The following is a 56,203-nucleotide window of genomic DNA, read 5'->3' as shown; positions in this document are numbered from 1 at the left end:
GGTCGAGATCAGGGAGCCATTATCCGAAGTCATCGAGATTCCGAACCTCGGCCTGGTCGAAGTGACCGACCACGCGATCACACAGTATGCAAGTCGTCTCGCCAATGTTGATCAGCCAGACCTCTGGCGATTGTTTCGGCAGGCAGTAGCGAGGCTGCGGAGAGTAGACTTGAGTGAAGAGCAAGTTATGCAGAAAGCGGCGAAGCACGGCGAGGCGGGTGAGCTATGGGTCAATGATGCGTTGCGATGGGGGTTTGTGGTCATCCGCACTGAGTTTTTGCCCAAGATCGTGACGGCGCACGCGATCAAGATGACTCGCGTCTGAAGCTGAAAAATTTCTACGCTACGCAAAAAGTTGTTGGCTGGAGAGAAAGACTGCGGCTCACCGCCGGCTAGGCAGACAATTTGCCAACAACTCGACCGAGAATTGCCATTTTTCCGGGGGTGGAATCTAGGCAGAAGTCTTGATAGTCAAGCATCTCGCTTGAGTACAGCTTGTTATCACACAGCAGGCTGACGCGCTCTGACGCCATGAGTTGCACGCGACGCAAGAAGATGTGCTTGCGCATTTCAAAGGCAATCACAGTGCCGTGGGCCAGTTCTCTTTGTGTCGAGTCGAAGAAGACACAATCCCCTTCCTCCGCATACCCATGCATTTCATCACCAACAACGATGAAAGCCTTGAGGGCAGGGGCGTGGTGCGGGGCGAACGAAGCCAGCGAGAACACAGGAATTTCAGAAAACGCACCTGGATTGTCGACGTAGGGGATGTGCGCTGTGCTGATGGAAATGTCCTTGGTTTCCATCAAGAAGTCCGAGAAGTTTTTTCGGCCAACCAAGAAGTCAATCGTGCATCCAAGGGCATTGGCCACGACTACTAGATTGGGCAGGGACGGCATGCCTGTTCCTTCGAGCCAACGGTATACCGTGCCCTCCTTGAACCCCGTCTTGTCAGCAAAGAAACGAATGCGCCCCTTGTTCTTTGGTGGTGCGCCGATCACGTCTAGTCGCTCGTTGATGCCATGAGCGATCACGTAGGCGAAATTTTCATCATCATTTGACATAGGACAAGTGCTATCATTGCGCCTTGTAGAAAAATTGAAGCCTATTTTTTGCGAGCGACAAAAAAATGATGACTTTGACTCAATCTCGTATCTCTGATGTGCACCAGCTCAACCGAGAATTCCTCGCTCTTTGCAACGACCCAATTGCTGCCGAAGCGTTGGGTGTAGAACCAGCATTTTGTGAGTCGCTGGCCAAGTCAGATCCAATGGCTTTGGAACGTGCTGCCTGCACGGATGTGTTGTTGTTCAAAATCAACGACGCTGTTGCGGATGTTCCCATGGGATCTCTGCCAGAAAAAGTAAGCAGCTTTTTGCAAAAACTCTCTATCACCGTTCGTGATGTCGCATCACAAGATCCGGTTTTAGCTGTTTCGCATTATGGCATAAAAATAGAAAAATGCAATGATCTGATAAAAATGCCGGTTATGGCAGCGTTGAATTATTTTCAGCATGGGAAACAACGTTTTTCTGCCATCAACACCACAAAATTTTGCATCCTTACGGGTCTTGATGTTCAAGCCGAAAGGACTCAGTTTCTAACACTGGCGGCCAACGATGACCACCATTGAGTCCGCAGCCAGCAAGCTGGAGGCGGTTTATTCCGAAGTTTTACGAGAAATACGCCTTGAAGCGGCGTTAATTGAGTTTTGTGCCAGAGGGGCAAGAAACCCGACGCTGGTAAGTTTGTTCAAAAAACACTCGCAAAGTCGCGTGAGAGAGTTTAACAGAGTATTTCACGGGGAGGATTACCAGTCCAAAAAACCGTGGAGCCTGGATTATTTCGTTGGGTCAGCAGATCGGCGGGCTCAGTCGGCCACTTGTGTTGTGATGTATCGCCGGTTGGTGGACGCCGGGATTGACAAGATTGAAGCCTACCTGCAATTGCACAGGTCGCATACACAGCAGTATGGGCCGCTGGCCTACAACATCGATGACATGATTCGCATCATTCGCGCCTCGGAAGACCGAGGGGAATTGCGGGTTGAGCAATGCGAATGCGGGCATAGGACATTGATTAAGAGCGATAGCATCATGTCCAAGGGGCTTTGTCCGATGTGCACACCTCATCGAGGCTCCAAAGCCGCGGTTCGAAAGGCTGGGGGCCTGACAATCGCCAGTGAAGAGGTGATTGGCGTCTACATTGAGAAATATGTATCGGACAAAACCCGCGTTCTCCGGATGTCCATGCAAGGCGCAAGGGTGAAAGAAATTGCAGTACGGATTCCAGGGTCTGAAAAATTCGCGGCCGAGCTTTATCGGCGGCTTTACGGAAGATCCTCGCCGCAGGGTGGTGGGGTATGCAACAGCGAGTTTCACGTTGAAACAATTGATCGCCGGCACCAGACATCGGTCATCATCAAAAAATATCTGAGTCTGATTGAATCGGGCGTTCGCGAGATCGAAGCCGTCGAAGCGACCAACGCCTTCTACCTGGCTACGTTCAACGGGCAGTCGGGTAGTGATCTGATGGGTTACTCGCGACTTGCCTTTGCCATCGTGCTCTTCAAGATTGGTGAACTGCAGTTCTGTAAATGCGGAAAATGCGGCATTGAATACATCGTTCTAAAGGATGAAATTCCGGGTGACCAGCAATGCCCGGTGTGTCGAATGCTTGCTGGAAAGACTGTTCGCCCCGAGAAAGACATTGCCATCGAATACGATGTCACAGAGTCTGGAACGATCTTTCCGCCGCTGCCAGGAGACCCCCGCCGCAGAAGAGAGGAAAGGCGGCAAAAACAGGTGTTTTAGTAACGGGATTAGAAAGAGCAGTTCCGCGATGATGCGAGAATGCTCAAGTCTCTTCTCTCGCTATTCAGCAATTCGCGGCCTCCAGGACAGGCTGTAGCGCCAAAAGCCGCAGTAGTAGCGGCCGCGCCAGCCCCCAAGGTAAGTATTGGGTTGCCCGTATATCCGCCCGTCGATGGCGGTGTGGAAGTTGCCCCGGTCGATGGTGTCCTGTCCACGCAAACTGAATTGATCCGGAGGCTCCGCTTGTTGGCGGGTGTTGAGGCCTCAGAGTTTGACAGACTCTATATCGGCGTACTTAAAACGCTGGCTTCCTATGTTGACATGCTGCCTGCTTCGTCTGCGGGAACGCACAAGGGGGCAGGCGGATTGTTTCGTCTCTGTCTGGAAATTGCCTTCTATTCCCGTCAGGCCGCCGAGGGGCTGATTTTCGCCGGCCGAGCAGGGGTGGAGATGCGCCGGGAGCTAGAGCCACGGTGGCGATATGCAGCGTTCCTCGCTGGGTTGTGTTGCGAATTGCATCGACCACTCGGTCGAATGGTTGTGGTTACGGCCAGCGGTAATGAGTGGCCAATGCACTCGGTTGGGATTGCAGAATGGATCGAGTCGCAGCACGAAACCCGCTACTTTATTCGTTGGTCTGATGAAGGCCACCCGTTCAGCATGGGGATGTCATCAATCCTCGCTAACAAAATCATCCCCGCCCATGCCATGCAATATTTGCAGGCAGGGGATGCAAAGATTATCCCGGCGATGCTCGAAGCCATTATCGATGATGGTGCGGCTAAGAATAACCCGTTGGCTGACCTGATCGCCCGAATCCGCAAGAAGGTCATTGATCGTGACCTCCTCCTGTCTCCGCACAACTACGGAAAGTTTACGGTGGGGATGCACCTGGAGCCACATCTGGTGGATGCCATGCGTGCGCTGGTGGGTAAGGGCGTCTGGAAGATTAACGAGAAAAAGGCGCGGATCTGGTACGGCAAGGACGGGATGTTCATCGTCTGGCGCACGGCTGCCAAAGAGATGCGAGACGAGTTGTCGAGCGCAAACGTGACGGGCGTCCCCCAAGATGCCGCCACAATTGCAGAAGTTTTGCATAAGGCGGGAATGCTGTTGGCGGACGTAGGCAGCGATATTTATTGGCCGATCAAACCACCTGGCGCGGAAGCTGAATTGATCGCAGTGCGGATCGCTGATCCAGAGTCCATTTTGATCGCCCTTGAAACGCCGCCTGCGCCAATGGATGCCAACCTACTTGTCAGCGGACAAAATCAAACGGTGTCACAGGCTGCTCCGGTCGGCGCGACGGGTGGGGTAGCAGAGGTTGCGGTAGCCACGGTCAATTCGGAGCCTTCTGCCCAGTCTAACGCCGGTGACGCTCCTGTCGAGACGCTGCCGGAACAGCCGCGGAAGGAAGCCGAAGTACCGGTCACCGCACCCGCACCTACCCCGGCGAAGGTGGCGGAAAAACCGGCGGCGGAGCGGGCGCCGGCGAAGCCGCGCCAACCAAAAATCCTGAATCCGGGAGAGAAGCTTCGCGACGGCGAATTGCCAACCGTTGCAGAAGTTACGCCAGGGAGTTTGCCGCCAGAGATTGCGGCAAGGCTTTCCAAACCTGTGCGCAGCGCGCTTGAAATCTTGGTTGAGGACCAGCGTTCAGGTGCATTAGCGGAGTGCGCGGCAATGGTTGCTGAAGGGTTTGCTATCAAAGCCCAACAGTTCGCCATGTACGGCATCGAGGCAACCAAATTCATCGTGGAGTTGCACGGGCAGGAATGGCTTTATTCCGTTGCAAGCAATCCCAGAAGAAAACTGCATCGGGTTTCGATCAATGGAGCGGAGGTAGATGCGGTTGTTTTGAAACGCCAGGCGGCGATTGATATTGGATTCAAATTCTGATGAAAGCTTACGAAAACCTCTTCCGGCCGGCATACGAGGTCATTGGTGCAACCGCATGGACGATGGCCGCTGTAGTCATGGTGTTGGTTGCGGCGCTAACGAGTGTGCCGACCGGGGCGATTTATTACATGGGGGCGGTAGCACTCTTGATGGCTGTGTGGCGCTGGTATGAAACGATTGCGCTGTGGTCGTTCAAGGTGTCGCTTGCCGGCAAGGCATTTTTGTTCATGGCGCCGAGCAAGCTCATTCAGTTGATGCGCCTTGAGCCAAAGAAGAAATGGCTGGGTTACGGCTTCAACTGGGGACCGCAACATACCCAACGTGTGATGGAAATCCGCAAGCGCCCGGTCAGCACCGTGTTGCCCCCGGAATGGTTTCTGAAGCTCAAAAAAATCCGGTTGCTCGATGACATTAAAGGGGCGCCGTGGATTCACGGCGTCGAGCCGAACGAGCAAAGCGTCTATGTGCCGCTGGAGGCCCTGGAAGGCCATGTCCTCGTTTTCGGCACGACCGGCAGCGGCAAGACTCGACTGCTTGAAACGGTGGTTATTCAGTCGGTAATGCGCAAAGAGATTCTGATCATCATCGATCCCAAAGGTGACAAGGAGTTATGCGACATTACGCGCCGCGCATGCGAACTAGCCGGGCGACCTGATGCATTTGTGCAGTTTCATCCCGCCTTTCCATCGAAGTCTGTTCGGATTGATCCACTGAGAAACTGGAACCGTTCGACCGAACTTGCCTCGCGTATTGCGGCGCTGATGATCTCGGAAGACGCCTTCCAGGCCTTCGCGTGGCGAGCAATCAACTTGGTTGCTGATGGCCTGATCTACATTGACCGTGCCCCAACGCTGCGAACGCTCAGAAAGTTCATTGAGGGCGGCCCGGACGAACTGATGGAAATGGTTCTGCGGGAGTTCTTCAATCGCAACGTGCCGCGATGGGAAACGCTTGTCAGTGGTTTCGTGGGCAAAGCGCGGGAAGGAAAGCTGCCGTTGAAGCTGGGGCCGAGCGCCACGCCGGAACTGATGGGGTACATCTACTACTACAAGAAAGAAGTACCTGACGACCAGCGCGATGTCGTGGTGGATGGGTTGCTTTCCATGGTGGAGCACTCACGTGATCACTTGTCGAAAATTCTGGCAAGTCTTGTTCCGCTACTCGTTCAATTGACGGCCGGCGAGCTGGGGCCGTTGCTCTCGCCGGACACGGAAGACATTGACGATCCGCGACCGATCTTCGACACGAAGAAACTGGTCAACGGCCATCACGTCTTGTACTTGGGCCTCGATTCGCTATCAGACGGTACGGTTGGCTCTGCTATTGGATCGATCATCCTGTCCGATCTGACGGCCGTGGCAGGGGATATCTACAACAACGGGACGGGTAAGCCTCAGAAGATACAGTTGATCGTGGATGAAGCGGCCGAGGTGGTGAACAAGCCGCTGATCCAAATTCTGAATAAGGCGCGTGGCGCAGGCTTTGTTACGTGGCTTTTGACGCAGACGCTACCGGACTTCATTGCACGAATGGGTAGCGAACCCGAAGCGCGGCAGATGCTGGGTAACTGTAACAACCTGATTGCGCTACGCACCAAGGACCGTCAGACACAGGACTTCATTTGCGAGACGTTCGGGAAAACGTCAATTACCTCCGTTTCGATTTCCAAGGGGTCGGGAACGACATCTGACGAAATGGGGAATGAATTCAGGGGAAATATCAGTGAGTCGCTTCAAGAAACTGAAGTCGATTTGTTTCCGCCTGAATTACTTGGAATGCTGCCCGACCTCCACTACATCGCATCAGTTGCGGGCGGGCGCTTGATCAAAGGCCGTCTGCCAAAAATTACCGAGGATTGACATGACCCCGGATGCAGTTGTTTTGAATCGCATTTACTCCAACGAGCAAAACTGTGACGAATTTGTTTCCCCAGAACAGTCACTAAAAATCTCGCTGACTCGCATTGAGCGCCGTGGGTTTGCCAAGGCTGTTTTCTTGTGTCGGCCAAATATTGAGGTTGCCGCCAGAAATCTGGCCAAGGTCATCAGCCATCTTTTCCCGTCAGTAAACGAAGAGGGGTTTTTGCTCGATGAAGCATTGAAGGCAGCATGCGAGGCCTATGAGGAAGCTGCTGCGTGCGCAGCTAGTGACGCTGAGAGCATGACGGCATTTTTTAAGGCGATGCTTGAGGTTGTGGTTGAGCAGTTGCCGCAGTGGCGAGTCCATGCAGTCATGCCTAATGGATCGACCATCGCCTGCCCTCCGTGTATTTCCATCTTCGACTGGATCAAGAAACGACAGGCGGAAAGGGTTGTTTACACAAAGCATGGTGTCCGCGTAAGTCAGGAGGAGCGCCAGGCATTACGGATCATGCTGACCTCAGCGCTGTTGTCGTTCGCCGATATTGTGCATCTGCAGCAAGGGCAGGGTAAAACAACATGATGATGTGGAAGCATATCGGCCTGTGGATTGTGGCCTTAATTCTGGCGGCATTTGCCCTCCCCGCATTGATGTCCCAGGAGCAAATCATGGGACATGTAATGAAAGAGTTGGGAATGATCGAGCGGGCAATGGGTAAGGCGTCCACTAAGACGATCATGGAAACCGCTGCCAAGATGTATTCCGAAGCCTTCGTCAAAACGGGGGTGATCCAGGCGACGCAGAAGGTCAGGGTGACAGAAGACGAACAGAGGGGCACGGAGCGGCTTTTTGGTGGGCAGTTGGTGGCGCTCTCGGATTTCACGAATGAATACATCCGCGGGGTCGCCGCAATGTTCTACGCAGCGTCACTTCGGCTCGTCATCATGATGACCTGGATGGCCTACATCTTGCCGTTCGGGATAGCCATCTTCGCGGACGGGTTTGCCCAGCGCAAGGTGAAGCTGGCGACGTTTGGGTATTCAAACCCGCAGATATTCAATGCTGCGCGGCACACCCTTGTAGTCATGCTGATGTTCCCAATTTTCTATCTGATTGTGCCGATTGCCCTGACGCCATTGGTGATCCCGTTCTGGGCCATGGTTGCAACATTGCCGACCATGATTATGGTTCGTCACACACAACGGCTCTCGATCTAAATTAGGTCGTCGATTTGCCCGTTTTAGACGGGCGAATAAGAGATGCCTACTCGATAAAGTAAAAGTATGGATCAACAGACTCGCGACAATGCCCTCAACATGCTGATGAACGCACTGCGCCCAGTGCGTCATCTGATGGATGACGGCCAAGTGCAGGAAATTATGGTCAACGGGCCGGATGATGTCTGGGTTGAAATCGCCAGAAAAGGCATCAGCAAGACGGAAATTCAGTTTTCGTCGCTGGAAATCCGGTCGGTCATTCAGTTGCTTGCGAGCCTGGAAAACAAGCAGGCCCGTGAGCGAGGCAAAGACTCGATCATCGACGCCCGTATGGACGGATATCGTTTTGCTGCGGTGATGAAGCCGACTTCCATGAAGGGGCCGTCGCTTTCAATCCGGAAGCACAACCCAGTGCACCTCTCGCTCGATGACTACGTGAACGATGGGGCGGTCCCCCCGGATATGGCGGAAGTGCTGCGCGAGATAATCGAGGCCAGGAAGAACATCATCGTGGCCGGAGGTACGTCAAGTGGGAAGACCACATTTGTAAATTCCCTGATCGGACAGATCGATGCGGGTGACCGCATCGTGACGATCGAGGATACGCAAGAACTGAAGGTGCTGGTTCCTAACTGGATTTCGTTAATTGCAAACGAGCAGGAAGGTGTCACCACGCGGGATCTTGTGCGGCTATCGCTGCGCTTACGACCCGACCGGATCATTGTCGGCGAAGTGCGGGGCGGAGAAGCGTTCGATCTCCTGGATGCCGCCAACACCGGCCATGACGGGTGTCTGGCAACAATGCATGCGTCCAGCGCGATTGGGGCGCTATCCCGCTTCGAGTCGCTCGTTCTCCGAGCAGGCATCAACTGGCCGCACGAAGCAATCAAAGCTCAGATTGCAGAGACATTCGATTACGTCGTGTTCATGGCGCGAATGAAGGGCGGTAGAAAACTTTCCCAGATCCTTTCTTTGAAAGGGTTCGATTTTTCAACTAAGCAGTACATCACCCACGAAATCTACAGGGTTAATGACCAATAGGAGTCTTGTCACATGAACTACGCAACGCAATATATGGGCGGCACCAACTTCGAGCGCGCCCTGGAGAGAACCCTCATGGTGCTGCCGCTGCTGGCTGCGGTATTGCTCCTGTTAGCCTTTTCGATGGAAGCTGCCCACGCCGCCCTCCCGTGGGAAGGCCCGTTGTGCATGGTGGCGACCTCGCTCAAAGGCCCGGTCGCCAAGTCGATTGCGGTGATCGCCATCGTGATCTGCGGCCTGCTGATGGCCGTGGGAGAAATGAGCGGTATGTTCAAAAGCCTGCTGGGTCTGCTGATGGGCGTGAGCATGGCGCTGCTGGCCACCTCCTGGCTTGGCATTATCGATAGCTCGGCAACGGGTATCTGCTAATAAGCGTGGAAGGCGGGCGCGAAAGCGCCCGTCAAACGATCTCATGAGTAATTCGAACTATGTAGCGCGTGCCACGACGGTTCATAAATCGTTATTGGAAATCCCAACCATTGCTGGTGTGGAAAAAAAGATGGCGATTCTGAACGGAACGCTGGGCGCCGCGTTGGTGATGGGAACGGAGCAGCTTGCCTTTGTCGGGCTAACGGTGGCGCTTCATTTCTTCCTGATGTGGATGACCAAGAAAGACCCCTACACGATCAAAGTGTATGCGCGGTACGCGACATTGGCCGACATCTACGACCCATGGCCGCGAAAAAACCAGAAGCGCAATACGAGACCTGAAGGATTCGGAAAGAACCTCTTATGCTGAACATCAAACAGATTGTGAAGAACTACGAGGACTCGGCTCGCTCTTTCGGCGAGCTGGTTCCGTTCATGGCGCAAATTGCGCCTGACCTGATGGTAAACAAAGATGGCTCCATTCTTGCCTGCTACACGATGGAGGGTGTCGATCAGGAAGGTCTTCCGCAGTCTGAAATCGATCATTACGCAAATCTGGTGGAACACGCTTTCCGTGGGTTTGGCGAGCGCTTTACCGTGTGGTTCACCGTCGATCGGCGGCGGATCACTGAATACCCGAACTCCAAGTTTGAAAACGAGGTCTCGAAATACATCGATGACCTCTGGCGCGAACAGTTTGAACAGTCCGGGCAGTACAAGAACAGTTTGTACCTCTCGGTCCTGTACACGCCGCCAAGTGGGGCCGATGGCTTCATGGAGAAGCTGACCCACTATATCAAGAATGAGTCGATGCCTGTGCTCAAGGCTATTTGGAAGGCCTTTATGGTATCGATCAGCAAGAAGCGGACTTTTGATTTTGACGCTAATCAAATGATGGCGTTTGTCAGTGACATGGAAGAAAAGCTCTCCAGCTTTGAGCAAACGCTGATGGACATAGACCTTCGTCGCATGCGGGGTGATGTCCTCCTGGGCTTCCTCCATCGCCGGGCATCGCCAACCTGTACCCAAGAGCGCGTCAAGATGCCGGAAATCCCGATGTACATGGATTCGTATCTGAACACGGATACGCTCGTATCGCGTGGGGATACCTTGAAGTTCGTTGGGTCGTCGGGGACGCGCCATATTGCCGCGATGTCGCTCAAGGACTGGCCTGACTGGACGATGCCTGGGATTCTGGATGATCTGCTGGCTATTCCGAATGAACTGACGATTTCGCAGGTATTCCGTTTCTCCGACAACCAGAAGGCAAAGGCCCATATCGAGAGCGTCGAGCGCCATCAGCGCTCCATGCAAAAAACGTTCTTCCAGTACATAAAGGAATCCTTCACCAAGGAAGAGACGACAAACGTCAATCAAGGTCGTGTCTTGCTCGCCCAAGACGCCAATGATGCGCTGACTGAAATGACCACGGTCAATCGCTCATACGGCTATTACAACCTGTCTGTTGTCGCGTTTGGCAACACGGAAAACGAAGCCGAGGTTGCGCTTCGCAACGTCAATCAAGTGCTTCAGCGCCGGGGATACCTGACGGTGCGGGAAACCATGCACCTCCTGTCGGCGTTTGCAGGAACCATTCCGGGCCAAGCGGAAGCCCTGGTTCGCTGGTCGTTCGTCTCGTCAGGCAATCTTGCCGATCTGGCCCCTGTGCGGACGTTGGGAATCGGGAAGCGCTTTAACGATTACTTCAAAGATCAGCGAGGCGACGGGAAGGATCAACCGGCGCTGACTGTGCTCTCGACCGAGTTTGCGACGCCTTACTATTTCAACTTCCACCAGGCTGACCTTGCGCATACCTTGGTGGTTGGCCCTAGTCGCACCGGGAAATCGTCGTTCATGAATTTCTTGATTTCCCAGTTCCAGAAATACACACCCTGTAACACCTTCATTTTCGATAAGGACTATTCCTGCAAGATTCCCACCCTGATGCAAGGAGGGACGCATGTGGATATGGGGCTTAACTCGAAAGACACGATTGCCCTGAACCCGATGCGCCTGCTTGGGGTGCCGGAGGCTCGGCCATGGATCAATCACTGGCTGGAAATGTTGCTCTCCGCCAAGGGCCGGGAGTTGAAGTCGGCTGATCTGGATTCCCTGAAGAATGCACTTGATCAACTGGCTTCGCAGCCGGAATCCATGTGGCGCCTGCAATCCTTGACCCCCTTCCTATCCAACGAACTGAAGGAAGAATTGCACCCTTGGGTTTCGACAGGGGCATACGCGAAGTTCTTTGATAACGACCAGGATACGTTCCAAGTCGGCGACAAAACTTGCATCGAAATGGGCGGCCTATTTGCCAATGAAACGGTTGCCGCGTTGTTCATTGATTATGCGTTCTATTGCATTCAGGAAAAACTGGATGGCCGCCCGACGCTGATTTATATCGAAGAAGCGTGGTTCATGTTGGCGAACAAGCAGTTCTCGAAGGGGATCGATAACTGGCTTCGGACCTTGGCGAAGAAAAATGCGTTCCTCATCATGGCGACGCAATCGCTAAATGAAGTCGCCAGGAGCCCGATTTTTGCAACGATCATCGACAACATCCCGAACCGGATCTACTTGCCGAATATCAACGCGATGGCGCATGCCGAGATGTACCAGAACACCTTTGGTCTAAACGAAGAGCAGATTTATCGAATCCGAAACGGAATTCCGAAACGGAATTACTACGTCGTGACACCAAAACTGTCGCGGATGGTTGATGCCCAATTGCCCCCAGAAATTATGGCGATTGTGCGCTCGGATTCAAAGGCGCAGAAGGTGTTTTCCAAGCATTACGAGACGCGGGAAACCGTCGAAGGCTGGCGTGACAACTACATGAATGAGGTATTGGGTTATGCGTAAAATTATTCGGCTTGTAGCGGGGTTCTGGATTGCGTGCACGATCTCGTTCAGTGCTCACGCGCAATATGCTGTGCTTGATATCCCCAACCTGATCCAGTCGATCCAGGGGGTTATGTCCGATCTGGTGCAAGAGGGGATGCTTACCGAGCAGACGATGGTCCAGGCGCAGGAGTACGCCCTACAAATTCAGCAGTATTACGCCAAGCTGCAGGAATTGCAGAACTGGCAGCGCAAGCTCGAAAACGACTACAACCAGATCAAGAGCTTCATTGATGATCCGAAATCCTTGTTGGGATTGCTCGACTCAATTCGCAAGGCGAACGCGATGCGAAAGGAGTATGGGGATAAAGTCAAAGTCCTCTACGGCGACCTCGACAACGCAAAGAACGTCGCTACCACGCTTTACAACAAGTACGCGGCTTCCGGTTTGGACTTCAAGAAATGGTCAGAACGGATGGCTGATGTAAACAAGGCTCGGGGGGAAGGGGACGGTTTTATGACTGAGTATCAGGTGAAAGTCCTGGATCAGGTCAAGGATCGCTACGATGAACTCCAAAAGCTTCAGTCCAAAATCTATTCCACGGATGGTACGCACCAATCCATGCAGTTGTTGAACACGCACATGAATGCGCTGCTTGGAACCATGAACCAGATGCTCGAAGCCAATACAGTGGCGGCCCAGCGCAAGCTGCAGGACGAAGTCATTCAACACGGCAAGGAAAAACAATCTGACGAATCAGCGCAAGCGTTCGACACAAAGATCGATGAAATGCGTACGAAAAATCAGAATGCCATCAACTCGATGATCAACTACAGAAAATGAAACTCCTTGCTAAATACGGCCTTGGGGCGTTGCTGCTGACGCTGACAGCATCGGCATTTGCTGCAGGCGCGGATACGGCAGTCAACGAAGTAATCGAATCTGTTTTCAATAAGGCGGGGAGTATCGTCACAGGTTCGCCGTTTGCTGCAATCGGCGCCGGGCTATTCAAAATCATCCTGGGCATCCTTATTTCGTGGAAGGCCATCAAGATTGTTTTGGATATTTCACCGTTCCAGATGGTGATTGCCGAACTGGTTCAGTTGATTTTATTGGCAGGGATCGCCAGTTTTTTTCTACAGCCCAATACTCAAAAAGAACTGGCGGATGGCTTTACTTCGTTAGCGAATACCGCAATGTCGGCGGCGGGCGGATCGATTGATGTGTCCTCACCAGCAAGTGGCATTATCAATACGATGGGCGTTGGAATGCAGGCCATCGATAATCTTTGGGGGGCGTTGACGCCACAGGAAGCCGAAAAGAAAGGGTTTTTCGATGGGGTGACTGCCTGGTTGAAGACAGCCTGGGACGAAGGGCCTGTCGGCAGCATTCTTTACGGGATCGCCGGCGTCATCTACAAAGGCTTGATAACGATGGCGATTATTGCCTGCACAGGTATTTACATTGCCATCATGATTATGACGCAGATCATGATCAATATTGGGCTGATGCTGGCGCCGCTTTTTGTTCCATGGCTTTTGTGGCCGGCAACCGCCTTCCTTTTCGAAGGCTGGTTACGATTCATGATTACTACGGGTATTCAGAAAATTGTCGGCGCAGTCTTGTTCGGGATGACGGCGGGGATGCTGACGCAGGTTGGCACACTGGCAAATACTGCCGCGGCGACGGCGGAATTCAACGCCTTTGCCTACGCGGCCACTGCAATCATCCTGTTGATTATGGTCACGATGATGGTCAGCGTGAATTCCATCGCAGGCGGGCTGGTTACCGGGATGCCGAGCGTTAGGTTTATGCCGCCGGCCGCAATGATGACTGGAGGTATGTCAAAGGGTGCGAACACGACGGCTGGGAAGATGGCAGGGGGCATTGGAGGAGCCGCGCAAGGCGCAGCAGCAGGGTTTGCTGCAGGGAAAGGCCTGGGTGCTGGTGCAAGAGCTTCTCTGGCTGCGACTGGAGCAAAGTCTGGCGCGAAGGAAGGCTGGACTACCGGAGGGCAGGAAGGCGCCGGCATGATGGCTGCCAGAGGCGCGGGAAGAATAGGGGGGGCTGGGGGCTCGTTGGCAGTAGGCGCAGCCAGATCTGGTACGGGGGCCGCTAAGGCGGGAGTGGCCGCCGCTAAAGCACGCTTTGGCAAGCCGTAAAGGAAAAGTTTATGAATTGGGTCGGATTGAGCGTGCTGAAGCAAAAGTTCCGCGGCATGTCGAGTGAGGAAGAGGCGATTCTTTCTGCTGCGTTGCTTGAGCGGAAGAAAGTTGCTCGCGAATACCGAGGTCAGATTGAAGCGCCTGAATGCACGAATCAATCGATTGCGGCGGCGACAAACTGGGCTATTACGGTGATGTGGCAGGATACGCCGGGAATTCTGGTTCTTGGGATAGCCGGCCTTACCTTCGCAGCAGGAGTTCAGTGTTATGACCTTTGGAAATACGTTGAGGTGATAATCAGTCGTTGAAATGACGTTTTAATTCGGTAGACTTGTTCATAAGGAGTAGCAAAATGAACAAGTCACAAGTCACCTCTATTGCCAAATACGCACTGATTGCGGCGACCTTAGCCGTTGCCAGTGCGTATTTTTATCGGCACTTCCTGCCGTCCATTACCACCGAAGAAGCGCAAGCAGCCTGTCGTGAAATTAACGGCTGCAAGAAGGCGCATACCAGCGTGGGCTATGACAAGGCGGGGCATCGCCCGCTAACGGTGCTGCATGTGGTGATCGACCGCAAAACCGGAGGGCAGGCTGCTGCTTCGGCATTTGAGGCAGCAATCGAGGATATGACGACGCCCCGGAAACTCGCCATGAGCATGGTCGGGGTAGCTCGGTCGATGGAGGTGCGCTATGAATAAGGCTGCTTTCGAAATGACGGTACTGTTTTACCGTCTCGTCTTGACCGGACTCATGTTGTTCTCGCTTTTCGCGTTCCCCTTGTCGCTATTCGTGAGCGTGGTTCCGGGGGAGTCTGGTCACGCCTTCTTCTCTACTTTCCTGCTTCCACCGTGGTTGTTGGCGGTTGCTTTCCTCGCGTTCTGTCAGCTTGCTATTCAGCCCTGGATCGTTTTCCCGAAGTTGGCTACCTACAACCTCGTTATTTGCGGGGCTCTGCTGCTCCGGGTTTGGGCAAATCTCGCCGATTACCCGGAAGTAGTGGCGATGACGGTGATTTGCGCCCTGGTCGTGGTGCTTCAAAAATTCGTTGGCGCAACACCCTACACCCCACCCAAGAAACAGGTGATTGCCAACGTGGCCAAGGAGCAAAAAGAGACGCCCCAGGAAGAACGGGTGAGCCAGGTGGTTGAACCAAGCATTTCCTTCTCCGATGTGGCTGGCATGACTGAGCTGAAGGCAACAATGCTGGACGCGGCCCATGAGGTGATCGGGGCGACGAAGCGCGGAGAAAAGAGCCGCAACGGGATTTTGCTGACGGGTAAGCCCGGTAACGGCAAGACGATGATGGCCGAAGCGCTGGCCGGCGAAGTGGGGCTGCCGTTCATGCCGGTTACCTTTGGCGAGGTGGTTTCCAAGTGGATTGGCGACACGCCAGAACGGGTTAAGCGCGCATTTACGGAAGCAAAAGCTGCCGCGCCCTGCGTACTTTTCCTGGATGAAGTCGATTCGTTGTTGAGCGCACGCAAGGAAACGTCGTCCAACGAGGAAAGCGCGAAGATCGTGAATGTGCTGCTCACAGAGCTTGTCAATATTCGCAAGTCGGGCGTGATTGTCGTTGCCGCGACGAATTTTGTGGATCGCCTTGACCCTGCCGCAATTCGTGAAGGTCGTTTCGACTTCAAGATCGAAGTGCCGCCGCCGGACGCAGAAGCTCGTGCCTATCTCATTAAGTCGAAGGGCAAGGGGCGGATCAGTGATGCCACGGTGGCAATCGCGGTGCGTCGGTGGGAAGGCTTTTCTGTGGCCCGGATCAACGCAGTCATGGAAGAAGCGATCCGCATGCCGAAAACCGCGGCGGGTATCTCGTTCGACCTACTGAAGAAAGCGCTGCGAAAGGTGCAGGGGCGTGCCGGCAAAATGCCAGAAAACACGCCGACGCTCGATAAGTTGGCCATGAGCGACGAAATGGAGAGCAAGCTCACTTCCCTTGCCAATCGGATGGATCGGATTGCTGAAATTGAGGCGATGGGCGGTTCGGTGCCGCGAGGCGTGCTGTTCTACGGGCCTCCGGGAACGGGCAAAACCCTGATGGCCCGTGCTTTGGCGAAAACGGCAGATTGGGCTTTCCTGCCGGTGAGCGGGATGGACCTGATGGCCTCGCCTGAGCGCATCGAGCGATTGATGGATGAAGCCAGCGATCTTCGGCCTTGCATTGTCTTCATTGATGAAGCTGACGACGTTTTCAAGGATCGCCGGTATAGCAACAATCCAGCACTGACGAATAAGCTCCTGGCAATGATGGACGGCGCGGGCGGGCATATTCCGGATGTCCTCTTCATCGCGGCAACCAACCATGCCAATTCTATGGACGAGGCCGCGGTGCGCGGTGGGCGTTTCACCGAGAAGATCGAATTCGGCTTGCCTGATGAAGTCGCAATCGAGAAATTCCTGGAATCTTGGTACATGGATACGCCTGCAGAGTTGTCGGATGATCTTGGGTTCCAAACAATTGCTCATATGCTGCTTGGGCAGCCGATTGCGAACGTCAAGGAAATCATGCAGGCAGCCGTAAATCATGCGATCGACAACCTCCAGCCGGGGGACGATTATGCGACGGTGACCATGATGGACATCCAACGGGCAAAGGATACGGTATGCCCGGCGTAATTGTGGGATCGGCAGGCGAAATGAGTCTGCCGATGCTTTCCTGGCAATTTCATAGGTTTTAGTCAGTGGAAGCAGGTTAGCGCATTGGATTTAATGAGCAGACTTTCGACAGGAGTCTGCGCATGTTCAAGAAGAAGGAAAAAACCCCGCCGGGGGTATCTCCGAGTAAATCTGATCCCGTAGGGAATAGTCCGCAAACAGCTTACGAAAAGGCGCAGCGGGTTTATTTCGAGCGGGTAGGTAGTCCGGTGGTCGAGCGTGACCGCTATTTCATCATTGCGGCACTGTTCGCAATGGCCTTCATCGCAGTGGTGTGGGCGCTGATTAGCATGATGCCGTTAAGCCGTGTCGTCCCGATGGTGGTGTCGGTCGATAAGTACACGGGCGAAGCGACGGCCAAGCCGTTGCCGGTTGAGCGCTTCAAGCCTGACGCGCTGAGTAAGCAGTATTTCGTCGTGAGATGGGTTCGCAACCTAATGGAGATCGACCCGTATACCACTGAGCGGAGCCTATCCGAGGCTTACGAGAACACCCGCGACAAGGCAATTGGCCAATTCACTGATTATCTCGAAGCGACCAAGCCGGTCGTTCGGATGAAAACTGAGCGCGGCCTGACCCGAACCGTCGAAATCAAATCCTATTCCCCGTTGAACGAAAACAGTTCGCTCGTTCGACTTGTGACGGTGGAGCGCAGCCCCGGCAAAGACCCTGTTCGTCGTTTCTACGCGATGACGGTGCACTACGTTATTGCTCCGCCAGCAACCGAGCAGGAGGTAATGAAAAACCCGCTTGGTTTGTTTGTTACCCATTTCTCGATCAATGAGGATCTGACGTGATGTCTTTCCACAAAATTATTGCCGCCGTTGCCGCGGTAGCATGCCTTGCCCTGTCTGGTACGAATGTCGCGTACGCCGAAATCAAACCAATTCCGATGCCATCGGATGCAAGGCTCGTCGAGTTTGCCTTTGACCCCAATGACACCTTTGTTGTCTTGGCAAGGCCGCGATCCGTGACGAACATCGCGTTGCGCGAAGGGGAAGAAATCGTGGCGTTGGCGCTTGGCGACACTTTCCAATGGCAGGTCAAGGACGCACCGGGCCATCTGTTTGTGAAACCGTTGCGGCCGAATATCACGACCTCCGCTACGCTTGTGACCAACGAGCGCACCTACCAGTTCACGCTGCAATCGTCCCCGGAAGACGGCGCATGGTATCAGCGGGTGAGCTTCAATTATCCCGACATGATGGTCCGCGAAGTGGCCAGGCGGCAGGCCAAGCAAAACATGGTGGATGCCGAAAATACGCGACTGGAGCGGCAGGTAGTTAGCCGGGGTGTCGCCATCGAAAAGTTGAACTGGGATTATTCGGTCGATGGAAAAGCCTCGTTCAAGCCAACCCAGGTGTTCGATGACGGGCGCTTTACTTGGGTCAAGATGCCCAAGACGCAAGACATGCCGGCGTTTTTCATGGTCAATGCCAACGGTGACCCGGAGTTGATCAACACCCATCTAAAGGGTGACTACGTGGTTGTTCAACGCTTGGTTGATCGTCTTCTGCTCAAGCTTGGCGAGGATGAAGTGACGGTACGGAGGGCCAAAGGGGGGTTCTCCGACCTGATGAATTTCTTTGGCTCGAAGTAAGGAGACGCGATGTCTGCGACGAATCCGGATAGCGCCACGACGACGGTAGAGGCGCCGAGTGCGCCTGAACTCGGGCGCTGGAGCATCAAACGAAATCTGCATCTGTGGGTGATCGGCATTGTCGCCGTACTTCTGGCGATTTTCATGCTCGGCGACGCGATCAAGCAAGAAGCTGATGGCAGTGCCAGCGAGGCAGCCAAGAAGGCCGAAAACGAAAAGGCGGCAGGCGCAGCCCAGATCGACGTGAAGCCGGCTCCTGATGGCGTGGCAAAAATCTTCTCCGACCAAAGAAAAGAGGCTGATGGGCTAAACGCGGATCTCAAGTTGCCGTATGGATTGTCCGGAGAGGGTATGGCGCCTCCTCTTCTTCCTGTGCCGACGCCTATTGCAGGCGGTAGCGAGAAAGTGCCAGAAATTGTCGTTAAGAGAACTGGCGAAGATATCGAGCGTGAAAAACTTGCGGCGCAACGTGAAGACGACATTACTTCGGCCGGCATCCTTTCAATTGACAGGAAAGGGGTGCTCGCAAATTTGATGGGGCAGGGTAAAGGCCAAACAGGCGCTCCTGGGGCTATGTCTGCCAATCAGAGCATGATCGATTTCCGCAACGAATCGGCGGCGCGGCAGGCCGCTACGCAAGCCGCGATTGGCGCCAGAACGGATAACACGTTAGCTATGCTGGGGGGGCTTGGCGCGGGGAATCAACCCAGGCCGAACGCAATCGCAGACAGAGCATGGATGCAGAGCGAGGAAGCTAGAGGTAGCGCTGCGCTGGTCCCGCTCATGCCTCGCCAGTCGCCAGGGAGCTACGCGTTGATGCAAGGGTCTGTGATTCCCGCTGTGCTGATTTCCGAAATCCGATCTGATTTGCCGGGGCAGATCAAAGCGCAAGTGTCCATGGATGTGTTCGACAGCAACGGAGATTCCGCTTTGCTGATCCCGAAGGGGTCCATGTTGGTTGGCGCTTACAACAGCGAAGTTCGCATGGGGCAAGAAAAGGTCATGGCGGCGTTCACTCGTTTGATTTATCCCAGTGGTGCGTCTGTTGACCTGAATGGGATGGGAGGAGCGGAGTCGGGTGGTGAAAGCGGCTTGATGGACAAAGTGGATAACCATTTCTGGAAGATGTTCGCTACCAATTTCCTAGTGGCGGGGCTTGCACAGGTTTTTCAGAACAATCAGACCGGATCGACAGCAACCACCGCCACTGGCGCCCCGGCGGCAGCGGCCAACACGGCAGGGCAGATTCTTGCGGACACGGTTCGGGTGATAAACGAGCGCAACCGAAACATACCGCCGACGATTTACGTCTATCGCGGCCACAAGTTCAACGTGATGGTGAATCGCGACATGCTGTTGCCGCCGTATCAGACAGGGGTGTCGAATGCCTATTGAAAACGGCGGTTTTAGGCAAGGGACGCACAATGCCCTTTCTCGTAGGATGCAAAATATGAAACGAGGATTCAAACATACTGCGCTTTGCGCCATTCTGGCCGGGTTGGCAATAACAAGTCAGGCCAAGGATGCCCCAATGGATTTCCAGTATCGGATCGAGGGTGATTCAACGCTTCGACCGGTTCTGGTCTTCAATGACGGACGGGATACGTTTATCCAGCCGCAGGCAGGCGATGACAGCATCCGCGTGAACGGTGAACGCCCTACGGTTGAAGGCCCGTATTGGGTTATCCGTGGAATTTCGCCGGAAATTAAGATTACGTCGGTTAAGCAGGGAAAAACGGGCAAGGGCAAAAATGCGGTTTCAACGGAAACTGTTCTCCGTTCGGTCACGATTCGTCGTCCCGCAAACGCGGTGGCCAAGGCGGTTAAGGCTGCAAGTGTGACTGTTGCGCCGGCGGTCGTTGCCTCGGCGGTGACGGCAGAAGCGACACCGGTGAAAACGGCGAAAGATTACGTCGATATGCAGCAAATCCGGGCGGCGATCAGGGCGTCGAATGAACCGGGTGTTGTTGCTCCCCCAGCGCACAAATCGGAACCGCAGCCGACATCGCAAGCAGTTGCGCAAAAACCTTTTTTCTCTCCGGTAAAGCCCGTTGCTGAACCTGTCTGCGCTCCGGAAAAAGTTCGGCGCGACCTTGCGTTTGTCGCAACGTTCAAGGCGGGGGCTACTTCCCTGAGTGACTCGACGGTCGAGGACATCAAGAAATTGGTGGGCAGCAGCGAAGGCGTGACAAATGTTCGTGTGGAAGTTGAGCGCAGCGGCGATCGGACAGTCGATACGAAACGCGGCCTGGCGCTTCGCAGTGCGTTGATTGCTGCCGGGGTCGATCAAGAGGCGATTAAGCCGATGGAGACTCGCGAACCGACTGGGATCGGAGCAGAGATTCATCTGACGCGAGAGATCACCATGCCGTGCCACGGTATGTCGGTTGTCTCGGTAAGCAAAGACGCCGGGACGGCAACGATTCTCTGGAAAGGCGAAGCGGCTGACCTTGTTCCGCGGATAGCCAAACAACTGGGGCTTAACTACCGAGTTGAGGGTAGCAAGGAGCCGTTGATGATCACCGTGGCAGTGGCAAAAGGGTCGTTTGACGAAGGGATGAAGGCTGTTGGCAAAGAGCTAGGAAAGCGTGCTGACCTGATCCTGAGAACGGATGAGTTGGTTTTGAAATACAAGGGACATAAAGGGAAAACTCAATGAAAAAGCTGATTGGCATTGCACTTGCGACCCTTGTGATGGTGGGTAACGCGAACGCTGATTATGTAAACGAGACGCCTCGCGGGGAAGTCAAAGTGATCGGCCAACTGGATCGCACAGTAAAAGCCTATGGCCTCGGCAATGGAGCAACGTTGGGCGAAGCTCTGCGCCAGATCATTCCCCATGATTTCTCGACCAACTACAGCGGGCTTCTCAGGAACGAGTTGGACGCCCAGGTCTCGTGGAAGGGTGGGCGCATGTGGGCGGATGTACTGCGCGATACGGTCAAAAATGTGCCCGTGCTGATAGAGATTGACGCGGGAGCGAAAACGGTTCGCGTGTGGTCTTCATCCCAAACCACTGCGATTGCTGGCGCTCAATCGACCTGGGTTATCAAGCGAGGGGATCGTATCTCCGAGGCCCTGCAGATGTGGGCCAAGCTTGCGGGCTGGAATGGTCTCTACTGGGAAGCGCCGGAAATGATGTCGGCTCTCGATGGTGATGCCGCGTTCACCGGCACGTTCGAAGAAGCGCTGGAGAAGGTTCTGGAGGCGGTTGGCGGGGTTCGCGCCGAAATGTACGCCAATAAGGTTGTCAAGATCGTGGAGAAGAAGTGATGCGCCAAGCCATTCGTCAAAGCACTGTTGCTGTTCTTGTTGCTTCCGCGCTGTCGGGGTGTGCGATCAGCACAATCGCACCAATCAAAGAAGAGGTTGCCAAGGAGCATCAAGGCGCCACTGATTCGTTTAAGCGAATGAACGCTGGTGAAAAACTCGTTGCGGCGAAGCCTCTCCCCACGGTAGAGCGCAAAGAATCGGCGTTTTTGCCGGTACGCAAGGTTACCAGCACGGTCCAAATGAACCGCAGCACTGATCCGATGTTGGTTCGGAATATTGCGGTCAATCGGATTTTCGCTTCCGCACAAGACCTTGCGGAGCGCCTGACAGGGTTGAGTGGAATTCCTGTCAGTGTGGATCAGGATGTGATCGCGCCGGTGAATCAAACGGCGGCCGCAGCAGCAGGGGCGCGTCCTATGGGCACTGCTATGCCGCTGCCTACCCCGATTGGTGGGGTTGCGTTGAATCCTTCCATGAATCCGGGTGATTTCCCAATGACCCTTTCTTATTCGGGGACGTTAGCGGGTCTGCTCGATGTGGCGTGTTCGCGGATTGGTATTTCTTGGTCTTATGAAGATGGCCGGATTCGCCTGTTCCGGTACACGTCGCGGACCTTCCGCGTGAACGCCCTGCCGGGGGATACCAGCATGGATGCCTTGGTTGGTAATTCCGGCTCCAGCAGTGGTAGCGGTGGCGGTGGCGGTGGCGCCAGTGGGGGTAGTGGCGGCGGTGGCAATTCCTCTGTCCAAAAGGCGGGGATGACCTTCAGCGGCTTGTCTGTCTGGAAGGGGATGGAAGAAGCAATCAAGGTCATGCTCAGTAAGCAAGGTCATGTTGTCGTTACCCCCGCGCTCGGGACGGTGACTGTTACCGATACGCCAGCTATTGTTTCCCAGGTCGAGAAGTTCGTCGATCAACAAAACGAGGCGCTTGCGCGTCAGGTTGTGGTGAACGTGAAGGTTATTCGTGTTGAACTGAATGACGAAAACAAATACGGGATCAACTGGAACGTTGTCTATTCGGCTCTGAACCAGAATTGGGGAATGACATTCTCCACGGCAATCGCGGCAATCACGGGGGGCGGCAATCTCGGCGCGAACATTCTGGCAAACCCGACCTCCAAGGCGCTGGCGCCATGGGCGGGGTCGGGCGCGTTGATCGAGGCACTTTCGACGCAGGGCCGGGTGTCGAACGTCACTTCGGCTTCAGTGACGACGATCAACAATCAACCAGCTCCTATCCAGGTCGGGCGACAGACTTCCTATGTTGCATCGTCCTCTACCACGATCACGTCAGGGGTCGCAACCACCACGATGACGGCTGGCCAAATCTCCAGCGGTTTCTCGATGACGGTGCTGCCGCACATCATGGAGGGCAATCGGATGTTCCTGCAGTACGCGATGGACCTCTCCTCGTTGCTGTCGCTCAACACCATCACTGCAGGCAATTCGTTCATGCAGACCCCCGACCTGGATACGCGCAATTCGTTGCAGCGTGTCATCGTCAATTCGGGAGACACGATTGTCGTCAGCGGCTTTGAAAGCAGCGACAACAATGGGGAAACCAGCGGCGTGGGGGATGCCAATGTGCCGGTCGCGGGCGGTTCGCTCCATGGGTCGAAGAAAAAGAGCGTGCTCGTCCTCCTGATTCAACCTGTCCTGATGGCCGGTTCCTGATGAAACATATCTTCGAACTTGCGGAAGGTAAAAGGTTCGTTGGAGGTCTGCATTGGCAGGCTCTCGGTGGGCTGCCGACCGAACTGAAGCGCGAAGCGCAGGAACTCGCCAAACAACTTAGTTTCGATCTTATCGTCTGGCGACACTCAAGCGCGGAGCAAGTTGGATTCGCTTCGACCAATGAGGGCTATGAGCCGGGAATGCTTTCGGCGGCGGCTATCGTTTCCAAAACACTGGAAGTTGACGAGGACCAGCGCGACTTCATTTGCGCAACCGAGTTGCCCGATGGTCGATTCCTTTACGTTGCCCAGGCCGATGGGGTCATCATCCCGGAAGGCGACTTCATCGGAAACGAGACCGAAGTCCGCGGCAAGATGCTGGAGGACATGGCGACGGGCCGGCGATGGAATTACATCGTTGCCCCAATCCAGTGGGGCATTTCCGATTCGATCGAGCGGACCTTTGAAGACTTTTTGCCCCGGAAGAACGGGAAGATCGATTTCAAGCACAAGTGGTGGGCGCTTCGTGAGGTCAAGACCAACTATGTGGCGCTGATTAAGAAGAACCTCATCCATGTAGTTGCTGTCTTGGGCGTGATCGGCGGACTGTACGGCTACAAGATGTACAACGAGATGAAAGAAGCCGAACTCCAGGCGATCATCGCGGCCCAGATGGCAGAGCAACAGGCCGCGCAGGCAGTGGTCATTCCGCCGTGGACGCAGAAGCCGAGGGCTGTTGATTCCACTAAGGTATGCATCACGGCCTTTGACAAACTGGAAAACCTTTGGCCGGGGGACTGGGAGCCGCAGAACGTTATTTGCGACCCTGCCAATGCCTTTTCGGTTATCAACTGGAAGCGCGGCAAGCACGGCTGGCGCCGGCATCTGGAGTCAGTGGTTCCGAATGCGGTTGTGGACGCGAAATCCGAAATGGCCAATCTGAATGTCCAGTTCGATCCGCTCCAGGTAACGGAAGCGTCGAAGGAAAGTTTGGTTTCGGAAGGCGATCGCCAGAAGCATATGAACATCGTTGCTCAGGAGGTTGGGCTGACGTTGGAATTTACCCCGCCGCCGCCTGTGGTTCTTCTGCCTGGGCAGCAGCCCGCCGCAACGCCGCCGCCTCAGTGGCGCGAGGTTCGCTGGTCGGTAAAAGGCATGCCGATCTCGCCAAGCAGTGTGATTGAAAAGCTGGATGGTCCTGGGTTGCGCGTGGATGTTGTGCGGACCAACTTTAATAACGGAACGATTACGTGGGATTTGGAGGGTGTTCAATATGTTCTGCCGTAAATACATTGCAGTTATCGTTGCTGCGGTCGGCGTGATGGGTGCATCTGCAACAATTGCGCATGCTTCGCCAGCCGAGGAAATTCGCATGCTCAACGAGCAAATTGCTGTGCTGAATGCGCGCCTCTCGAAGCTGGAAGTGGAAGGCAAGATCGCGCAGAAGGAAGCGGATAACGCGAAACTCACAGGGCAAAATGCCGGCGAGGTCTTTAATACGGCAGCGGATGCGGTAGTTCGCAACATCGAAGGTATCGATGGCCGACTGAAAGCTACGCTCTCGATTCGCGGGGGCGTGACTAAAACCGTGACGGTTGGTGACAGCTTCAGCGGTTGGCGCGTCAAAAAGATTACTGTCAACGACGTGTTGCTGTCGAAGGGGAAGGAGCAGGTCACGCTGGCTTTTGGCAACGAGCCGCCTCCATCGACTCATCCGGCCAACAGTTTGCAAATGCCGGGGGCCTACCCGCAGATGCCTGGGATGGGGCGCTAAAAATGGGACTCTGGGATTCGGTGAGAAGTCGCGGCGGCCATCAAGGGTTGGTTGCCACTGCTCCTGGGACTTCGTATGAAGAAATCGTGGAGACGCTTTCTGAAGAGGCCAAGCGCTATGTCAGCTTCGAGCGGGACGGCACGCTAAAAGTCTCGAAGACTCATCGGTTCCACCCTCTTGTTACGGGGTTCATCGCCAGATTGGAACGCCTTGCTGTCCAGTACCAGACCCAGCATGTCGAACTGATCGAAATTTCGAAGTCGAAGCGTGACGTGGATGCTGTGCTGGCATCCAGGGAACAGTCCGATACGCAGCGGATTGCGAAGACGCTGTTTGACCGCGCCGTTAGCCTGCGCACTTCCGACATTCATATTCGTTGCAGCAAGATGGGGAATACTCAGATTCTATTCCGTGTCGATGGTGACCTCGAAACCGTGGAAGAACACGACTGGATGTACGGTGAGCACCTTTGCACGACCATCTACCAGTCGATGACGGATGTGTCCGATCCTACTTTTGAGCCGTTGTCCAGACAGGATGCGCGAATCTCCAAGCGGTCGAACCTGCCGATGGAACTGGACGGCATCCGCGTGGCGACCTCGCCGCAGGTCGATGGCTACATCATGGTTTTGCGTTTACTCTACAACGACAAGACAACGGATTTCCGTCTGACGCTCCTGGGGTACGAAGAAGATCAATGCCATCAGATGGGTGGAATGAAAGCCATGCCTACCGGGATCAATGTGATTTCTGGGCCAACAGGATCTGGCAAGTCGACCACGTTGCAACGCACGCTTGGTGGAATTATTGCGGAAACTGAGGGCAAAAAGCACATCATTACTGTTGAAGACCCCCCTGAATACCCGATTCCGGGGTCTGTTCAAACGCCGGTAGCTAATGCCGAAACAGCGGAGGAGAGAAGTCGTGCGTTCCAGGCTGCAATTAAGGCAGCCATGCGTCTCGATCCAGACATCATCATGATTGGTGAAACCCGTGATGAGCCATCTGCTAGTTTGGCTGTGCAAGCAGCCATGACGGGGCACCAAGTCTGGACAACGTTGCATGCCAATAACAGCTTCGGGATCATTGATCGCTTGCTCGACCTTGGTGTGCCGATGGAGGTATTGAGCGACCCAAGCATCGTGACGGGGTTGATTTGCCAGCGCCTGATCAAAACGCTGTGCCCGCTATGCAAGGTGCCGTTGTCGGAGGCTTACAAGGTGGCGCCAACGCGGTATTCGACAACGCATTTCGCCAGACTCAAGAATGTGGTGGACCTGAACAAGGTGTTCGTGACAGGGGACGGATGCCCGCATTGCCGCCACTCGGGGACGAAGGGCCGTACGGTTGTCGCCGAGGTGGTCAAGACCAACCAGATTTTTATGGACATGATCAAGGCCGGCGACCGCAAAGGGGCTAAGGCGTATTGGAAAAAGTCCATGGGGGGAATGTCAATGGTTGAGCACACCATCATCAAGGTGCAACTCGGTATTGTTGATCCGTTCAAGGCAGAAGAAACTGTGGGGCCGCTCGATAGCGAATTTGAGTCGGCTCGGCTGTTCTCCGAGGCACATGGTGGGGTGATTCATGCAGCTTAATATCGAAGCCGCATTCGCCAAATGGTGGTTTTTGAACGCTGAGTCGGGGTCGCGTCGCCGGCTCTGGATCAAGCTTGCCAAGTTAATGAGCAACGGGGTGCCCATAGTTCAGGGGCTGGAGTCGATGCTGGCCCGCCGCGCTGCCGCCAAGGGCAAAAGCGACCCTCAGTGCATTGCAATGCGGGAATGGATTTATGGCCTGAAAAACGGTCGCCGTCTGTCGCAGATGTTGGAAGGATGGGTGACGCCGGTCGAGCGGATGCTAATTTCTGCGGGGGAAACCACCGGTACGCTTGAGAAATCACTGATCGCCGGAACTCGGGTGATGGAAGCGCAAAGTGAAATTCGGACTGCGGTATTTGCAGGGTTGGCGTACCCGGTGATCCTGATTTGTGTCGCATTCGCCGTCATGTACATGTTCGGCGTCAGGGTGGTCCCGGAGTTCACCAAGATCGTCCCGCCAGATCGTTTCACCGGCATGGCGAAATTCCTCGTCAACATGTCGGATTTTGCCAAGTCCTACTTGTTGTTTACGGCCGCCGGCGTCGTCGGTGCAGTGGTTGTGTTTTTCATGTCGCTCGGTCGATGGGATGGAAAGGTACGGGTGTTCCTTGACCGTTATGCGCCATATTCCGTCTATCGTGTCGTGGTTGGCTCGACATGGCTGATTGGCTTGTCCTCGATGCTAGAGGCAGGGGTTCGCCTCGAAACGGCGCTACGCGAACTGGCTGGTTTGGCTGACCCTTGGCTCAAGCGCCGCATCAATGCGGCAATTCGAGGCATGAGTTCAGGCCTTAATCTTGGCGACTCGCTCAATCGTTCGGGGTATGAGTTTCCAGACCGTGAAATCATCGATGACTTGGGGGTGTACTCGTCGCTCTCTGGCTTCGATGAGGCGCTGAAAACGGTTGGTCGCGAATGGTTGACGGAGTCGGTGGCTCAGATCAAAACCAAGATGAACATCGTTTTTGGTGCTTGCCTGCTATCTGTTGCATTGCTGGTCGCCTCCATGGTGGGCGGCATGATGACCATGCAGATGCAGATGACGACGGCCATTCAACAACACCGCTGAGTGAGAAAAAGTTGACATTCAAATTAATGCGGCCGGAAGTAAGCGATATCCACCAGATCGAGTTCACTGATATCTATTTGGGGTCGGAAGCTTCTTGGTTAAGTGGCGTACCGATGACAAGTGATCCGATCCCGGTGCCGGAGAGTTGTAGTGAGCAGATGAAGCGCTTGAGAACCCAGTGCGACGAAATCCGAAACGGTCGAGATGTCGAGGATTTCAATGTCCAGTTTGAGGGCGTCTCGTACCGGGCCTCCATCATGCAGGCGCTGCGCGAAAACGTGTACGTGCTTCGTCGGGCGCCGGCAGAGATTCCGCCGCTCGAATCGCTGGGCATTCCTTCGGTCTATATCAGAACCCTGATGCAAAAGGGATTGCGGGGCCTGGTTGTCGTTGCAGGCGCCTTCGGGCAAGGGAAGACGACGACAGCCTCCGCCTTGTTGGCGGCGCGGATTGCGAAGTTCGGTGGCGTAGCCGTTTGCATCGAAGACCCTCCTGAACTGCCTCTTGAGGGGCGAAGAGGGGAGGGGGTGATCTATCAACGCCAGGTGGAGCGCGGCGGGTTCGCGCATGAATGCCGGCAGGTTGCCCGGTGGTCGCCGTCAGCCATCTTTGTTGGCGAGGTGCGCGACAAGGAAACGGCAGCCGAAGCGCTGCGCGCTTCCATCAACGGCCGATTGGTGATTTGCACGATCCACTCCTATGACGCAGCCACCGCAATTGACCGCATTTATTCGCTGGCAGGAGGCAATGATGACGTTGCTTCGCTGATGTCGAATGGGATTGTTGCGGTCCTGCACCAACAACTGATTGGGGAGCCGAAGCGGCCATTGATTGAATTTCTCTCTCTACAGGGGGATGAAGCTGTTGGGGCGAGAAATTTGATCAGAATGAAAAGATTCGAACAATTGGGTAACGAGATACAGATTCAACGAACACGAAGTCTGATGTCGCATAACCGCCAGCAAGAAACTGCATAACACTAAGCGCAAGCAAATTGATCCTAAAGGAAATGAACATGGACCCCCTTGAACGTAACTTTCTAACTGAACTGACGGATCTTGCGAATTCGCCAATGCCGTTTACTGATATCCGCCTTGAGCAGGATCGCAAGGTGAGCGTCCGTATGCCGGATGGCTGGCGGGAACTGGACGAACTCTTTGAGCCGAGCATCGACGACCTGGATTTGGTGCTCAAGAACCTGGATAACAGTTGGGAAGAAACCATCAAAAAAGAGGCCATCAATCGGCCGTTTACCTTGTCCGAATGGCGCTTGCGCATCAATGCCTGCTTGATCGGCGGCGGGGAGAGGGTGGGTATGATCATTCGCCGGAACAAGAAGGCGCCGCCCGAGTTGAACGCGATAGGTATTCCGGGGGTTGTGCGGACCTGGCTGACGGGAGGCCGCGGATTGATCTTGATCACGGGGGCAACGCGTTCGGGGAAAACGACGACCGCTGCCGCCATGCTCGATGCGATCAACCGGACTCGCGCTGCGCATGTGGTGACGATTGAAGACCCGATCGAGTATGTGCACGAACATCAGCAGTCGATCTTCTCTCAGCGCGAAGTGGGGGTGGATACGGCTACCTTTGAAGATGGGCTGCAAGACGCGCTGCGTCAATGTCCGGACATCATCATGGTCGGCGAGATCAGAAACCGGGCAACGGCAGAAACTGCACTGCTCGCCGGTGAATCGGGCCATTTGGTGATTGGCACGCTCCATGCGAACTCGGCAGTCGGTGCTGTGGGCAAAATGCTGTCGTGGTTTAACGACAATGAACGAATCGCCAAGACGCAAACGCTGGCGGGGTCGCTGATTGGGGTCATCCATCAAACGCTGTTGTCCCGCAAGGACAAATCGGGCTATGCATTGGCCTGTGAAGTGCTGAACAATGCGGATGGGGTGTTTTCAGAGTACATCGGCCAACAAGACAAGTTGGCCAGTTATTTCGACCGCGAGGAAAACCGCAATGGGTCGGTCTTGATGGCAAAGAGCCTGGGGGATCTGGTGGCCAACGACATTTGCAGCAAGGTCGATGTTTTCAAGGCGGCTGCTGGAATCCCTGGGGTCGCAGAAAAGCTGAAGGCGAATCCGGTAATGCGTGCCCCCTGATCCTTTGTGGTGGATTCAATACAACCCTCCTCGCGTTGAGCCTGGAGGGTTTTTGTTTAGGGAGATGCCGTTTTTTGTTAGCGGCGATCGTTCTTGAATTTACTGATAATCGAGACATCAAAATGCAGGGGTGGAATTTCGCATGTTTCAAATAGCAATCATGATCCTGATGGTGAGTTTGGGTAGTGGGTACATGCTCATGCAAGTTCAGCAAGAAAGCGAGCTTGTTGCCAAAGCGGACGCGGATATATCGGCAAGCAATTTCCTGCAGTATAGGGAGGCGGTTGTTGCCTACGTTGCCGCCAATCCCTCCGCGACTGGAACGATTGCGGATGCGAGTCTGACCTGGGAGCCGGGGTATGTCCGAGATGCCCGTTGGACTAATGAGATTACGGGCGGCCAGTTGTACACTTATTCCGGTGGCGCTGTAGAACAAAGAGCGGCGCAAAGGGTGTATGAACGCGCCGGCAGGCCAGTGACAATTGGCATTAAATCTGGAACAAATCCGTTGGCTGGCGATGGGTCTTTGATTGCGGCTTCGTTGCCGGGAACCATTCCAGATGGGGCGCTGGTTTATTTTGGGAAGTAGCAAGGCTTTAAGGTTGTTGGTGGCAGTGTCGCTGTTATAATCAAACGACTTCTTTGGCGCATGCCAAGACAGGTAGCTGGTAGCACCTGGGTCATCTGACCGAAGCCAGTCATTCAATTTCAACCCTGTGGGGATATCATCCCCGTAGGGGAATGGTGTCTCCACGCTTTATCAGGAGAAACACCATGTTTTTTGTACCCATCGAAAAGCTGCTGGAAGGCGGCACCGTCAAGATCGAACTTTCCCGTGCAGGGAATGGCGAGATCCGCGTCATCACCTCTCAACAGGGTGAAGGCGCATTGGCGATCCCGCTGCCCCTGACGGCGACGGCCGAGGAACTCGACAAGCAGTACGTCGAACTCGTGACCTCGTTCGAACGCGAGCGCAAGTCGCTTGCGGACCAACTGGCCCAAACGGCGGCTGTGTTGGAGGCGGCAAAGAAGGTCAGCGGTACGGCAGCAACCAAGGCGCTTGTGAAGTCTGCAGGCGCCGAGGAAGTCTGCGGCAATACCTCCAATGACGAAGACGAAGAAGTCCAGACTGCGCCGGCCAACAAGCCGGACGCGGGTACGGCCTTCAGCGGCATCTTCGGTTAAGGGGGTGTGAGATGAAAATCGAACGCCTGGAACGCCAGTTCTCGTACGCCGGCATGATGCTCCCCGATCCTGATCCGAATCTGACCCCGGAACAGGTGCGTGATGTCTATGCCAACGCTTACCCGGAAATCACCACGGCCGATATCACCGGCCCGGAGACGAACGGCGACAAGTTGGTGTACACCTTCAAACGTGCAGCCGGAACCAAGGGTGCTTCCTTTGTGCGTCAAGACCGTGATGGTCTGACGTACATCGAGGTCGCGCCCGCAGGTCAGGCAGGCAGCGTGTTGGACGAATTCATCGTGGCCGCATCCTCCCGCATCAATGCGTGGCTGGATGTTCTGGCCCGCTGGATCGACAAAACCATCTTCTATCACGGCAACTAGGGGCGCTATTGTGGACACCATTCGCAAACGCCTTGAGGCGCTTGCAAGCGGTGAATCGCAGTTCGCAATCAATCCCATACCTTCGCAAGAGGGTATGGGGGTTGCCAATCAAAAGGATTCCTCGCAATGTGCAAACGCCTTACAAACACTCGCCCGTGTGGCGAGAAAAAGCGGCTCGAAGCTGTTTCCGCCTTCGGAAATGCTGCCGCTCATTATCTAAACCTTCCGCAATTTTCTGCTTCGGTGCCGACAGTTGTCGGCTCTGACCCGCGAGGGGCAAAGTGGGCGCAGCTTGCTTTGCTATGGTTGGACGCGGGTTTCCTCGATGACGCTGATCAAGGAAGTCCGGCAGAGTTGGTTCGCCTGGCAGTTAGCCGCTGGGTGGATCAATGGACAGGAGGGCTTCAATATCTTTCGCAGGCGTCGGTTTTCGTCAATATTGATGTCGACGAGATGGACCCCGACTACGACGAACAGATTGAAGACGCCGAGAACAAGTGGCAACTGACGTTTGCCTCGACGAGAGAAGCCAATTTTCAGTTTGTTCTTCAGCGTAAGCTGGAGGCGCTGGAAGCGGCGGTTCCTGGTCTTGGGGAAACGGCATGGGCTGTCTTTGTCGCAGCGTCCAATCAGATGTTGCCAATCGCGACGCCGGCGTGGGTAAGGGAGCAATTCTCTTATCTATACTGGTTCGGAGAGGATAACAACGCGGACTATTTTTCATTCCTTGCTGCGGAGCTAGGGGTTGATGCTTCGGAGCCTGATCTTGAGGATCTGATCCGGGCTGAGTACGAGGAACTGTACGGGGAAGAACTTCCTGTGACGCCGGCCGAGTACGACGACGCCTTTGCTAAGTGGGTTCTCTCGCCGAAGATGAAAGTCTCGCGGGGGAAACTGCAAAAACTAGCGTCTAAACATTCATCCCAGGAAATCCGCACACTGGCGGCCTTGTTGGTTGAGGCGATGCAATCGGATGGCTCGTTGCCGCAACTTGGGCCTCAAAGCCCGATTCGAGCAGACCCGGTGTATGGGTTGATCGAAGTGCGGTGGAGCGAAGACGACATGCTCCCGCGTGCCATCGACGACAGGTTGTACGCCATTAACCAGGGTGACGGAAGTTGCTATACCGATGCGTTGGGTGCCGAAGCGGTGCCTATGGACCGGGATGGCTTTCTTAATTGGAAACGGGCGATGGAGGCCGGATTCTCCAAGCTGAAATGCTTGGAAAAGATCCTGCCGCTGATCGCCGATATAACGGAGGAATAAATGAAAACCTGTATCTCGACCACAAGTCAGACGCAGCAAATCTCGCAGGCATTCCTGCTCTACCGGGACTTCGTGACGATTCACGATGTCGAGGTGGATAACGGGGTGCCGGTGATCAAGCCGGGTGTGTTGGCAACCAAGGAAGCAATTTCTTGTGGCCTGCGCGCCTTGATGCCACCAGAAGAAGCCAAGGTCGAGTTGTTGCCGGCCGAGTTGTTGGCGAAAGGGGTGGACTACATGGCCTGGTGGATCAAGCCGGGTAAGCGCCATGTGCGGTTTGACGCGAAGAAACTGGGTAAAAGGGGGGCGGTCGTTAATCTCCCCGGCCTGGTGATGATCGTTGCGCCGAGCGGGTGGTATGTGTTCGCGGTGGCTGGGCGTTCTCGCCCAACGGCTACGACGAAGATTTATCGCTCGCCGTTCTTCAACGTCTGGGACCAAGGAAAGATTTGTGTTGGGAGCGTTACGGTTCCTGATGCAGAGAAGTTCTTTGATACGGCCGCTTGGGAAGCTGCTTTCTTTGACAGCTACTTTGCCCACCCGAATGTCGACAAGCTCGTCAAAGACGAAGACGCCTACGACTTCTGGGCTGACATGCTCGATGGGAAGTATCCCAAGTTTCCCACCAAGAAACTCTACGCGACCAAGCACTCGCTGGATGATGTGTTCAAGCATGTCGTTCTCTCTCAAGGAGGACAATATGACTGATCCCCGTGACCTTGCGCTGCAAGCGGCTGTACCGACGGTGATGGTGCCGAAGTTTGGCTCCTTAGAACTGCTGGCGCGGCCAGGGCAACGCTACTTAGTGGCTGCTGATGGCCTCTGGCTTGAGGCTCGGCGACCGGGTGTCTATGCGCGAATGCGACTAGCTGCGCAAAACGCGGTGGCGATTCCTTATGGGGAAGTGACGGAAGCATTCGAATTGGCCTGCGGGGCGATTCCGGATGAGTTCGTCGCGGACTTTGTTGAACATGCCAGAAAGCACTTGCCCAACGAGGTAGCCAGGGCGCTGGTGTGGAATGAGCATGAGGAAACGTTAAGGAGCGTTGATCTGGTTGCGTACTCACAGAGCACGGCGCACATCCATTACCAGTATCCATCGCTGAATGCGGGGGAGCATGTGGTAGCGGATATCCACTCGCACGGTCATTTCGATGCGTTCTTTTCTGCAACGGATGATGCCGACGACAAAGGGGTGCAAATCTCCATCGTTGTTGGCAACCTGGGCCGGCGCGTCCCGTCCATCTGTGCGCGTGCTGTTGCTTGCGGCGCCTTTCAAATGCTGAATACCGATGATCTTTCAATACGACTCGGCCTTCAGTAATCAATCAATCTCTCCCTGACGGGCTTCTCCCGGCAGGGGGGGCAAGGGGGAGTTTTTCGGAGATCTAAATGGAAAAATTCAACTTGCCTTCGCAGTTCCTTAATCGGGCTGTAAAGATTGCGGTCATTGGGGCTGGAGGTACGGGTTCCCAGTTGATCACGGGCCTGGCTCAGTTGCATCATGCAATGATCGCGTTGGGGCATCCCGGCGGGCTGAGTGTCCGAGTCATCGACGACGACATCGTGAGTCATGCCAACGTGGGCCGGCAGATGTTCTACCCGCCTGATGTGGGCAAGCCGAAAGCCGAAATATTGGTGAACCGGGTCAACATGGCCATGGGGACGCAATGGAAGGCGGAAGTTCAACGGCTGACCGCAGATGAATGCCTTTACGGGGTAGATCTGGTGGTTGGCTGCGTGGATAGTCGGTCTGCCCGAAAAGCCATTAAGGAATGTGCCGAGCAATCGAATATTCCGCTGTGGCTGGACATGGGTAATCGGCAGCACGATGGGCAAGTCATTCTTGGTGAGGTGAATCGGCGCGGGGGGAACAAGCGTCTCCCGAATATCGCCGACCTCTTTCCTGAAACCTGTGATCCTTCGCAGGAATCCGGGGGTGATGGCCCAAGCTGCTCGTTGGCCGAAGCATTGGAAAAGCAATCGCTCTTCGTCAATCGCGGCGTGGTGCTTTATGCGCTCAATATGCTTTTCGAGTTGTTCCGGTACGGGTCGCTCTCGTATCACGGGGTCTTCGTTAATTTGAAGACTGCCAGAACGACGCCGTTGGCGATTGATCCAGTGGCTTGGGAAAGCCGCTTCGGGTTTGTCTACGGGGAAGATTCGGCTCCGTCCGAAAACCAGATTGCGAATGCCGCATGATGGCAGGGGAAACCCTGAAACAAGCCCTTCGGGGCTTTCTCAAACGCCCGTGCTTTGGGGTTTTTGAGAAAGCATCGCTGGTGTAGCAAAGCATTCTTGGCCTCGGCCAGAAAGGTAGCTGGCGTTACCTGGGATCACCAAAGCCAGCCTATTTCAACCCTATCGGGGCGCAATCTCCGATAAGGGGGTTCGTGCCCAATTTTTTGGAGAAAGGCATGAACCAAGACCTCTTCGGCTTAACCGTCGAAGTAACAGAAAGGTCGTTTTCTTCCATCTATTGCTCTGGGGGGTCCGCATTTTGGGACGCTCAAGGCATTCTGGAGGCAGGGCGGCAGGTCGGGGCGGTTGCGCTCGATCTTCCCTCTCGGACGATTGGCCTGCTCAAGGCAGGCGCCCAGCAGGGTGTGAAATCGTTCGTCGATAGCGGCGCCTTTACGGCGTTCAAGCAGGGCGGGGTTCTGGACTTCGATGCGGTATTCGATGTCTATGATCATCTTCTCGAAGGACTGGAACGGCAGCAATGCTGGAACTTTTCCATCGTGATGCCGGATGTCATTGGGGATCAGGCGGGTTCGTTCGCGCTGTGGGAGCGGTATCGGCAAAAAATCGCCGGTTATGTTTCTTCGGGGGCGGATGTGATCATCCCGATTCACAACGGCGCAAAATCCGTTCAAGAAGTCGGCAAGCAACTGGTGGATATGTTCGGCCCCGAAATCCGTTTCGGAATTCCGAGCAATGCGGCTGCGTTGAGCGATGCGGAAATCGCAAAGCTCGACCATAACCGTTTCCACATCCTCGGAAAGGCTGCGCTCGATGCCAAGTTGCGTCGTCGTACCTACTCGATCCTGGAGAGCAATCCTTGGGCGGATGTCAGTTGCGATGCCAATTTGATTCGCTCGCGCCTGCATGAGGTCTCCTCGCATCACCGCGAGTTGATTGAAGCCGTTGAAGATCCGTTCTGTGCCGAGTTCGATGACACAGAGTTGATCTACGAGGTGATTCATACGCCGGGCTGGATGAAGCGATCCGAGATTGCTTCGATTTGCACGATGTATGGGGTGCTGGATGCGGTGTCCGTGCGACGCTGGTGCAACACCCACGCAAAGACAGGGCTGGCAAAGCTTGTTGAAGAGAATGACCCGGAAGGCACGATTCTGTATTGCCTGTTACCGCATGCATTTTCTGAGGCGGCCCGAAAGGCAATGTCTGCGCGTTTGCGTAGCAAAGCAGTAGCAGCCGCACTTGCGGCTTAATTTACCAACGCCCGGTCGGGGATCATATCCCCGTGGTGGGGCGATCTCGACTGGGCTTTTCTAGGAGCAATATCAATGACGCAAGAAAAGCTTTTCGAGCTGGTCGACGACCTCAACAACTCTGCCAGCGGTGAAGGCTGCTCCGATGACCTGATGGTTGTTGGTGCGACGGAACTCTGGAACCTGACGCAGCATGTCCGTCTTCTCAAGAAGGCGGCCGAGGCGAACCAGGGCAACGAGATCAAGGGGGCGTAATGGACAACGACGTTCGCAAAATGCTCAACAAGATGGCAACCCGCTGTCGAATTGGGTGGGTTGATTACTCGTCGGATAGCTACGACTACCGGGTGGCAGAAGCAAGGCTGTACCGCATCCGCTGCCGGCTTCGTGGTGAGCGGATCACGCTGGCCCAAGCCATCCACGGCTAAGTCATTTTCTCCCTGTAGGAGACACTCCTACAGGGGAGATGGCCCCATTTATTTGGAGTCGTTATGGATCTGTTTGAAATTGAATTGGCCTTGCCCTCGCTTGATGTTCTGGTGGGACAGGCCAAGTCGGCAATCGCCGACCTGATGAAGAAAGAACATCCGGTTGTCGTGGCTTGGAGTTCGGGCAAGGACAGCAGTGTTACGCTGGCCTTGGTGCTTGAAGTGGCGCGGGAGTTTCGTGCAATGGGACGCAGTGCAAAGGTGGTCGTTACGACTTCCGATACGCTCGTTGAATCGCCGGAAATCGCTCGCCACATCAAGGTGGAGATGAGGAAAATTCAACGCTATGCGAAGAAGCATCAGCTTGACGTTGAGTGCCATATCGCCAAACCGAACCTCATGGCCACCTGGCAGATGAAAGTCTTGTCTGGCCGGGGGTTGCCATCGTATGCGGGGAACAACTCAGATTGCAGCATGGATTTGAAGATAACCCCGCAGCGGGCGTTGCGAAAGCGGCTGTTCGCTCGATTCAAAGAGCAGGGCTTGCCAGACCCGGTAACCTGTTTGGGGACGCGCTTTTTAGTGCCATCTACGGTATTTATAAACTAACGTCCTTTTGTAACACAATCTGAAAGTGTTACACTGGATCGGGGCTATTGCCTTGTTCTATATCCAAATCCAGTAGTGCTGTTCAGGAGTGCTTTTCATGGGGCCGTGGAATACCGACCAGATCAACCAAGCCAGGCGCGTGCGTTTCTCGAAGGTGCTGGACTTCATTGGCGCGTACCACAAGGTTGATCGTGAATATGAACCCCTCGATCCTGGCCGGAAAAGCATTCGAGTCCAAGTCGGCTACCAGGGCCTCGATTTTCGCTTCATATTGACCGGTGAGAAGTTTGTCAACGAGCTGCTGCCGGATGGCACCCCAAACCGTGGCGGCGGAGGTGCTGTTGATTTCGTTCGCCACATCACTGGCCTCGGGTTTGTGCAGGCTGTGAAAGTTTGCCTCGATGCCTCTGAGGATGGCACGGGAGGGGCAGTCTGATGGATTCCGTTCCACAGGTTCTCCCTTCGTCTTTGGTTCAGGTTGTCCGTGTCTCGATCAATCTCGGCGACTTGCCCTATTTCGATGGACAGTCCGAGATCGCCATGAAAAACGAAGTGGCCGAGATTCGTGACATCCATTTTCACCGCGATCATGTGGTGGAAGGCTTTCCCCTCTTGTTTTGCCCAGCCAGAATTATCGATGGCCTTGAGATGAACTTGTTCATGGAGCATCGCTATCGTGGCAAGTTTTTGCCCCCGAAGAAGGGCGGCAAGCGCAACGTTCGAGGCGGCGTCACTGTTGATACGCTCGGTGGTATTGCAAACTCATTGCGTGGCTTCCTCGCTTGGCTGGCCGAGACCAATACGGACTGGCGTGAAGTCTATGCCGTCGCCGATAGCGAAAAGGCAAAGGAATGGCTTCCCCCTTACCGGTATCGAAAGGTGTTGATCGAGCGGGTGAAGCGGGAGGACATCTCGCGGGACACGGCCAATTTGTACCTCAGCCATATCCGGCAGTTTTACGAGTGGGCATTGAAGACACGCCGGATTGAGCGCATCCCATTCACCTACTCTCGTATTGCGATCAAGAAGCCCCGGAAGGATGGGGATTTCGATCTTCTGTTCAGCACGTTCCAGGATGAAAAGGCGCTAATGATCCAGACCAGCGACCTGACGATTCCGAAGAAGTACAAGTCGAAAAACGACGCCCTCGGGGAAGCCCTGACGCCATACACCGCTGCGGAACTTCGGGTGTTCTTCGATAGCAAATACATGCAGCTTGAGAACAGGAAGCTCTGGGGTGAGCTTGGCTTGGCCTGTGGGCTACGCGCTATGGAGGTAGCTGGTTTCCCTGAAGATATCGTGGTCGATCCCGTCTTGACTGACAAGACAGTATTCGAGGCGACCATCCTTGGGAAATTCAACAAGGAACGAAAAATCCTGATCCCTCGTTTTTTGATGAAATCCCTCTGGGAGTTCAAAAATTCACCGGAACGACTGAGGCGGGCTGCCAAGTGGGATTTGCTCAAGGGGTCAGGAAAGCGCCGCCCACTATTCCTCAACCGTTCGGGCGGTGGTATCAAGAGCAAATCAATTACCAATGCGGCATCCAAGGTTGTCGAAGAACAACTCATGGTTGGCCAGTCGTTTGAGCGAGGCTTTCACGATCTTCGGGCGACATTTGCCACGAGCCTTGCCCGCTTCATGCTGGAGAAGCATTTGCCGCTCGGATTCATTCAGTACAAGCTCATGGCGTTGATGGGGCACGAGAACTTCTCATCCACCCTGAAATACATCAACTTTGCCCGCTCAGTCACTTTTGAAAGCCAGATGGAGGACTGGGTGAATCGCATTTTCAGCGACCTGAATCCAACACTGTCTGCCGAAGCCAAGACGCATGCGCAGGGAGTGTCAGCATGAAGGTTGAAAATCTGGACACCAGCCATCGTGGCAAGCATGGCGGCACGATCAACCTTCAACGCGTCGTTGATATTTCCCCTCGTTTTGCAAGCGATGTGGCACGAGCCATTGAAACATACCGGGCTGATCCGGATCGGTGGCAAGTGAAGCCCGCCACGGTAAGAACCTTCCTGTCACGATTCTTGCCAGCGTTGCCGGAGGTGGCAGCGGCATTGGAGCCGGAACACCTTTCAGCATTGGCTCGGGACGGGTTGGCGGCGCTGAGTATAGAAGCGGTGTGGGCAGACCTTGAAGGCAAGTCACTGACCCTGCCTGGCCCGAAACCCCAGCGGGGGAATTCAACTGCCCGCACCTTCAATTTCTTGTATTCCATTCACAAGAATGAACCTGGGTTGCTCCCGCCAAGCATTCTGAGATTGCGCTTTGGCACCTCCGACGTGGGTGACCTATATCGGGTTTCGCCTTCCTTCCTGCTGTATTTCAAGCAGTTGATTCTGTCCTTGGACGCCAAGGAAGAATTGCCGTCGACCGCGATGGCGGTGAAGCATCATTCCTACGCAATTCTCGCACTCTTGGTCAGAAATGTAGCCGCTGTGGCTGCGCTAAAGGCTCATGGGTTGGATGCCTTCGAAAAGGAATCAGCCTTGCTCGACAAGGTTATGGAGGAAGTCAGAACTTGGCAGTCGCCTACCGCCTTGGAGGCTGTGCTGGAACAGCATGACCCCGTGCGGTGGGGTCGAAAATTGGTTTTGGTGCATGGGCATACTGCTGATCTGACGGAGACCTACAATCTCTCACCAACGCTGTTCGGCGACCTGAAACGATTCGGTAATTTGCTCTCAGCAACCCCCTTGAAGGGGCGCAAGCCTCAATCCTTCAAGGATAAGCTGACAGCGGTTCAGCGGGCCATCCACGATTGCTACCCATATCTTTCTGATCAGGATGCGGTTGCTCTAAAGAAACAAGGTGTTTGTGTCTTCATCGCCAACGACCTGCGATTGCTTCGATGGCTGAGTGGAGAAACCCGCGTCGAGGCGCGAACCTTCACCTCTATCAAGGATTTGATTGAGCAACTGTTCCTAGAAGTTCCAAGATGGACGGAAATTTCCCTTCCCTATCGATTGACGTTCGATAACGAGTTTTCTGCTCGCCCTACCTACTGCGATTACGGCCCAATTCGTGAGATTTCGGTCAAACTCTACGACGACATGGCCGCTTTCCTGTATGAACAAAAGCAATCAATTGACCAGAAGTCGTACAACAGCACAACCGTCTATCATCAGTTCACGCAATTCAAGGCGGTGATGATGCTTGCCAAGGAATCACTCTCTGCCGAGCATCTTGTGCTGCTGGCAACTCACGGGATGAAGGCTTTTGATCTGCCCGGCCATAAGTTGCAAAAGGCATTGTGGCTATTCCTGCAAAACACCGCAAAGACAGGTGTGCTGACGACATCCACGGCCTATACCTACAAATCCAGCGTCACATGGTTCCTGGATAAGTTTGGTTTCCATGTCGTTGAAGCTTTCCCGATCACGCAGACCAAGACGGCAAAGCATCTCAAAAGGTTGAACACCGACGACTACTACAGTGCCGAGCAATGCCGGGAGATTGCCTATCACATCGAGTGCGGCCTGCTGGATGCTGAGACTCCGGATGATTTCAAAGCTGTTTTGCTGCTGGGGCGAATCCTTCTGAAAACCGGTTGGAACCTTGCTCCTACGCTTGGTATTGAGTGTGACGACATCGTGCGAGCGCCTTCGGCTCTCAACCCCAACGGTACGGTGACCGTAGTGTTGCAAAAAGCACGCGCAGGATATCGGACTGATGGGTACACGTTTTCCGATCCAGAAACGAATGCCGCTGCCATGAAGAGCGCTGTCGCCGATCTAATGATGGTTCGAGACACCCTGACAACCTCGTTACGGGAGTCTCTGCCCTTGGACAATCCGTTCCGGACTTACGTTTTCCTTGTGGACAGGGAAGGTCTTGGCGTTGAAAGGCTTGGAGCCAATGCCGCCAAGACGCTGACCTATTACCTTGAGCGCCGGGGAAGCTCGCTTACCTTTGACACCAAGAAGATTCGTAAAGGCGGCGTGAATCATCTGTATCGGGAAGTCCAGAAGGATTTGCAAGCCTACGAGGCGGCTGCTAAACACAATTTTGAGACCTTCGAATCCCACTACTACAGGATCGATGAGAATCAGTCGCGCTACACGCTTGGCAAGGCGGTGGACGTAATGGGCAAATATTTCACCGGCAAGGAGATTGCCAAGGAAATTGTCATCATTACAGAACCATCCCTGGACATGCAGCACACCCCGGTTGGGGAATGCGCCTCCAGTGGCAATGAAGCAGAGATTGATCGCTACAACAAGGATCACAAGAAATTGCACGCCGAAAAAGGAGTCGCGTCACGGGTCTGCGCGGATTTCCTGAGTTGCGTCTGGTGCAAATACTTCCGGCTTGTCGCTGATCCTGAGCATGCCTGGAAGCTACTCAGTTACAGGGAATACCTGTTGAGCAGCATGGAGTCCTCCACCCTGGAGGGTGATGAAACCGACGACCAGCAGTTCCATATCGAAATTCTTCGAAACCGTGTTTCGGAAATGCTTGAGCGCCTGAGCAAGATTTCACCGGGAGTGACCGAGCAAGGTGAGGAGCTGCTTAGGAATCGCGGAATGCACCCGGACTGGTCGTTTGCTCTTGCAGATGCACCGATGCAATAGGCAGCAATAGTATGCTATTGGCACCTTGCAAAATAAACGCAATGCGTTTATACTTAACCCATATTGCAAGGAGTTCCAATGCTCAACGTCAAAGACTATCCGGGTTGTATTTCGGTCGAAACCATGCGTGCCCATTTCGAGGGCATGATCAAGGGAACGCCTGCCTTTGCTGCCAACACCCCGCTGGGTGCGATTACGATCAATGACAGCTTCAGTCATTACGCAGACCCTGATACCGATACGATGTGGCTCGGGTTTGCAATGGGCATGCGCTGCGCAGAGCGTGTCGAAAAGGCAAAGGCGGCTCAGTCGTGATTCAGATGGTTCGCTACTACCGCATTTCTGCTGGGCGCAATGCCGGGATCGTGGTGGCCTTTGGTGATTGGCCGGAGCGAATCCTGAAACATCGTGGATGGACGCCGGAGCGTTGCGTCTGCTATCGGGTCGCCACCGAGAAAGAGCACGAATGGCTGGCATCTTGCCTGCGCTTCCAGGCGTTCCTATATCCGACCGTTGAAGGGCTGTTGGCCGATGAAGCGCAAATCATCGAGCCGGACGTTTTGAGCCGCATTGCTGCGGCCTTGCATTAAGGATTCCCATGGACGCTAAACATACCTCCGTCGAAGTTATCCAGCGTGAAGTTGGCCGCTGGAATACCGACATTGCTCTTGGCTGGGAAACCGGATTGCAGGGCAAGAAACGGATTGGAAATCGACTTTATGAGCGCCATCCTCCGGATCATTTTCTTGAACCGCAAAATCATGCTCGCTATACGGACTGGTTGCGCGGCTACGAGAAGGCAACCCAATACCGTCGATTCGAACTTCGGCGCGAGGTTCACTACGTCGGCGAGAACGAAAGCGGCCCGGTGAAGGGCGTCTACCAAGGCTGGGGAATCAAAAGGGGTTCCATTGTGAGTCGCTTGATCGACAAGCACGGCTGTTACGGCGATGTGTATTTCTACTACTTCGAGGGCACGAAGATCGTTCGTACCGTCAAGTGCGGTATTTGAAGAGGCGAACATGCAAATTGAGATTAACGACGTTCAAGGTAAAGCGCTGAGTTACCTGATAGCAAAAGCAATATGGCCCGAGAAGGAGTTCCCCGCCTGGTGGTTCATTGACAGGCCTGATGGCTGCTATCTGCCTTCCTTGGACGAAGACACCGGAAACCCTGTCGATGGTTTTTATCCGCAAAGCGATTGGGGTTTGTCCGGGCCGTTCTTGTCGAAGCACGATATTTTCCCGTTCAAATGCTCAGGTAATGACTACGGGGCGCACCTACCAGAGTATGTAGAGCATGCTGGAAAGCGGGTCAGATTTGAGACCTTTGGCCCATCCCCCTTGGTGGCAGCATGGCGATGCTTCGTGGCCTCGCGGCTTGGTCAATATTCCGGGTGCTGCATCATGGTTGACGTGCCAGACGAATTTTCGGAGGAATCTTGATCATGGGCGTTCGCGCAGGACAAGGATTCGGGGCAAAAAAGCCGAAACGGCAAATGTGTCCATGCTGCGAGAAGCGTGGAGTTAGTCAATGGAAAGCTACGGCTTCCGGGCGGATGCGCTACTGCCAGTATTGCCAAATGTCGTGGGGTGAGGCGGGCTGGGAGCTTGCCTTGGGCCAACAGCCCAGTACAACCAAGGAGCAATGAATTGAGCCTCGAACTCGTATCCCTGACCGGTGCCGATGATCTTGTTTCGCCGGAAACCTTGGCGGCGCTCTCTGGACGATATCCGCTCGCTGAGTGGGCAATTCTTGTGTTTCCGGAGAAGGAAGGCACCCCTCGCAACCCTTCTCGCCAGTGGCGGGAAAAGTTCCTTTCCCTTGACTTGCCTCATACGGCGGCGCATTTGTGCGGCACACAGATTTTTCGTGAGCTTCTGGCTCCGGACACCGCCCAGGCAAGAATTGACGAACTGTCGCGCTACAGCCGTATCCAGTTGAACATCAATGCCCGCCGCCCGGACTTTACTGAAGAAGAGGTGCTGGCAATCTATCGCAAGCTGCTTGACGCCGGTCTGCACTTGATTCTTCAGCATCACGATGGGTCGTGGCGCGTCATTCAGAAGTTCATTGCCGATGCTGCTCCGGAAAGCCTGTCCCGCATCGCCCTTCTTTACGATGCATCGAAGGGCACCGGGCAGCGGCCCGAGTTCTGGCCTCCGATGTCTACTGTCGGCTCGGTTCCGCTCTTTTGTGGTTACGCTGGTGGTTTGGGGCCGGATGTTTTGGACGAAGAGTTGCCCCGCATCCGTGAAGCTGCAACTGCATGGCGCGATCTTCCTTTCTGGATCGACATGGAGTCGGGGGTTAGGACGAATAACGAGTTCGACCTATCCAAAGCAGAGGCTGTCTTGCGTATTGCATCCCGCGATGGTCGTTCGCTGGTACGTGGCGGCATCTATTTTGCATCCAAGGTTATTCATGCCCATCGCTGGCAAGCACTGCGGGCTTCTGGCGTTACGACGGCATCTTCCTGGATTGATGAGGCCGGAGAAGGCCAGACAGCAGACTACGCGGAACTGTCTGAGCGCTGCCTGAATGAAATCGCCCAGTCCGAACGCCTCGTGCTGTTTTGCCAGCCAGGCGAAATCCTGAAGGGAGCGCTTCTTGAGGCGGGCGCGGCCCTGATGGCAGGCACGCCCGTTTTTCTCGTAGGTGAATGCGAAAGCTTGAGCCGTGTTTTTCGCAAGCATGCGCTATGGCATGAATGCGCGTCTGTTGAGGATGCTGTAGCGGCACCGGTTCGTAACCCCCTTGAGGTTTCCGTGCGTCATCGCTTGGATAGCTGTGAAGACGCCTTGCGGACATTGGCTATCTACCTTGGCGTTGGAGGCTACAACGCACCGACCGTGGATGGAGTTGTCTTTGCCGAGAAGATTCGCTGGGGTGTCGACCACGTTCTGTCGGTAGAAAAACAGCGCAAAGCCGCGATGCCTGCATCGATTTTCGTCGTCACGGGTACGCGGTACGGCTACAAGGAAGACACGACCTGGACTTTGGCCTCGTGGCCAACCAAGGAAGCAGCCGAAGCCCATGTCAGCTTTCTGGAAGCGAAATTACAGGAAGCTGCGGATCAGGTGGCTGAAGGCTGTACGACCGGCCTTGATTACCCAGACCGCGAGAAGATAGAGGAATTGATGGTCGAGCACGACAAACAGCTTGAATTGGGAACCAATGGTGCCGGGTGGTCAGTTGAAGAGGTGCCGCTCCGAGTCGATGTCAAATCCTTCGTCATTATGGAGCAATCGGCAGGATGAAGTTGCTCTTCTGCCCGCACTGCCAGGACGTGCTCAAATTGCGTTTCGAGCAGCGTACCTGCGAGTGTGGTAAATCATGGGGCCGTTACGAAGACGAAGAGCACGCCCGAATCGGCGGCGCTGCCGTTCCCTTGGGTATCGGCAATCGGAGCCTTGTGGATGCGCTGGAAAGCCGCCCAGCAGACGGGAAGGGAACAACTTTCCTCGCCTTTGTAATCCCCCTTCAGTCGCCGTCAGTAACGGATGAAGGGCACGGTGCGACGCTGAAGTTTCGCGGCTCCAAGACCCGGACGCTTGAAATGATGGAAGCCCTACTTGGAGAGGGACGATGAAAGCGCTCTCCATTTGGCAGCCGCACGCATCCTTGCTGATGTCCGGCCTGCATAAGCCCTATGAGACTCGTTCCTGGAAACCGTGGGCCAATCTGATCGGCCAGCGTATCTGGATTCACGCCGGGAAGGCGACGGACGATCTCGAAGAGATGATGGAATATCTCTGCGCCAGAGCCGATGGAGGCCCGTTCGATCCTGCGTGGGAAGCGTATCGGGAAGCCTTGAAGCAGATGGGGTTTGGTCATCTGAAGGAAATGCCTCGTGGTTGCCTGCTGGGCACGGCAGTTCTCGCAGGCTTTTTGCCAACAGAGAAACTGGCCGAACCGGGATATTTCGGCAATTTCGGGCCAGGCCGTTTCGCGTGGCATTTTGTTGAACACGATCCGCTAGCATCACCGATTCCCTTCACCGGGAAGCAAGGGTTTTTTGAGGTGCCCAGCAACATCGTTGAAAGCATCCAACCAGCATGATCAATTTTCTGCCTTGCCCCTTCTGTGGTTCAACACGTATTGGCTGTCACCATGGCCGATCCGGTCGAAAATCAGGCTACCAGTGCATGTGCCTGGATTGCAAAGTGAAGCAAAGCAGTAGCTATCACGACAGCCCGGAGGCTGCTGCCGCTGTCTGGAATGCCCGCAAACCGCTCAGTGGTTCGCAGACCCGCTGGCCTCCGGTCGCGTTTGGCGCTCACCGTTATGGCCGCTGGGGCTATATCTGGCACACGGAAGATGACGTTGCAGGCTGGATTCGCACATCCAATCAGCAGATTCCCGATCCCAACGCGCACTGGCATGGCCCGGTAGCACTGTTTGACGACATCGAGGCGCTGGCTGATGAAGTTGAACTCAAGCAAGCCTGTATCGCTGGCATGCAAGACCAGATGTCCAAGTTGGCATCTCGGTTGGAGCATTGCCAACAATGGTATGCCGCTCGTTTCGAGCGCCTTGGTGACTTGGCCAGGACGCTTCCGGAGCCGACTCAAACGCAGCTTTTCAACATCATGGCCAATGGCTCTGCGGATTGGATGGAAACACCTTCGTATATGGGCATGCTGACCATGTACGAGCGCCAGCGCGATGAATTCGAGAAGCGTGCCGACAATCTTGGTGCCATGCTGGGCCGGATGACCCATGCCACGCGCCACGCTGACGATCCCCGGATTGTCGAAGTGCGAAATGCGGCGATTACGCTGATCCGCAAGCTCGGTGCGTCAAACCCCCTCAGAGCACCATAAGGTTCCAGCAATGGCTGATAAACATCAAACCATCCCCGAAGTCGATCAGGTGCTTGCTCGACTGCGCCAGGTGGGCGACAACTCGATTACGCTCTCTCGGGATGATGTCCGATGGCTACTGGCAGAAATCGATGGTGGTCGGGAAGCCTTCGGCGCTGTCGTTCAGAAAAAGAACGGACTGGAGCAACAGGCGAAACAGATGCGGCGCACCATTGACGATTTATCGGCCTTGTTGCGGAAGAAAAATTGACGATATAGAAGGCGAGAAACAATGAAATACGCACTCCAAAAGCTTCCCAACGGCCAGACCCAGATGGTTGATGCCAGCGGTAATCCGCTCAGTGGCGCTGACGCAGATCGTCCGATCCTGCATATTCTGCCGAAGCTGTGGGTTCCCGCCGAAATCCTTGGACGCCCGAACAAGCGCTTTGATGATGGGCTGATGTGCGAGGAAATCATCCTGACGGTGACCTCCAGTCTCCCGATTGATGTGATGCCGGAAGGCGGGATCGAGATTCGGCAGCCGTATCCAAATCGGCGCTATTTCGTTGGTGGCTCGAAGTTGATCCGCAATGGCTGGATTGTGCCAATCCCTGCGGACGTAACTGAGTTCGACATCGAATTTCAGTGGCACATCGAAAGCGCCGCCATGTGGCGTGTCTATCCCAAGGATGACTGGGAGGTTCGCCATCTCATCCATATCAAGCTTCACCCCGGCAAAGGGATTACCTATTCCATGGATGGCTCCTGCTGGCCGGAGCGTGAAGGCCCGGCCATGCGTATTACCCCCGTTTCCGTGCTGGGATTCGAAGAGGAAGACCAGATTGATCGGGAGCGGCGTCAGATCATCAAGGATTGCGATCTGATCTACACGGACGGGGAACTCCAAGGCGAACTGGCGGGCTACTTCCTGGAAGAGCAGGTGGACATTACGGGCATTCCGCTGGAACACGCTTGGAGCATCGACGCCTTCCAGGAAGAGCAGCTTCATGAAGTGCGGCAAACAGCCATTCTCACCCACGACATCGAGGCGCACCGGGCCAATGGCCCTGTTGAGATGCCTGCGGAACTGTTTCTGCGGGCAATCGATCATGCGGAGAAAGTGGCGTTTGGCAAGAAAAGCAAGTTTGCCAAGACGATTGCCGGGGTGCCCGGAGGTATGGAACAGCATCCAGCCATGAAGCTTCTCTGCGACTGGTGGGAATCCGTCCGGCACGAGGGCGAACCGTTCAAGCCAGGCATGGCCATGCCCTTGGTGCGCGTCCGCGATGACGGCGATTACTGGTGGGGTGACCGTGAGGTTCCCAACTCGCCCGTCAACGGTTTCAACCCCAGCGGGCGTGATGCAGCCCGTATCGGTGACCAGATTCTCGTGCTCTTCCAAGCCAAGCAGGAGAATGCCGTTTTCGACAATGACGGCATGACGGTATTCCTGCCAAGCGGGGAGCAGTTCAGCACCATCGGGATCGACAAGGAACAATTCCTGAACGGCGAATCGGATGAGGCTTGGGCCTGCCTGAATGCGCTGGCGTCCTTCCGCGTCCGCTTCCCCTTGGCATGGGAATTCCTGAACAAGTCAGGAGGTGAATATCGGATGGCCGAACGGGCTAAAGTCGCTCAGCCCGTGGCGCTCCCGGAAGGATTCAAGCCTTGCCAGAACTGCGGCGGCATGCCTGTGATTACCGAAGACCCAACCGGCAAGTTCGGGAGCCGCTACCTTTTGACGTGTGGTGACCATGTTTCCATTGGCGACGACACGCTTGAAGGTATCCGGCAGGATTGGGAATTCGACTTCGATGCAATGGAAGATATGCTGGAAGGGACGCCCAATGACGGCGGAGGCCAGTAATTCATGCTGGTACGCGCCAAGGAAAGTGTCGTCGAGCTATTCTGCGAGCACTGCCAGACCGTAGAGCCGGTCAAGAATGGGCTTACCCCTACTGGTTTTCTGCGGAAGTTCAACGCCTTTCGGCGGCACCATGACCAGCAATGCCGGTACGTAGCCGAACGTGACGTTGCCATTGAGAAATCCATCAAGGCAACGGATAACGTGATCAAGTCCGTGTCTGGCATCGACGTAGCACCGGACATTAAGGGCACCCGTGTAGACCCCTATTACGACCGGGCAAAAGCTGTTGTGCTTGAGCATCGCCGAGCGTCCATTTCGCTGGTGCAACGACATCTTCAGATCGGCTACAACCATGCTGCGCGGCTAGTAGATGCTATGGAGGGCGACATTCTTGGAAAACCAGGGCCGCAGGGCATCCGCCCAATACTGCCTCAGAATTCCACATGCGGCGAGCATTGATAAATAAACGCATTGCGTATATACTGACGTTATATTAAACGGGAAGGAAGAGACTGATGCTTACGCTGACTGTTGCGGAAATCAAAGACCTGGCGGAATGTGCAGGGCTGGTACTGAAGGAAGACTGCTTGCCGGATGAGGATGAACTGGAAACAGAAATCACCATCATTCCGTGCCCTGAGAGTGGTGTACTGGACGATGACGGCAAGCCCACGCATTACGCCCACATTGCCTATTTCGCCGAGTATCCGGATGAAGGCAGTTATCCGTTGGGCAACGAAATTCAACCATCAGCCGAAACTATTGGCCGAATGATATTGGCCGATTTGAAGGAAGTGGTGAAGCACACACACGGGGCGGAAAACAAACTCCCTGCCTTCTCGTTCTCCACTTCATCGAATGGCCGCGACCTTAGCCAAGAAGAAGCCTTTGAAGCAGGGAAGAATGTTGCGCTGAATGCCTTGGAAAATTCTCCGCATCCGCTTGCTGTAATGGATGAACTCTGCAACTCCGAGGCGGAGACCGCTTACGCTATGGGCTGGAACTCCATCTGGGCAAGCCCGGCGAACAAGGCGCGTGCCCACACGGCACACCTCGATGGCCGCCCAGAAATTGACATGGAAGATGTCCTGAAGCAGAGGGTTGCTGATGGGCGGCCTATTTATGTGACCGGCGCACCGCAGTCTGGCGTACTGGACGCGGTTACTCGCATTGCAGAGCAGTCCGCAGCCGAAACGGGCAAACCGGCAAAGATTATCCAGTTTGTTGAGCTAGCGCCTTTCCCAGAAGGCGCTGTGACGCTGAATCCGGTTGCGGCCTTTATCGATGAACCAGATGCCTGTATGGAAATGCTGATGCGAGGCGCTGGGGTCAGTTATCTTGCCGTTGAACCTTACGATCTAGCGAAACAGAAGGGGCTGGAAGCCGCTAAGTGCAATCCGGTGAGTATCAAGACGCTTGTCGATGCCTGGTACAACGAACCCTCACTGGCCGATCTTGCGATGGCAGTCGAGCGGGCTTTCTTGCCTAAATAAACGGAGGGGCTGCATGTGTAATTTCCAACATGGAACCATTGAATGCCGGGGAGACGGCTACTGCTGGAATGCCGACTGTGACGGATTCGATCCGAACGACCACTCTTTGCCTTGCCCGGCCTGCAATACGAAAGCCTGGCTTGAGCAACAGAAGGAAGAAGCTGAAACCTGCATCTCGTTCAGCGGCATCGACTCCGGCACGGGTGTCGACATCTGGGAAAGTGCAGTACGGGTTGCCCGGCGGGAAAATCACGAAGGCGTGGAAGCGTTGCTGCGGGAGATTGGCGAGGTCAATGCCTTGTACGAGGATGAGCAGGGTGAGACGCAAACCAAGCGCTTCGTCTATCCCGGCCAAGGGATGTCCGTTCTTGCCGACTCCCTGCTAAGCCAGACGCCGGGTGCCGTGCCCATGATCTTCGACGTTGGCCCGAGCTTCAACGAGTGCATTATTGCTCCGTCTGGCTCTGGCATGTCCGGTCAGTTCGACAAGCTGGCCAAGTGATGAGCAAGCTTCCTACTCAGGCCCCAGTCCCGACGTTCTCGATGCAGCCCGTCAAATATGAAGACGGCAGTTGGGGTGTAACCGTTCAGGTGACTGGCCTAGCCAGCGAGCAACAGGCCGAGGCTGCGATGCAGCACATGCAGAAGTTGTTCTGCGGCGCCCAAATCAACGAAAACTAAGGATCAGACGTATGTTCGGAGCAGGCAGGAAAACCGCAGAACTAGAACAACGCATCAACGACTATCATGCAGCGCTCCAGCGGATTGCTCAGCACGTCGGGGTGGCTAGACATCAATTGCCGCCTGATCGCCTTGCTACAGCGATTTGTGATGGCATTGATGCCCTGGTCGGCAAGGAACCGCCGAAGGCATCCGCACCGGGCAGCGAAAGTCGCTCCATCACGGCCAATATTCGCAAGATCAGACTGAGCGGGGCCGTGGATATTGTGGTTCGACAAGGCTCTGAACCGAAGATGGAAGTCTTCTCCAACGACGCCAACGATCTTCCCAAGATTCTGACGACGGTTTCCTGTGACTGCCTGACGGTCGACAACGAACCGATGATGATCATCAACAACGGTGGAAGGGTAACGCAAATCATCTCGGGCAATGGCAACACACAAATTGCCGGTCGAGATTACTTCGAAGGTGGATCAATCCACATCGGGCGCAACTTTGGCAAGGTGATCGGCAATGGTGGCAGCATGGAACAACGCACTGGCCCGCTCGGCTTCCGTGTTGAAGTAACGTTGCCCAACGTGGCCAGTCTGCGTATCTCGGGCGCAGGGAATGTCACCTATCGGGACATCGACCAGGACGAACTGAGTCTCGATGTTTCGGGCGCGGGCACCATCGAAGTCACCGGCAAGGTCAATCGCCTGGAAGCGGATGTGTCCGGCGCTGGTGATATTGCTGCCTACCTGCTTTCTGCCACCCATGGCCGCTTGCGCGTATCAGGGGCAGGCAACATCAAGGCGACCGCTACAGAATCCGTTGTGGCCCGCGTGTCGGGCGTCGGCAAGATCAAGATCGCAGGCAATCCGCCGCAGCGCGATACCGATGTCTCCGGTATGGGCAAGATCAAGTTCGTCGATGGCAATTTCTGATTGATGAAAGTCATTTCCGAACGTATTACCCAGCCTACGCCGACCGAAGTTCGGATTGCTCGGGAACACGCTGGGCTGACCCAGGCGCAGGCTGCTGAATTGGTTTCTACGGCCAAGACGAAGCCATATCGAACTTGGTCTGGATACGAGACTACTGACACTGAAAACGTGAATGCCAGGGCGATCCCTTTGGCAACGTGGGAACTCTTCTTGTTGCTGACCAACCAGCACCCTTCCATGAAGCTGTCTTTCCGCCGTGGCGGAAAATCAGGCGCTGAATGAACGTATCAGACCTGTCCGAACTCCTAGACCGGATTGCTCGCGTTGATGGGCGGGTGAAGCTGCTCGCGCTAGATGGGCAAGCAGTCGCCAAGTTATCGTCAATGGTTGTCTGGGCTTATCGAGACCGCCGCTCCCTTCAAGCTACTGTTCGGTTTGGCGATACTGAATTCAGGCCGCAAAACATCAACAAGGCTGTTGTGATCAACTCCGGCAGCACGATGTTCGACTTCGAAATCAAGTCCATCATGCTCGCCTTACTGCACCTCGGTTTGCAAGAAGGTGGCACAACTTACAAGTGGAACTCTGTCTCCCAGCGAGTCAGAACGCTCAACCGGTTTGCCGGATATCTCATCAAGCGCGGGGTTAGATCGTTCCGTGACTTCGAGACGATGGAGCTACTGCGGCTTCGGACGTTGATGCTGGGTTTTATGCTTGCCGGTGAGGATCACGGCGGTTTGAGTGCCCAAGAATGTTCCTCCGGTTACAAGACATTCCGTGACGCCCTGAAGCATGTTGCAGACTATGGGCTGGTCATCAGAAGCGATTATCGTGACCTGTTGGACGATCTGACCCTTGGTGCTATCGACAAGCACGAGGCAGAAGCACGCCTGCGCCATCCAATCATCCCCACAGGCGTAATGAAATCCCTGATCGCAGAGGCAGACGCCTATATCAAGGAAGCCGGTGCCCAGCTTCAAGAGCTTGAAGCCCTGATGCGACTGACAAATACAGCCATCCCAGGCAGTCCAGTAAAAGAAGTCCGCACGGTCATCCCGTCGCGGCAAAGGGTAGCGCACGCCCGGCTCAGTAAATTGATCCAGCGCTACTTCAAGGATCTTCCTCGACATGTCTATATGCTGGTGCTCGCCTTTACCGGCATGCGAGACAACGAGGCTTTTGCGCTTGAGACCGGCAGCGCTGGAAAGCGGAAGGAGAACGGCGAGCAACTATTCTTCGTCAAGAGCATTCTGTCCAAAACGGATGACAACACTATCGAGCTGGACTGGGTAGCAAACGAATTGACCTATGAAGCCATTTCGCTTCTGAGTCGGATCAACGAATTGTTCTACGAGCGTGCCCGGTTCTTTCTTGAGCATCTGAGCGACCGTCTCACACCGGAACAGCACCATGAATTAGAGCTTGGCCTGTCGGATCGCCGATTGTTCGGCATCCGTATGACTGCCTCAACAACGGCATTCATTTGGACAGGCACCGGGAGCGACTACAACGTGATGCTCTCTCTCCGGAAATACCGAATCCCTGTCACCCGCGCTGACATTGCCCAGTTGGAGCGCATGGAGTGCAACTACCAATCGGTGTCGGCAAACAGTGGCAGCCGGGGCGTTCCCTACGAAGAGGGCATTTGCTTCAATCTATCGCCACATCAGTTCCGTCATACCTTTGCATGGTTCATCATCGCCAATCGCCTTGGCGATATCGATGACATCAAGTACCAGTTCAAGCACCTCAATAGGGCCATGACCCTTGTCTATGGGGAACGCGGCTACAAATCGCTGAGCGAACTGAAGGAGTGCATTGAGTTCTTCGAGACGTTCGTAAATCAAAAGTCCATCGACGACATTGTTCAATCTTCGGTTGAGGGCCAGGTGGCCGGTGGCGGCGGTGAGCGCCTGGTCAAGCTACTCAAGGGGCTGAATGGTGGCCAGGATGAAGTTGTCTATGGCGCAGAGCATCAAGCCCACTTCCATAGCGCAAAGGATGTCGTTGCCTTTGCAACTCGGCACAGCGAGTCGATTCGAGGGCTTCCCCACGGGTATTGCACCAAGGGGCCGTCCTGCAAGATCAAGAATGCGGCTGATCCCTCGCATTGTTTGTACTGCGACACCTACTTCGCCACACCAAAGCACCTTCCGTACTGGAAGACCATCAAGGCCAACTGCGAGACAAAGCTGGATCGGATCGCGGCAATGCCCGATACCGCCCAAGGTCAGTTCGCAGCCTTCAGGCAGGTTCTCGAAGACAACCTGTTTGCCGCCAACAAGATCATTGGCAGGCTATTGCCGCCGACTCAAGACAACCAGAGGGCAAGCTAATGGACACCCGCGAACAAATCGAGCAAGCCATCAAACAGATGCTGGATGCAGGGGAAAGCATCAGTATCAGCGCTGTCGCAGAGAAATGTGGCGTATCGCACTCCCTCATCTACAACCGCTACCCTGACCTCAAAGAGAAGATCAAGGAACTGAAATCCGGTCAGAAGGCGCGTCAGAAAACTGAGAGCGACGAAGCCTTGATCTCTACCCTGCTGGCCAAGAACAAGGCTCTGCAAGAGAAGGTGAAAACCGAAAACAGCGGACAGGCGGAGGAAGCGTTCAAGTCCATGCTGTCACATGTACAGCAGGTGTATTCGATGTACGACCAGTTGCTCGATGACCGTAACAAATTGGCCGAACGACTTGGGCGCGGGCAGTAACAAACCAGCAAATCACCCCATCCAAAACATCACAAAAGCCTGATTTTGACCATCCAAAGTGTTACTCACTGCAAAGCCAGTAACGGCGCGGGAGTAACACTTTTTGCCCCTCCCCTAGAGGGCGTTGGAGACCCGGAAAGCGAGAAGCGTGCTGCAGCGATGAACCTGAGAGGGGAGAATGCCTCTCTCCCGGTGCAAAACAAGGAAGGGGACTGGACGCTTTCGCCGATCTGCCGATGGACGACCGACGATGTGTGGGAGTTTATTGGCGAAGTCGTATCCGGCGAACGTGAAACGTACTCTGACTGGCAGGAGTTGATGCGGATTTATTCCGATGCGGGTGGCACGTCTTGTGCGGTGGTGTCTGATGCAATTCTTGATGGGATGTCGAAGAAGAAGGTCGGTAAATGCGGCGCCCGAACGGGATGCTGGGTTTGCCAACAGGCCTACGACAAGTCGCTGCGTACAATGGTTGAGGGTGATACCCGATACCACTACGCCATCGGCTTGGTGCGTTTCAATGAGTACCTTCGTTCCATCAGAAACGACTGGTCACGGCGGCACTGGGTCGGACGGACGGTTAAGGCTGGCTATCTGTGCGTCCAGCCAGACACCTTCCACCCTGCTGAAATTCGTCGTCAGGCCAGGATGCTGATGCAGCTTGATCACGATGAACGACTCCGTGCGAGTCGGGAAGGGGAAGCGCCACGCTTTGAGATTCTTCCGTTGGAAATGCTGATTGCAGTCGATGCATTCTGGTCGTTGAATGGGCTGGCAAAGCCGTTCTCGATCTGGGCTGACAGGAAGATGATCGAAGAGGGGAGTCGTTTCGACATACCCGATATCCAAGAAGTCCAGGAAACGCCGATCCCCGAAGCAAGATTCCTCCATGTGGGGGATCAGTGGGAAAGCAGTGTTTGGGACGGTCTGCGAGATGTTTATCGCGAAGGCCTTCTGGAAGATTCGGGTTGTGCTCCAACGGTGGGCGACGACGGGCTGTGGGAAATCGAAACACAGATGTCGTTTAACATCGATCCGGAAGCCGCGTGCATGTTTGAGGATTACGAGGTGCCGTACTTACTCGACCTCTACAAGCAAGGCGTGCCTCCGGGCGGGGTAACTGCCGGGGTGAAGCACTACCTTGGCTTGGGCACCCTAACGGTGTCACATAGCCAGCGTGGTTTCTTTGACCTGGCCATGCGTCGAACCGCCATGAAAGACCGGATGGGATTGACGTATGACTACAAGGTGGAATATCTACTTGCCAAGTCGGTGCGCTTTGCTGATTTGTCGCCGGAAGGACGGGCGGCTTGGAGCAAGAAAGCAACGACGGCGAGTGCTCAGGTTGATCTTTTCTGAATGCTCGCAAGACGGTATTTCTCAGAACCGAAGCCGTCGCTCCCATAAAAAGGAGCGGCGGTTTCTTTTTGCAAGGGAAGTGGTATATTTGTCCTTGGTAGCTGGCGTTACCAGGCGTTTGCCGAAGCCAGCCATGAATTGCCCGCAAGCAGCGTTGCTGCATCAAAAATAAACCCCGTTTTCAGAATCCTGACCTGAGCGCCATTGCGTTCCGTTGAGGATTTTCTACGTCATTTGTGGCGTGAAACGGTAGCTGGCAATAACCGGACCATTACGTCTAAGCCAGTCAACTTAACCGTCCTGCGGGTGCATCTCCGCAGGGGGCGCACTTCTAGGGGCAACTCAAGGAGAAGCGAATGAAACTGTTTAAGCATAAACAATCAGGGAAGTTGGTGGAAGTCATCGCCGAAGAATGGGGTGTTGTGAAGTTCTCGTCTCAGGGCGGTGGATTCTTGCATCGC

At 54.8% G+C, this 56,203-nt stretch carries 63 protein-coding genes (2 of these 63 only partly in view); 62 read left to right on the top strand and 1 reads right to left on the bottom strand.

Annotation, left to right across the window (positions count from 1 at the left end):
* Positions 1-325: the end of a hypothetical protein gene (locus AADV58_RS17250; RefSeq protein ID WP_341744815.1), read on the top strand. Its footprint begins 404 nt before the window's first position; 325 of the gene's 729 nt are visible here — the last part of the coding sequence; the start codon falls outside the window, past its left edge; it ends in the stop codon at positions 323-325.
* A gap of 67 nt (positions 326-392) precedes the next feature.
* Here the strand turns inward: AADV58_RS17250 and AADV58_RS17245 are convergent, their stop codons facing one another.
* Complete coding sequence (locus tag AADV58_RS17245; RefSeq protein ID WP_341744814.1) at positions 393-1,064, bottom strand: LexA family transcriptional regulator; 672 nt, start codon at positions 1,062-1,064, stop codon at positions 393-395.
* 65 nt (positions 1,065-1,129) lie between these two features.
* On the opposite strand from AADV58_RS17245, the gene AADV58_RS17240 reads away from it, so the two are divergent.
* The 61 genes from AADV58_RS17240 to AADV58_RS16940 all read left to right on the top strand — a co-directional run.
* Positions 1,130-1,633 (top strand): hypothetical protein, encoded by a 504-nt coding sequence (locus AADV58_RS17240; protein WP_341744813.1) that lies wholly within the window; start codon positions 1,130-1,132, stop codon positions 1,631-1,633.
* Positions 1,620-2,813 (top strand): FlhC family transcriptional regulator, encoded by a 1,194-nt coding sequence (locus AADV58_RS17235; RefSeq protein ID WP_341744812.1) that lies wholly within the window; start codon positions 1,620-1,622, stop codon positions 2,811-2,813. The genes AADV58_RS17240 and AADV58_RS17235 overlap by 14 nt, the downstream gene beginning before the upstream one ends.
* A 39-nt stretch (positions 2,814-2,852) precedes the next feature.
* Entirely contained in the window at positions 2,853-4,712 is a 1,860-nt protein-coding gene (gene mobH, locus AADV58_RS17230) for a MobH family relaxase (protein ID WP_341744811.1), read from the top strand.
* Positions 4,712-6,571, top strand: coding sequence for a conjugative transfer system coupling protein TraD (traD, locus tag AADV58_RS17225; protein ID WP_341744810.1), 1,860 nt, complete (start codon positions 4,712-4,714; stop codon positions 6,569-6,571). Before mobH ends, traD begins: the two co-directional genes overlap by 1 nt.
* A 1-nt stretch (position 6,572) precedes the next feature.
* Positions 6,573-7,154 carry a hypothetical protein gene (locus AADV58_RS17220; RefSeq protein ID WP_341744809.1) on the top strand — a complete coding sequence of 194 codons (582 nt, stop codon included), beginning with the start codon at positions 6,573-6,575 and terminating at the stop codon, positions 7,152-7,154.
* Positions 7,151-7,789, top strand: coding sequence for a DUF4400 domain-containing protein (locus AADV58_RS17215; RefSeq protein WP_341744808.1), 639 nt, complete (start codon positions 7,151-7,153; stop codon positions 7,787-7,789). Before AADV58_RS17220 ends, AADV58_RS17215 begins: the two co-directional genes overlap by 4 nt.
* A 66-nt stretch (positions 7,790-7,855) precedes the next feature.
* Positions 7,856-8,830 (top strand): CpaF family protein, encoded by a 975-nt coding sequence (locus tag AADV58_RS17210; protein ID WP_341744807.1) that lies wholly within the window; start codon positions 7,856-7,858, stop codon positions 8,828-8,830.
* Positions 8,831-8,842: 12 nt separating this feature from the next.
* Complete coding sequence (locus AADV58_RS17205) at positions 8,843-9,199, top strand: TrbC/VirB2 family protein (RefSeq protein WP_341744806.1); 357 nt, start codon at positions 8,843-8,845, stop codon at positions 9,197-9,199.
* A gap of 43 nt (positions 9,200-9,242) precedes the next feature.
* A complete protein-coding gene (locus tag AADV58_RS17200) occupies positions 9,243-9,569 on the top strand; it encodes a VirB3 family type IV secretion system protein (protein WP_341744805.1) in 327 nt (108 codons plus the stop codon).
* Positions 9,563-12,061, top strand: a complete 2,499-nt coding sequence (locus AADV58_RS17195) for a hypothetical protein (RefSeq protein ID WP_341744804.1) — start codon at positions 9,563-9,565, stop codon at positions 12,059-12,061. The genes AADV58_RS17200 and AADV58_RS17195 overlap by 7 nt, the downstream gene beginning before the upstream one ends.
* The gene (locus AADV58_RS17190) at positions 12,054-12,884 is read left to right on the top strand and encodes a hypothetical protein (protein WP_341744803.1); all 831 of its coding nucleotides are present in this window, start codon (positions 12,054-12,056) and stop codon (positions 12,882-12,884) included. Before AADV58_RS17195 ends, AADV58_RS17190 begins: the two co-directional genes overlap by 8 nt.
* Entirely contained in the window at positions 12,881-14,203 is a 1,323-nt protein-coding gene (locus AADV58_RS17185) for a type IV secretion system protein (protein WP_341744802.1), read from the top strand. Before AADV58_RS17190 ends, AADV58_RS17185 begins: the two co-directional genes overlap by 4 nt.
* An 11-nt stretch (positions 14,204-14,214) precedes the next feature.
* Entirely contained in the window at positions 14,215-14,514 is a 300-nt protein-coding gene (locus AADV58_RS17180) for a hypothetical protein (protein WP_341744801.1), read from the top strand.
* Positions 14,515-14,558: 44 nt separating this feature from the next.
* Positions 14,559-14,906, top strand: coding sequence for a hypothetical protein (locus tag AADV58_RS17175; protein WP_341744800.1), 348 nt, complete (start codon positions 14,559-14,561; stop codon positions 14,904-14,906).
* Positions 14,899-16,833 carry an AAA family ATPase gene (locus AADV58_RS17170; protein WP_341744799.1) on the top strand — a complete coding sequence of 645 codons (1,935 nt, stop codon included), beginning with the start codon at positions 14,899-14,901 and terminating at the stop codon, positions 16,831-16,833. Before AADV58_RS17175 ends, AADV58_RS17170 begins: the two co-directional genes overlap by 8 nt.
* A gap of 122 nt (positions 16,834-16,955) precedes the next feature.
* Positions 16,956-17,669, top strand: a complete 714-nt coding sequence (locus AADV58_RS17165) for a type IV secretion system protein (protein WP_341744798.1) — start codon at positions 16,956-16,958, stop codon at positions 17,667-17,669.
* Positions 17,669-18,472: a TrbG/VirB9 family P-type conjugative transfer protein gene (locus AADV58_RS17160; RefSeq protein ID WP_341744797.1), complete on the top strand. Its 804-nt coding sequence runs from the start codon at positions 17,669-17,671 to the stop codon at positions 18,470-18,472. The genes AADV58_RS17165 and AADV58_RS17160 overlap by 1 nt, the downstream gene beginning before the upstream one ends.
* 9 nt (positions 18,473-18,481) lie before the next feature.
* A complete protein-coding gene (locus tag AADV58_RS17155) occupies positions 18,482-19,867 on the top strand; it encodes a TrbI/VirB10 family protein (protein WP_341744796.1) in 1,386 nt (461 codons plus the stop codon).
* Positions 19,857-21,131 carry a DotD/TraH family lipoprotein gene (locus AADV58_RS17150; protein WP_341744795.1) on the top strand — a complete coding sequence of 425 codons (1,275 nt, stop codon included), beginning with the start codon at positions 19,857-19,859 and terminating at the stop codon, positions 21,129-21,131. Before AADV58_RS17155 ends, AADV58_RS17150 begins: the two co-directional genes overlap by 11 nt.
* Complete coding sequence (locus AADV58_RS17145; protein WP_341744794.1) at positions 21,128-21,745, top strand: TcpQ domain-containing protein; 618 nt, start codon at positions 21,128-21,130, stop codon at positions 21,743-21,745. The genes AADV58_RS17150 and AADV58_RS17145 overlap by 4 nt, the downstream gene beginning before the upstream one ends.
* Positions 21,745-23,421 carry a PilN family type IVB pilus formation outer membrane protein gene (locus AADV58_RS17140; RefSeq protein ID WP_341744793.1) on the top strand — a complete coding sequence of 559 codons (1,677 nt, stop codon included), beginning with the start codon at positions 21,745-21,747 and terminating at the stop codon, positions 23,419-23,421. Before AADV58_RS17145 ends, AADV58_RS17140 begins: the two co-directional genes overlap by 1 nt.
* A complete protein-coding gene (pilO2, locus tag AADV58_RS17135; RefSeq protein WP_341744792.1) occupies positions 23,421-24,707 on the top strand; it encodes a type 4b pilus protein PilO2 in 1,287 nt (428 codons plus the stop codon). The genes AADV58_RS17140 and pilO2 overlap by 1 nt, the downstream gene beginning before the upstream one ends.
* Positions 24,694-25,194 carry a type IV pilus biogenesis protein PilP gene (pilP, locus tag AADV58_RS17130; protein WP_341744844.1) on the top strand — a complete coding sequence of 167 codons (501 nt, stop codon included), beginning with the start codon at positions 24,694-24,696 and terminating at the stop codon, positions 25,192-25,194. The genes pilO2 and pilP overlap by 14 nt, the downstream gene beginning before the upstream one ends.
* A gap of 2 nt (positions 25,195-25,196) precedes the next feature.
* The gene (locus AADV58_RS17125; RefSeq protein ID WP_341744791.1) at positions 25,197-26,792 is read left to right on the top strand and encodes a GspE/PulE family protein; all 1,596 of its coding nucleotides are present in this window, start codon (positions 25,197-25,199) and stop codon (positions 26,790-26,792) included.
* On the top strand, positions 26,782-27,864 hold the full coding sequence (locus AADV58_RS17120; RefSeq protein ID WP_341744790.1) for a type II secretion system F family protein: 1,083 nt from the start codon (positions 26,782-26,784) through the stop codon (positions 27,862-27,864). The genes AADV58_RS17125 and AADV58_RS17120 overlap by 11 nt, the downstream gene beginning before the upstream one ends.
* A gap of 11 nt (positions 27,865-27,875) precedes the next feature.
* Positions 27,876-28,841 (top strand): ATPase, T2SS/T4P/T4SS family, encoded by a 966-nt coding sequence (locus AADV58_RS17115; RefSeq protein WP_341744789.1) that lies wholly within the window; start codon positions 27,876-27,878, stop codon positions 28,839-28,841.
* Between the two features lie 38 nt (positions 28,842-28,879).
* A complete protein-coding gene (locus tag AADV58_RS17110; RefSeq protein ID WP_341744788.1) occupies positions 28,880-29,977 on the top strand; it encodes a type IV pilus twitching motility protein PilT in 1,098 nt (365 codons plus the stop codon).
* A gap of 142 nt (positions 29,978-30,119) precedes the next feature.
* On the top strand, positions 30,120-30,566 hold the full coding sequence (pilM, locus tag AADV58_RS17105) for a type IV pilus biogenesis protein PilM (protein WP_341744787.1): 447 nt from the start codon (positions 30,120-30,122) through the stop codon (positions 30,564-30,566).
* 185 nt (positions 30,567-30,751) lie between these two features.
* A complete protein-coding gene (locus AADV58_RS17100; RefSeq protein WP_341744786.1) occupies positions 30,752-31,162 on the top strand; it encodes a PRTRC system protein E in 411 nt (136 codons plus the stop codon).
* An 11-nt stretch (positions 31,163-31,173) separates the two neighbouring features.
* Positions 31,174-31,548 (top strand): PRTRC system protein C, encoded by a 375-nt coding sequence (locus tag AADV58_RS17095; RefSeq protein ID WP_341744785.1) that lies wholly within the window; start codon positions 31,174-31,176, stop codon positions 31,546-31,548.
* A 126-nt stretch (positions 31,549-31,674) separates the two neighbouring features.
* Positions 31,675-32,814, top strand: coding sequence for a PRTRC system protein F (locus AADV58_RS17090; protein ID WP_341744784.1), 1,140 nt, complete (start codon positions 31,675-31,677; stop codon positions 32,812-32,814).
* Complete coding sequence (locus tag AADV58_RS17085) at positions 32,815-33,522, top strand: PRTRC system protein B (RefSeq protein WP_341744783.1); 708 nt, start codon at positions 32,815-32,817, stop codon at positions 33,520-33,522. It begins immediately after the preceding gene.
* Positions 33,515-34,138 carry a PRTRC system protein A gene (locus AADV58_RS17080; protein ID WP_341744782.1) on the top strand — a complete coding sequence of 208 codons (624 nt, stop codon included), beginning with the start codon at positions 33,515-33,517 and terminating at the stop codon, positions 34,136-34,138. Before AADV58_RS17085 ends, AADV58_RS17080 begins: the two co-directional genes overlap by 8 nt.
* Positions 34,139-34,206: 68 nt before the next feature.
* Positions 34,207-35,016 (top strand): PRTRC system ThiF family protein, encoded by an 810-nt coding sequence (locus AADV58_RS17075; protein WP_341744781.1) that lies wholly within the window; start codon positions 34,207-34,209, stop codon positions 35,014-35,016.
* 215 nt (positions 35,017-35,231) lie between these two features.
* Positions 35,232-36,269: a hypothetical protein gene (locus tag AADV58_RS17070; protein ID WP_341744780.1), complete on the top strand. Its 1,038-nt coding sequence runs from the start codon at positions 35,232-35,234 to the stop codon at positions 36,267-36,269.
* Positions 36,270-36,344: 75 nt separating this feature from the next.
* The gene (locus AADV58_RS17065) at positions 36,345-36,524 is read left to right on the top strand and encodes a hypothetical protein (protein ID WP_341744779.1); all 180 of its coding nucleotides are present in this window, start codon (positions 36,345-36,347) and stop codon (positions 36,522-36,524) included.
* Entirely contained in the window at positions 36,524-36,697 is a 174-nt protein-coding gene (locus AADV58_RS17060; RefSeq protein WP_341744778.1) for a hypothetical protein, read from the top strand. The genes AADV58_RS17065 and AADV58_RS17060 overlap by 1 nt, the downstream gene beginning before the upstream one ends.
* Before the next feature lie 63 nt (positions 36,698-36,760).
* The gene (locus tag AADV58_RS17055; RefSeq protein ID WP_341744777.1) at positions 36,761-37,306 is read left to right on the top strand and encodes a hypothetical protein; all 546 of its coding nucleotides are present in this window, start codon (positions 36,761-36,763) and stop codon (positions 37,304-37,306) included.
* A 97-nt stretch (positions 37,307-37,403) separates the two neighbouring features.
* Positions 37,404-37,742 carry a hypothetical protein gene (locus tag AADV58_RS17050; protein ID WP_152091026.1) on the top strand — a complete coding sequence of 113 codons (339 nt, stop codon included), beginning with the start codon at positions 37,404-37,406 and terminating at the stop codon, positions 37,740-37,742.
* Complete coding sequence (locus AADV58_RS17045; protein ID WP_152091027.1) at positions 37,742-39,163, top strand: site-specific integrase; 1,422 nt, start codon at positions 37,742-37,744, stop codon at positions 39,161-39,163. Before AADV58_RS17050 ends, AADV58_RS17045 begins: the two co-directional genes overlap by 1 nt.
* Complete coding sequence (locus tag AADV58_RS17040; RefSeq protein ID WP_152091028.1) at positions 39,160-41,892, top strand: hypothetical protein; 2,733 nt, start codon at positions 39,160-39,162, stop codon at positions 41,890-41,892. Before AADV58_RS17045 ends, AADV58_RS17040 begins: the two co-directional genes overlap by 4 nt.
* A 78-nt stretch (positions 41,893-41,970) precedes the next feature.
* A complete protein-coding gene (locus AADV58_RS17035; protein WP_152091029.1) occupies positions 41,971-42,207 on the top strand; it encodes a hypothetical protein in 237 nt (78 codons plus the stop codon).
* A complete protein-coding gene (locus tag AADV58_RS17030) occupies positions 42,204-42,482 on the top strand; it encodes a hypothetical protein (RefSeq protein WP_152091030.1) in 279 nt (92 codons plus the stop codon). Before AADV58_RS17035 ends, AADV58_RS17030 begins: the two co-directional genes overlap by 4 nt.
* 8 nt (positions 42,483-42,490) lie before the next feature.
* Positions 42,491-42,904 carry a hypothetical protein gene (locus AADV58_RS17025; RefSeq protein WP_152091031.1) on the top strand — a complete coding sequence of 138 codons (414 nt, stop codon included), beginning with the start codon at positions 42,491-42,493 and terminating at the stop codon, positions 42,902-42,904.
* Between the two features lie 10 nt (positions 42,905-42,914).
* A complete protein-coding gene (locus AADV58_RS17020) occupies positions 42,915-43,337 on the top strand; it encodes a phage protein NinX family protein (protein WP_172974830.1) in 423 nt (140 codons plus the stop codon).
* 207 nt (positions 43,338-43,544) lie between these two features.
* Entirely contained in the window at positions 43,545-45,152 is a 1,608-nt protein-coding gene (locus tag AADV58_RS17015) for a hypothetical protein (protein WP_152091033.1), read from the top strand.
* Complete coding sequence (locus AADV58_RS17010; protein WP_152091034.1) at positions 45,149-45,484, top strand: hypothetical protein; 336 nt, start codon at positions 45,149-45,151, stop codon at positions 45,482-45,484. The genes AADV58_RS17015 and AADV58_RS17010 overlap by 4 nt, the downstream gene beginning before the upstream one ends.
* On the top strand, positions 45,481-45,954 hold the full coding sequence (locus tag AADV58_RS17005) for a hypothetical protein (RefSeq protein ID WP_152091035.1): 474 nt from the start codon (positions 45,481-45,483) through the stop codon (positions 45,952-45,954). Before AADV58_RS17010 ends, AADV58_RS17005 begins: the two co-directional genes overlap by 4 nt.
* Positions 45,951-46,718: a Lar family restriction alleviation protein gene (locus tag AADV58_RS17000; RefSeq protein ID WP_152091036.1), complete on the top strand. Its 768-nt coding sequence runs from the start codon at positions 45,951-45,953 to the stop codon at positions 46,716-46,718. The genes AADV58_RS17005 and AADV58_RS17000 overlap by 4 nt, the downstream gene beginning before the upstream one ends.
* 10 nt (positions 46,719-46,728) lie before the next feature.
* Entirely contained in the window at positions 46,729-46,968 is a 240-nt protein-coding gene (locus tag AADV58_RS16995) for a hypothetical protein (protein ID WP_152091037.1), read from the top strand.
* 21 nt (positions 46,969-46,989) lie between these two features.
* A complete protein-coding gene (locus AADV58_RS16990) occupies positions 46,990-48,567 on the top strand; it encodes a hypothetical protein (protein WP_152091038.1) in 1,578 nt (525 codons plus the stop codon).
* Between the two features lie 3 nt (positions 48,568-48,570).
* Positions 48,571-49,026 carry a DNA translocase FtsK gene (locus AADV58_RS18680; RefSeq protein ID WP_152091039.1) on the top strand — a complete coding sequence of 152 codons (456 nt, stop codon included), beginning with the start codon at positions 48,571-48,573 and terminating at the stop codon, positions 49,024-49,026.
* 56 nt (positions 49,027-49,082) lie between these two features.
* Positions 49,083-50,060, top strand: a complete 978-nt coding sequence (locus tag AADV58_RS16980) for a hypothetical protein (protein WP_152091040.1) — start codon at positions 49,083-49,085, stop codon at positions 50,058-50,060.
* A 13-nt stretch (positions 50,061-50,073) separates the two neighbouring features.
* Positions 50,074-50,562 carry a hypothetical protein gene (locus AADV58_RS16975; RefSeq protein WP_197739103.1) on the top strand — a complete coding sequence of 163 codons (489 nt, stop codon included), beginning with the start codon at positions 50,074-50,076 and terminating at the stop codon, positions 50,560-50,562.
* A gap of 41 nt (positions 50,563-50,603) precedes the next feature.
* A complete protein-coding gene (locus AADV58_RS16970) occupies positions 50,604-50,741 on the top strand; it encodes a hypothetical protein (RefSeq protein WP_341744776.1) in 138 nt (45 codons plus the stop codon).
* An 11-nt stretch (positions 50,742-50,752) separates the two neighbouring features.
* Positions 50,753-51,667 (top strand): GIN domain-containing protein, encoded by a 915-nt coding sequence (locus AADV58_RS16965; protein ID WP_152091042.1) that lies wholly within the window; start codon positions 50,753-50,755, stop codon positions 51,665-51,667.
* Between the two features lie 3 nt (positions 51,668-51,670).
* A complete protein-coding gene (locus AADV58_RS16960; RefSeq protein WP_232058924.1) occupies positions 51,671-51,949 on the top strand; it encodes a helix-turn-helix domain-containing protein in 279 nt (92 codons plus the stop codon).
* The gene (locus tag AADV58_RS16955; protein ID WP_152091044.1) at positions 51,946-54,003 is read left to right on the top strand and encodes a site-specific integrase; all 2,058 of its coding nucleotides are present in this window, start codon (positions 51,946-51,948) and stop codon (positions 54,001-54,003) included. Before AADV58_RS16960 ends, AADV58_RS16955 begins: the two co-directional genes overlap by 4 nt.
* Complete coding sequence (locus AADV58_RS16950) at positions 54,003-54,383, top strand: TetR/AcrR family transcriptional regulator (protein WP_152091045.1); 381 nt, start codon at positions 54,003-54,005, stop codon at positions 54,381-54,383. The genes AADV58_RS16955 and AADV58_RS16950 overlap by 1 nt, the downstream gene beginning before the upstream one ends.
* Positions 54,384-54,575: 192 nt before the next feature.
* A complete protein-coding gene (locus AADV58_RS16945; protein ID WP_341744775.1) occupies positions 54,576-55,742 on the top strand; it encodes a hypothetical protein in 1,167 nt (388 codons plus the stop codon).
* Positions 55,743-56,098: 356 nt separating this feature from the next.
* Positions 56,099-56,203, top strand: partial view of a hypothetical protein gene (locus AADV58_RS16940; RefSeq protein WP_341744774.1) — the 5' end (the start) only. 372 nt of this gene lie beyond the right edge of the window; 105 of the gene's 477 nt are visible here — the first part of the coding sequence; its start codon is at positions 56,099-56,101; its stop codon lies beyond the right edge, outside the window.

The organism is Azonexus hydrophilus (genome assembly GCF_038368255.1).
GTDB classification, from domain to species: domain Bacteria; phylum Pseudomonadota; class Gammaproteobacteria; order Burkholderiales; family Rhodocyclaceae; genus Azonexus; species Azonexus hydrophilus.
Note: the sequence above shows the minus strand (reverse complement) of the source record. Positions and strands in the feature narration are given on the sequence as shown.

Excerpts from the sequence above, each read along its gene's own strand:
- AADV58_RS17245 (WP_341744814.1), bottom strand. The coding sequence starts at position 1,064 with ATGTCAAATGATGATGAAAATTTCGCCTACGTGATCGCTCATGGCATC.
- AADV58_RS17240 (WP_341744813.1), top strand. The coding sequence starts at position 1,130 with ATGATGACTTTGACTCAATCTCGTATCTCTGATGTGCACCAGCTCAAC.
- AADV58_RS17235 (WP_341744812.1), top strand. The coding sequence starts at position 1,620 with ATGACCACCATTGAGTCCGCAGCCAGCAAGCTGGAGGCGGTTTATTCC.
- mobH (WP_341744811.1), top strand. The coding sequence starts at position 2,853 with ATGCTCAAGTCTCTTCTCTCGCTATTCAGCAATTCGCGGCCTCCAGGA.
- traD (WP_341744810.1), top strand. The coding sequence starts at position 4,712 with ATGAAAGCTTACGAAAACCTCTTCCGGCCGGCATACGAGGTCATTGGT.
- AADV58_RS17220 (WP_341744809.1), top strand. The coding sequence starts at position 6,573 with ATGACCCCGGATGCAGTTGTTTTGAATCGCATTTACTCCAACGAGCAA.
- AADV58_RS17215 (WP_341744808.1), top strand. The coding sequence starts at position 7,151 with ATGATGATGTGGAAGCATATCGGCCTGTGGATTGTGGCCTTAATTCTG.
- AADV58_RS17210 (WP_341744807.1), top strand. The coding sequence starts at position 7,856 with ATGGATCAACAGACTCGCGACAATGCCCTCAACATGCTGATGAACGCA.
- AADV58_RS17205 (WP_341744806.1), top strand. The coding sequence starts at position 8,843 with ATGAACTACGCAACGCAATATATGGGCGGCACCAACTTCGAGCGCGCC.
- AADV58_RS17200 (WP_341744805.1), top strand. The coding sequence starts at position 9,243 with ATGAGTAATTCGAACTATGTAGCGCGTGCCACGACGGTTCATAAATCG.
- AADV58_RS17195 (WP_341744804.1), top strand. The coding sequence starts at position 9,563 with ATGCTGAACATCAAACAGATTGTGAAGAACTACGAGGACTCGGCTCGC.
- AADV58_RS17190 (WP_341744803.1), top strand. The coding sequence starts at position 12,054 with ATGCGTAAAATTATTCGGCTTGTAGCGGGGTTCTGGATTGCGTGCACG.
- AADV58_RS17185 (WP_341744802.1), top strand. The coding sequence starts at position 12,881 with ATGAAACTCCTTGCTAAATACGGCCTTGGGGCGTTGCTGCTGACGCTG.
- AADV58_RS17180 (WP_341744801.1), top strand. The coding sequence starts at position 14,215 with ATGAATTGGGTCGGATTGAGCGTGCTGAAGCAAAAGTTCCGCGGCATG.
- AADV58_RS17175 (WP_341744800.1), top strand. The coding sequence starts at position 14,559 with ATGAACAAGTCACAAGTCACCTCTATTGCCAAATACGCACTGATTGCG.
- AADV58_RS17170 (WP_341744799.1), top strand. The coding sequence starts at position 14,899 with ATGAATAAGGCTGCTTTCGAAATGACGGTACTGTTTTACCGTCTCGTC.
- AADV58_RS17165 (WP_341744798.1), top strand. The coding sequence starts at position 16,956 with ATGTTCAAGAAGAAGGAAAAAACCCCGCCGGGGGTATCTCCGAGTAAA.
- AADV58_RS17160 (WP_341744797.1), top strand. The coding sequence starts at position 17,669 with ATGTCTTTCCACAAAATTATTGCCGCCGTTGCCGCGGTAGCATGCCTT.
- AADV58_RS17155 (WP_341744796.1), top strand. The coding sequence starts at position 18,482 with ATGTCTGCGACGAATCCGGATAGCGCCACGACGACGGTAGAGGCGCCG.
- AADV58_RS17150 (WP_341744795.1), top strand. The coding sequence starts at position 19,857 with ATGCCTATTGAAAACGGCGGTTTTAGGCAAGGGACGCACAATGCCCTT.
- AADV58_RS17145 (WP_341744794.1), top strand. The coding sequence starts at position 21,128 with ATGAAAAAGCTGATTGGCATTGCACTTGCGACCCTTGTGATGGTGGGT.
- AADV58_RS17140 (WP_341744793.1), top strand. The coding sequence starts at position 21,745 with ATGCGCCAAGCCATTCGTCAAAGCACTGTTGCTGTTCTTGTTGCTTCC.
- pilO2 (WP_341744792.1), top strand. The coding sequence starts at position 23,421 with ATGAAACATATCTTCGAACTTGCGGAAGGTAAAAGGTTCGTTGGAGGT.
- pilP (WP_341744844.1), top strand. The coding sequence starts at position 24,694 with ATGTTCTGCCGTAAATACATTGCAGTTATCGTTGCTGCGGTCGGCGTG.
- AADV58_RS17125 (WP_341744791.1), top strand. The coding sequence starts at position 25,197 with ATGGGACTCTGGGATTCGGTGAGAAGTCGCGGCGGCCATCAAGGGTTG.
- AADV58_RS17120 (WP_341744790.1), top strand. The coding sequence starts at position 26,782 with ATGCAGCTTAATATCGAAGCCGCATTCGCCAAATGGTGGTTTTTGAAC.
- AADV58_RS17110 (WP_341744788.1), top strand. The coding sequence starts at position 28,880 with ATGGACCCCCTTGAACGTAACTTTCTAACTGAACTGACGGATCTTGCG.
- pilM (WP_341744787.1), top strand. The coding sequence starts at position 30,120 with ATGTTTCAAATAGCAATCATGATCCTGATGGTGAGTTTGGGTAGTGGG.
- AADV58_RS17100 (WP_341744786.1), top strand. The coding sequence starts at position 30,752 with ATGTTTTTTGTACCCATCGAAAAGCTGCTGGAAGGCGGCACCGTCAAG.
- AADV58_RS17095 (WP_341744785.1), top strand. The coding sequence starts at position 31,174 with ATGAAAATCGAACGCCTGGAACGCCAGTTCTCGTACGCCGGCATGATG.
- AADV58_RS17090 (WP_341744784.1), top strand. The coding sequence starts at position 31,675 with ATGTGCAAACGCCTTACAAACACTCGCCCGTGTGGCGAGAAAAAGCGG.
- AADV58_RS17085 (WP_341744783.1), top strand. The coding sequence starts at position 32,815 with ATGAAAACCTGTATCTCGACCACAAGTCAGACGCAGCAAATCTCGCAG.
- AADV58_RS17080 (WP_341744782.1), top strand. The coding sequence starts at position 33,515 with ATGACTGATCCCCGTGACCTTGCGCTGCAAGCGGCTGTACCGACGGTG.
- AADV58_RS17075 (WP_341744781.1), top strand. The coding sequence starts at position 34,207 with ATGGAAAAATTCAACTTGCCTTCGCAGTTCCTTAATCGGGCTGTAAAG.
- AADV58_RS17070 (WP_341744780.1), top strand. The coding sequence starts at position 35,232 with ATGAACCAAGACCTCTTCGGCTTAACCGTCGAAGTAACAGAAAGGTCG.
- AADV58_RS17065 (WP_341744779.1), top strand. The coding sequence starts at position 36,345 with ATGACGCAAGAAAAGCTTTTCGAGCTGGTCGACGACCTCAACAACTCT.
- AADV58_RS17060 (WP_341744778.1), top strand. The coding sequence starts at position 36,524 with ATGGACAACGACGTTCGCAAAATGCTCAACAAGATGGCAACCCGCTGT.
- AADV58_RS17055 (WP_341744777.1), top strand. The coding sequence starts at position 36,761 with ATGGATCTGTTTGAAATTGAATTGGCCTTGCCCTCGCTTGATGTTCTG.
- AADV58_RS17050 (WP_152091026.1), top strand. The coding sequence starts at position 37,404 with ATGGGGCCGTGGAATACCGACCAGATCAACCAAGCCAGGCGCGTGCGT.
- AADV58_RS17045 (WP_152091027.1), top strand. The coding sequence starts at position 37,742 with ATGGATTCCGTTCCACAGGTTCTCCCTTCGTCTTTGGTTCAGGTTGTC.
- AADV58_RS17040 (WP_152091028.1), top strand. The coding sequence starts at position 39,160 with ATGAAGGTTGAAAATCTGGACACCAGCCATCGTGGCAAGCATGGCGGC.
- AADV58_RS17035 (WP_152091029.1), top strand. The coding sequence starts at position 41,971 with ATGCTCAACGTCAAAGACTATCCGGGTTGTATTTCGGTCGAAACCATG.
- AADV58_RS17025 (WP_152091031.1), top strand. The coding sequence starts at position 42,491 with ATGGACGCTAAACATACCTCCGTCGAAGTTATCCAGCGTGAAGTTGGC.
- AADV58_RS17020 (WP_172974830.1), top strand. The coding sequence starts at position 42,915 with ATGCAAATTGAGATTAACGACGTTCAAGGTAAAGCGCTGAGTTACCTG.
- AADV58_RS17010 (WP_152091034.1), top strand. The coding sequence starts at position 45,149 with ATGAAGTTGCTCTTCTGCCCGCACTGCCAGGACGTGCTCAAATTGCGT.
- AADV58_RS17005 (WP_152091035.1), top strand. The coding sequence starts at position 45,481 with ATGAAAGCGCTCTCCATTTGGCAGCCGCACGCATCCTTGCTGATGTCC.
- AADV58_RS17000 (WP_152091036.1), top strand. The coding sequence starts at position 45,951 with ATGATCAATTTTCTGCCTTGCCCCTTCTGTGGTTCAACACGTATTGGC.
- AADV58_RS16995 (WP_152091037.1), top strand. The coding sequence starts at position 46,729 with ATGGCTGATAAACATCAAACCATCCCCGAAGTCGATCAGGTGCTTGCT.
- AADV58_RS16990 (WP_152091038.1), top strand. The coding sequence starts at position 46,990 with ATGAAATACGCACTCCAAAAGCTTCCCAACGGCCAGACCCAGATGGTT.
- AADV58_RS18680 (WP_152091039.1), top strand. The coding sequence starts at position 48,571 with ATGCTGGTACGCGCCAAGGAAAGTGTCGTCGAGCTATTCTGCGAGCAC.
- AADV58_RS16980 (WP_152091040.1), top strand. The coding sequence starts at position 49,083 with ATGCTTACGCTGACTGTTGCGGAAATCAAAGACCTGGCGGAATGTGCA.
- AADV58_RS16975 (WP_197739103.1), top strand. The coding sequence starts at position 50,074 with ATGTGTAATTTCCAACATGGAACCATTGAATGCCGGGGAGACGGCTAC.
- AADV58_RS16970 (WP_341744776.1), top strand. The coding sequence starts at position 50,604 with ATGCAGCCCGTCAAATATGAAGACGGCAGTTGGGGTGTAACCGTTCAG.
- AADV58_RS16965 (WP_152091042.1), top strand. The coding sequence starts at position 50,753 with ATGTTCGGAGCAGGCAGGAAAACCGCAGAACTAGAACAACGCATCAAC.
- AADV58_RS16960 (WP_232058924.1), top strand. The coding sequence starts at position 51,671 with ATGAAAGTCATTTCCGAACGTATTACCCAGCCTACGCCGACCGAAGTT.
- AADV58_RS16955 (WP_152091044.1), top strand. The coding sequence starts at position 51,946 with ATGAACGTATCAGACCTGTCCGAACTCCTAGACCGGATTGCTCGCGTT.
- AADV58_RS16950 (WP_152091045.1), top strand. The coding sequence starts at position 54,003 with ATGGACACCCGCGAACAAATCGAGCAAGCCATCAAACAGATGCTGGAT.